General features: G+C 69.7%; 55 protein-coding genes and 1 riboswitch (2 of these 56 running past the window's edge). Of the genes, 30 read left to right on the top strand and 25 right to left on the bottom strand.

Going from position 1 to position 55544, the window contains the following annotated elements; genetic code table 11:
* Positions 1-467: the 5' portion of an ABC transporter permease gene (locus JAV51_RS00760; protein WP_197318625.1), read on the bottom strand. 376 nt of this gene lie to the left of the window's left edge; only the first 467 of its 843 coding nucleotides appear in the window; the start codon lies at positions 465-467; its stop codon lies beyond the left edge, outside the window.
* Complete coding sequence (locus tag JAV51_RS00755) at positions 464-1417, bottom strand: ATP-binding cassette domain-containing protein (protein ID WP_197318624.1); 954 nt, start codon at positions 1415-1417, stop codon at positions 464-466. Before JAV51_RS00755 ends, JAV51_RS00760 begins: the two co-directional genes overlap by 4 nt.
* A gap of 90 nt (positions 1418-1507) precedes the next feature.
* Between JAV51_RS00755 and JAV51_RS00750 the strand changes: the two genes are divergently transcribed.
* The 3 genes from JAV51_RS00750 (at position 1508) to JAV51_RS00740 (ending at position 6642) form a co-directional block, all read left to right on the top strand.
* Positions 1508-2290 (top strand): TetR/AcrR family transcriptional regulator, encoded by a 783-nt coding sequence (locus tag JAV51_RS00750; protein WP_307845711.1) that lies wholly within the window; start codon positions 1508-1510, stop codon positions 2288-2290.
* A gap of 29 nt (positions 2291-2319) precedes the next feature.
* Positions 2320-4323, top strand: a complete 2004-nt coding sequence (locus tag JAV51_RS00745; RefSeq protein WP_197318623.1) for a thioredoxin domain-containing protein — start codon at positions 2320-2322, stop codon at positions 4321-4323.
* Positions 4324-4719: 396 nt separating this feature from the next.
* Positions 4720-6642 carry an acyl-CoA dehydrogenase gene (locus JAV51_RS00740; protein WP_197318622.1) on the top strand — a complete coding sequence of 641 codons (1923 nt, stop codon included), beginning with the start codon at positions 4720-4722 and terminating at the stop codon, positions 6640-6642.
* Between the two features lie 98 nt (positions 6643-6740).
* On the opposite strand, the gene JAV51_RS00735 is transcribed toward JAV51_RS00740, so the two are convergent.
* Entirely contained in the window at positions 6741-7748 is a 1008-nt protein-coding gene (locus JAV51_RS00735; RefSeq protein WP_307845700.1) for a PHB depolymerase family esterase, read from the bottom strand.
* Between the two features lie 176 nt (positions 7749-7924).
* On the opposite strand from JAV51_RS00735, the gene JAV51_RS00730 reads away from it, so the two are divergent.
* From JAV51_RS00730 to JAV51_RS00715, 4 genes are all read left to right on the top strand, one after another.
* Complete coding sequence (locus tag JAV51_RS00730) at positions 7925-9310, top strand: 3-hydroxybutyrate oligomer hydrolase family protein (RefSeq protein ID WP_197318621.1); 1386 nt, start codon at positions 7925-7927, stop codon at positions 9308-9310.
* 162 nt (positions 9311-9472) lie between these two features.
* Positions 9473-10690 carry an MFS transporter gene (locus JAV51_RS00725; protein WP_197318620.1) on the top strand — a complete coding sequence of 406 codons (1218 nt, stop codon included), beginning with the start codon at positions 9473-9475 and terminating at the stop codon, positions 10688-10690.
* 48 nt (positions 10691-10738) lie between these two features.
* Entirely contained in the window at positions 10739-11266 is a 528-nt protein-coding gene (locus tag JAV51_RS00720; RefSeq protein WP_005440917.1) for a GNAT family N-acetyltransferase, read from the top strand.
* Between the two features lie 80 nt (positions 11267-11346).
* Complete coding sequence (locus tag JAV51_RS00715; protein ID WP_005440914.1) at positions 11347-11673, top strand: putative quinol monooxygenase; 327 nt, start codon at positions 11347-11349, stop codon at positions 11671-11673.
* 54 nt (positions 11674-11727) lie between these two features.
* Here the strand turns inward: JAV51_RS00715 and JAV51_RS00710 are convergent, their stop codons facing one another.
* Positions 11728-12315: a TetR/AcrR family transcriptional regulator gene (locus JAV51_RS00710; protein WP_197318619.1), complete on the bottom strand. Its 588-nt coding sequence runs from the start codon at positions 12313-12315 to the stop codon at positions 11728-11730.
* Between the two features lie 168 nt (positions 12316-12483).
* Between JAV51_RS00710 and JAV51_RS00705 the strand changes: the two genes are divergently transcribed.
* The 7 genes from JAV51_RS00705 (at position 12484) to JAV51_RS00675 (ending at position 20695) form a co-directional block, all read left to right on the top strand.
* On the top strand, positions 12484-13971 hold the full coding sequence (locus tag JAV51_RS00705) for an aldehyde dehydrogenase family protein (RefSeq protein WP_197318618.1): 1488 nt from the start codon (positions 12484-12486) through the stop codon (positions 13969-13971).
* A gap of 4 nt (positions 13972-13975) precedes the next feature.
* Positions 13976-15637, top strand: a complete 1662-nt coding sequence (betA, locus tag JAV51_RS00700) for a choline dehydrogenase (RefSeq protein WP_197318617.1) — start codon at positions 13976-13978, stop codon at positions 15635-15637.
* Positions 15634-17259 carry a choline BCCT transporter BetT gene (betT, locus tag JAV51_RS00695; protein WP_197318616.1) on the top strand — a complete coding sequence of 542 codons (1626 nt, stop codon included), beginning with the start codon at positions 15634-15636 and terminating at the stop codon, positions 17257-17259. Before betA ends, betT begins: the two co-directional genes overlap by 4 nt.
* Before the next feature lie 195 nt (positions 17260-17454).
* A complete protein-coding gene (locus JAV51_RS00690) occupies positions 17455-17946 on the top strand; it encodes a type VII secretion target (RefSeq protein ID WP_197318615.1) in 492 nt (163 codons plus the stop codon).
* Positions 17946-18593, top strand: coding sequence for a DUF3558 domain-containing protein (locus JAV51_RS00685; protein WP_197318614.1), 648 nt, complete (start codon positions 17946-17948; stop codon positions 18591-18593). The genes JAV51_RS00690 and JAV51_RS00685 overlap by 1 nt, the downstream gene beginning before the upstream one ends.
* A gap of 3 nt (positions 18594-18596) precedes the next feature.
* Entirely contained in the window at positions 18597-19949 is a 1353-nt protein-coding gene (locus JAV51_RS00680; protein ID WP_197318613.1) for a hypothetical protein, read from the top strand.
* 2 nt (positions 19950-19951) lie between these two features.
* Entirely contained in the window at positions 19952-20695 is a 744-nt protein-coding gene (locus tag JAV51_RS00675) for an ESX secretion-associated protein EspG (protein ID WP_197318612.1), read from the top strand.
* A 28-nt stretch (positions 20696-20723) separates the two neighbouring features.
* On the opposite strand, the gene JAV51_RS00670 is transcribed toward JAV51_RS00675, so the two are convergent.
* The gene (locus JAV51_RS00670) at positions 20724-21407 is read right to left on the bottom strand and encodes a hemolysin III family protein (RefSeq protein WP_307845699.1); all 684 of its coding nucleotides are present in this window, start codon (positions 21405-21407) and stop codon (positions 20724-20726) included.
* A 96-nt stretch (positions 21408-21503) separates the two neighbouring features.
* On the opposite strand from JAV51_RS00670, the gene JAV51_RS00665 reads away from it, so the two are divergent.
* Both JAV51_RS00665 and JAV51_RS00660 read left to right on the top strand, forming a co-directional pair.
* The gene (locus tag JAV51_RS00665) at positions 21504-22283 is read left to right on the top strand and encodes an isoprenyl transferase (RefSeq protein ID WP_197318611.1); all 780 of its coding nucleotides are present in this window, start codon (positions 21504-21506) and stop codon (positions 22281-22283) included.
* Positions 22284-22647: 364 nt separating this feature from the next.
* A complete protein-coding gene (locus JAV51_RS00660) occupies positions 22648-24045 on the top strand; it encodes a PhoH family protein (protein ID WP_197318610.1) in 1398 nt (465 codons plus the stop codon).
* A 263-nt stretch (positions 24046-24308) separates the two neighbouring features.
* On the opposite strand, the gene JAV51_RS00655 is transcribed toward JAV51_RS00660, so the two are convergent.
* Positions 24309-25748 (bottom strand): GuaB1 family IMP dehydrogenase-related protein, encoded by a 1440-nt coding sequence (locus tag JAV51_RS00655; protein ID WP_197318609.1) that lies wholly within the window; start codon positions 25746-25748, stop codon positions 24309-24311.
* An 11-nt stretch (positions 25749-25759) separates the two neighbouring features.
* Positions 25760-27313, bottom strand: a complete 1554-nt coding sequence (locus JAV51_RS00650) for an ATP-dependent DNA ligase (RefSeq protein ID WP_197318608.1) — start codon at positions 27311-27313, stop codon at positions 25760-25762.
* 103 nt (positions 27314-27416) lie between these two features.
* Here JAV51_RS00650 and JAV51_RS00645 point away from each other — a divergent pair, with 103 nt between their 5' ends.
* Entirely contained in the window at positions 27417-27992 is a 576-nt protein-coding gene (locus JAV51_RS00645) for a TetR/AcrR family transcriptional regulator (protein WP_197318607.1), read from the top strand.
* 24 nt (positions 27993-28016) lie between these two features.
* Here the strand turns inward: JAV51_RS00645 and JAV51_RS00640 are convergent, their stop codons facing one another.
* Together JAV51_RS00640 and JAV51_RS00635 are read right to left on the bottom strand one after the other, a co-directional pair.
* A complete protein-coding gene (locus tag JAV51_RS00640) occupies positions 28017-28523 on the bottom strand; it encodes a potassium channel family protein (RefSeq protein WP_307845698.1) in 507 nt (168 codons plus the stop codon).
* A gap of 37 nt (positions 28524-28560) precedes the next feature.
* Positions 28561-29958: a class II fumarate hydratase gene (locus JAV51_RS00635; RefSeq protein ID WP_197318605.1), complete on the bottom strand. Its 1398-nt coding sequence runs from the start codon at positions 29956-29958 to the stop codon at positions 28561-28563.
* 108 nt (positions 29959-30066) lie between these two features.
* On the opposite strand from JAV51_RS00635, the gene JAV51_RS00630 reads away from it, so the two are divergent.
* Positions 30067-31053, top strand: coding sequence for an NAD(P)/FAD-dependent oxidoreductase (locus tag JAV51_RS00630; RefSeq protein WP_197318604.1), 987 nt, complete (start codon positions 30067-30069; stop codon positions 31051-31053).
* Positions 31054-31063: 10 nt separating this feature from the next.
* Here JAV51_RS00630 and glpX read toward each other — a convergent pair whose 3' ends face one another.
* The 4 genes from glpX to JAV51_RS00610 form a co-directional block, all read right to left on the bottom strand.
* Positions 31064-32119: a class II fructose-bisphosphatase gene (glpX, locus tag JAV51_RS00625; protein ID WP_197318603.1), complete on the bottom strand. Its 1056-nt coding sequence runs from the start codon at positions 32117-32119 to the stop codon at positions 31064-31066.
* 215 nt (positions 32120-32334) lie between these two features.
* Positions 32335-32595, bottom strand: coding sequence for an exodeoxyribonuclease VII small subunit (locus JAV51_RS00620; protein WP_197318602.1), 261 nt, complete (start codon positions 32593-32595; stop codon positions 32335-32337).
* Positions 32596-32650: 55 nt separating this feature from the next.
* The gene (xseA, locus tag JAV51_RS00615; protein WP_197318601.1) at positions 32651-33913 is read right to left on the bottom strand and encodes an exodeoxyribonuclease VII large subunit; all 1263 of its coding nucleotides are present in this window, start codon (positions 33911-33913) and stop codon (positions 32651-32653) included.
* A complete protein-coding gene (locus JAV51_RS00610; RefSeq protein WP_197318600.1) occupies positions 33903-34580 on the bottom strand; it encodes a lipid droplet-associated protein in 678 nt (225 codons plus the stop codon). Before JAV51_RS00610 ends, xseA begins: the two co-directional genes overlap by 11 nt.
* 117 nt (positions 34581-34697) lie before the next feature.
* On the opposite strand from JAV51_RS00610, the gene JAV51_RS00605 reads away from it, so the two are divergent.
* Positions 34698-35678, top strand: coding sequence for a 4-hydroxy-3-methylbut-2-enyl diphosphate reductase (locus JAV51_RS00605; RefSeq protein WP_197318599.1), 981 nt, complete (start codon positions 34698-34700; stop codon positions 35676-35678).
* Positions 35679-35705: 27 nt separating this feature from the next.
* On the opposite strand, the gene JAV51_RS00600 is transcribed toward JAV51_RS00605, so the two are convergent.
* Positions 35706-36755 carry a DUF6542 domain-containing protein gene (locus tag JAV51_RS00600; protein WP_197318598.1) on the bottom strand — a complete coding sequence of 350 codons (1050 nt, stop codon included), beginning with the start codon at positions 36753-36755 and terminating at the stop codon, positions 35706-35708.
* 176 nt (positions 36756-36931) lie between these two features.
* Positions 36932-37849, bottom strand: coding sequence for a DNA recombination protein RmuC (rmuC, locus tag JAV51_RS00595; RefSeq protein ID WP_197318597.1), 918 nt, complete (start codon positions 37847-37849; stop codon positions 36932-36934).
* Between the two features lie 290 nt (positions 37850-38139).
* Here rmuC and JAV51_RS00590 point away from each other — a divergent pair, with 290 nt between their 5' ends.
* Together JAV51_RS00590 and JAV51_RS00585 are read left to right on the top strand one after the other, a co-directional pair.
* Entirely contained in the window at positions 38140-39303 is a 1164-nt protein-coding gene (locus JAV51_RS00590; RefSeq protein WP_197318596.1) for an exonuclease SbcCD subunit D, read from the top strand.
* On the top strand, positions 39300-42266 hold the full coding sequence (locus JAV51_RS00585; RefSeq protein ID WP_197318595.1) for an AAA family ATPase: 2967 nt from the start codon (positions 39300-39302) through the stop codon (positions 42264-42266). Before JAV51_RS00590 ends, JAV51_RS00585 begins: the two co-directional genes overlap by 4 nt.
* On the opposite strand, the gene JAV51_RS00580 is transcribed toward JAV51_RS00585, so the two are convergent.
* Together JAV51_RS00580 and JAV51_RS00575 are read right to left on the bottom strand one after the other, a co-directional pair.
* Positions 42243-42755: a methylated-DNA--[protein]-cysteine S-methyltransferase gene (locus JAV51_RS00580; RefSeq protein ID WP_197318594.1), complete on the bottom strand. Its 513-nt coding sequence runs from the start codon at positions 42753-42755 to the stop codon at positions 42243-42245. The two genes, JAV51_RS00585 and JAV51_RS00580, sit on opposite strands and share 24 nt — an antisense overlap.
* Entirely contained in the window at positions 42752-44284 is a 1533-nt protein-coding gene (locus tag JAV51_RS00575) for a DNA-3-methyladenine glycosylase 2 family protein (protein WP_304611061.1), read from the bottom strand. The genes JAV51_RS00580 and JAV51_RS00575 overlap by 4 nt, the downstream gene beginning before the upstream one ends.
* Positions 44285-44460: 176 nt before the next feature.
* On the opposite strand from JAV51_RS00575, the gene JAV51_RS00570 reads away from it, so the two are divergent.
* The 3 genes from JAV51_RS00570 to JAV51_RS00560 all read left to right on the top strand — a co-directional run bounded on the left by JAV51_RS00570 (position 44461) and on the right by JAV51_RS00560 (position 46317).
* Positions 44461-44718 (top strand): hypothetical protein, encoded by a 258-nt coding sequence (locus JAV51_RS00570; protein WP_197318593.1) that lies wholly within the window; start codon positions 44461-44463, stop codon positions 44716-44718.
* Between the two features lie 36 nt (positions 44719-44754).
* On the top strand, positions 44755-45837 hold the full coding sequence (gene ychF / locus JAV51_RS00565; RefSeq protein ID WP_197318592.1) for a redox-regulated ATPase YchF: 1083 nt from the start codon (positions 44755-44757) through the stop codon (positions 45835-45837).
* Between the two features lie 186 nt (positions 45838-46023).
* Positions 46024-46317 (top strand): hypothetical protein, encoded by a 294-nt coding sequence (locus tag JAV51_RS00560; protein WP_141630110.1) that lies wholly within the window; start codon positions 46024-46026, stop codon positions 46315-46317.
* Between the two features lie 14 nt (positions 46318-46331).
* Here JAV51_RS00560 and JAV51_RS00555 read toward each other — a convergent pair whose 3' ends face one another.
* The gene (locus tag JAV51_RS00555; protein ID WP_037294454.1) at positions 46332-47165 is read right to left on the bottom strand and encodes an SDR family oxidoreductase; all 834 of its coding nucleotides are present in this window, start codon (positions 47163-47165) and stop codon (positions 46332-46334) included.
* 202 nt (positions 47166-47367) lie between these two features.
* On the opposite strand from JAV51_RS00555, the gene JAV51_RS00550 reads away from it, so the two are divergent.
* Entirely contained in the window at positions 47368-47571 is a 204-nt protein-coding gene (locus JAV51_RS00550; RefSeq protein WP_005440862.1) for a ribbon-helix-helix protein, CopG family, read from the top strand.
* Entirely contained in the window at positions 47568-47984 is a 417-nt protein-coding gene (locus JAV51_RS00545) for a type II toxin-antitoxin system death-on-curing family toxin (protein ID WP_197318591.1), read from the top strand. Before JAV51_RS00550 ends, JAV51_RS00545 begins: the two co-directional genes overlap by 4 nt.
* Positions 47985-48138: 154 nt before the next feature.
* Here JAV51_RS00545 and JAV51_RS00540 read toward each other — a convergent pair whose 3' ends face one another.
* From JAV51_RS00540 to JAV51_RS00530, 3 genes are all read right to left on the bottom strand, one after another.
* Positions 48139-49026 (bottom strand): chromosome condensation regulator, encoded by an 888-nt coding sequence (locus JAV51_RS00540; RefSeq protein WP_197318590.1) that lies wholly within the window; start codon positions 49024-49026, stop codon positions 48139-48141.
* 110 nt (positions 49027-49136) lie between these two features.
* The gene (locus JAV51_RS00535) at positions 49137-49622 is read right to left on the bottom strand and encodes an SRPBCC domain-containing protein (RefSeq protein ID WP_197318589.1); all 486 of its coding nucleotides are present in this window, start codon (positions 49620-49622) and stop codon (positions 49137-49139) included.
* Positions 49577-49987 carry a helix-turn-helix transcriptional regulator gene (locus JAV51_RS00530; RefSeq protein ID WP_197318588.1) on the bottom strand — a complete coding sequence of 137 codons (411 nt, stop codon included), beginning with the start codon at positions 49985-49987 and terminating at the stop codon, positions 49577-49579. Before JAV51_RS00530 ends, JAV51_RS00535 begins: the two co-directional genes overlap by 46 nt.
* Before the next feature lie 158 nt (positions 49988-50145).
* On the opposite strand from JAV51_RS00530, the gene JAV51_RS00525 reads away from it, so the two are divergent.
* The 3 genes from JAV51_RS00525 to JAV51_RS00515 all read left to right on the top strand — a co-directional run bounded on the left by JAV51_RS00525 (position 50146) and on the right by JAV51_RS00515 (position 52601).
* On the top strand, positions 50146-50439 hold the full coding sequence (locus JAV51_RS00525; protein ID WP_197318587.1) for a hypothetical protein: 294 nt from the start codon (positions 50146-50148) through the stop codon (positions 50437-50439).
* Between the two features lie 95 nt (positions 50440-50534).
* Complete coding sequence (locus tag JAV51_RS00520; protein ID WP_231641035.1) at positions 50535-51926, top strand: cell wall metabolism sensor histidine kinase WalK; 1392 nt, start codon at positions 50535-50537, stop codon at positions 51924-51926.
* Positions 51927-51935: 9 nt separating this feature from the next.
* Positions 51936-52601, top strand: a complete 666-nt coding sequence (locus tag JAV51_RS00515) for a response regulator transcription factor (RefSeq protein ID WP_197318585.1) — start codon at positions 51936-51938, stop codon at positions 52599-52601.
* Positions 52602-52658: 57 nt separating this feature from the next.
* Here the strand turns inward: JAV51_RS00515 and JAV51_RS00510 are convergent, their stop codons facing one another.
* The 4 genes from JAV51_RS00510 to JAV51_RS00495 form a co-directional block, all read right to left on the bottom strand.
* Positions 52659-53024, bottom strand: coding sequence for a hypothetical protein (locus JAV51_RS00510; protein ID WP_197318584.1), 366 nt, complete (start codon positions 53022-53024; stop codon positions 52659-52661).
* Between the two features lie 90 nt (positions 53025-53114).
* On the bottom strand, positions 53115-54302 hold the full coding sequence (locus JAV51_RS00505) for an aminoglycoside phosphotransferase family protein (protein WP_307845696.1): 1188 nt from the start codon (positions 54300-54302) through the stop codon (positions 53115-53117).
* 301 nt (positions 54303-54603) lie between these two features.
* The gene (locus tag JAV51_RS00500) at positions 54604-54858 is read right to left on the bottom strand and encodes a hypothetical protein (protein WP_197318582.1); all 255 of its coding nucleotides are present in this window, start codon (positions 54856-54858) and stop codon (positions 54604-54606) included.
* Between the two features lie 88 nt (positions 54859-54946).
* The gene (locus JAV51_RS00495; protein WP_197318581.1) at positions 54947-55237 is read right to left on the bottom strand and encodes a 4a-hydroxytetrahydrobiopterin dehydratase; all 291 of its coding nucleotides are present in this window, start codon (positions 55235-55237) and stop codon (positions 54947-54949) included.
* A gap of 31 nt (positions 55238-55268) precedes the next feature.
* Positions 55269-55379, top strand: a riboswitch (TPP riboswitch).
* 26 nt (positions 55380-55405) lie between these two features.
* Between JAV51_RS00495 and JAV51_RS00490 the strand changes: the two genes are divergently transcribed.
* Positions 55406-55544, top strand: partial view of a thiamine ABC transporter substrate binding subunit gene (locus JAV51_RS00490; RefSeq protein ID WP_197318580.1) — the start only. It continues 935 nt past the right edge of the window; 139 of the gene's 1074 nt are visible here — the first part of the coding sequence; it begins with the start codon at positions 55406-55408; its stop codon lies beyond the right edge, outside the window.

Here is a 55544-nt window from a genome sequence, read left to right as displayed (position 1 = left end):
AGACCGCCGTGTGGTCGCCAGCCGACGGCGAGGCCCGTCGCCACCAGCGCGGCCAGGGTCACGGCGCTGTTCAGCAGGTCCGCGCTCGCACGGCCCGTGACCACCGCCGACGCCGACATGGGTAGTGATCGGAACCGGTCGGTGACACCGCGCGCGAGGTCCGTGCTCACGGCCGTGAACGTCGACTCGATGCCGAACACCATCGTCAGCGCGAACACTCCCGGAACGAGGAACTCCCAGTAGTCGCCCGGCACCGCCATCGCGCCTCCGAACAGGAAGCCGAACATCAGCAGCACCATCACGGAGAACAGCAGGTTGGCCACCAGCATCCCGGGCTGGTTGACCCAGTGGGCGAGGTCGCGGCGGGTGACGGTCCACGTGTCCGCGACCGCCCAGCGCAGTCGGGAACCCACCGTGGTGGGCGGCTCGGCGGGGCGAGGGGTCGATTCGTGGGTCGCAACGGTCATGCCGGGACCTCCGTTCGGTCGGTGAGGGTCAGGAAGACCTCGTCGAGCGTGGGGCGACGCACGGTGACGTCCTCGATCGCGAGGTCGGTGTCCTCGCTCGCGCGGAGGAACTCGGTGAGCGCGCCGACGCGGTCGTGGACGGCAGCGCTGAGCCGCATGCGGTCGGCGTCGGTCTCCACGTCGGCGCCGCTGAGGCGCCCGAGCAGCTCCGCCGCGGTGGGCAGATCGGCGGCGTGACGCACCGTCACGTCGAGCCGGTCGGCGCCGAGGTCGGCCTTCAGCTCGTCCGGTGTGCCCTGGGCGATCACTCTGCCGCCGTCCACCACCGAGACGGCGTCGGCGAGCTGGTCGGCCTCCTCCAGGTACTGCGTCGTGAGCACGACGGTGGTGCCGGAGGCCGCCAGGCCACGCACCGCGTCCCACACCTCCGCGCGGGCCCGCGGGTCGAGGCCGGTGGTGGGCTCGTCGAGGAAGAGCACGGACGGCGCGACGAGCAGTCCGACGGCGAGGTCGAGTCGGCGGCGCATCCCGCCCGAGTAGTGCCGCACCGCCTTGTCGCCCGCGTCGGCGAGTCGGAAGGCGTTCAGCAGGTCGTCGGCGCGACGGGCGGCTCGCGTCGGATCGAGATGGTAGAGCCTGCCGAACAGGAGCAGGTTCTGTCGACCCGTCAGCAGCTCGTCCACGGCGGCGTGCTGTCCGACCAGGCCGATCCGGCTGCGCACGTGCGCAGCCTGCGTGCGTACGTCGAAGCCCGCGACGCGTGCGGTGCCCGAGTCGGCGCGGATCAGCGTGCTGAGGACTCGGACGGTGGTGGTCTTGCCCGCGCCGTTCGGGCCGAGGATGCCGTGGACCGTGCCGGAGGGCACCACGAGATCGAGCCCGGCGAGCGCGTCGGTGGTGCCGTAGCGCTTGCGCAGTCCGACGGCCTCCACGGCTGGAGTGTGCGACATGGTTCAACTCCCTACGATGTATGGAGAACATTGACACTGTACACCGTAGGGAGTTACTGGGGGCGCGGTAGCGTGTGCCGGGTGAGCAGCGTGTACGGAGGAGGCGGTGACCCGAAACGCAGCATGGAGCTGCTGTGGGGGGTCTCCGACAAGCCACGACGCGGGCCGAAGCCACGATTCACCGTGGACGACGTCGTGGCCGCCGCCATCGAGATCGCCGACGCCGACGGCATCGACGCCCTGACCATGCGGGGTCTCGCCTCGACCCTCGGGCTCACAGCCATGTCCCTCTACGGGTACGTGCCGGGCAAGGCCGAACTCGTCGATCTCATGGTCGACCGCGTCCACGCCGAGGCGGTCACGCCCGCGCCGACCGACTCCGGATGGCGCGCCGACTTGGCGGCCGTGGCACGTCGCACGTGGGAGCTGTACCTGCGTCATCCCTGGCTGCTCCAGGTGGCCACCACGAGGCCGGTGCTCGGGCCGAACGTGATCGCCAAGTACGACGCCGACCTCGCCGCCGTCACCGATCTCGGGCTGACCGCCGTCGAGATGGACCTCGTGATCACCCTCGTGACCAACTACGTCCACGGTGCGGTGCGTGCCGCCGTCGAGGTGCGGCGCGCGAGCCGGGAGACCGGCAAGGACAACCCCCAGTGGTGGAACGAGTACGAGCCGCTGTTCACCGCCCTGTTCGACGGCAGCCGCTACCCCGTCGCCGCGAAGGTGGGTGAGGCGCTCGGGCCGGAGCACTACAGCCCGGACGCGCCGGAGCGGGCCTTCGAGTTCGGGCTCGCCCGCCTGCTCGACGGCGTCGCGGTGCTCGTCGAGAACGCCGCACGTCGTGAAGGGCGTGACGGCACTTCACTGTGAGCCGCTCGGGTCTGTGACACGCTGGTTCCATGAACCGCCTCGCCACCGCGACCTCGCCCTACCTGCTGCAGCACGCCGACAATCCCGTGGACTGGTGGCCGTGGGGGGAGGACGCGTTCGCCGAGGCTCGGCGGCGGGACGTGCCGGTCCTGTTGTCGATCGGGTACGCCGCGTGTCACTGGTGTCACGTGATGGCGCACGAGTCGTTCTCCGACGAGCGCGTCGCGGCGTTGATGAACGAGAACTTCGTCAACATCAAGGTGGATCGCGAGGAGCGGCCCGACATCGACGCCGTCTACATGACGGCCACCCAGGCGATGACCGGTCAGGGCGGCTGGCCCATGACGTGCTTCCTCACGCCCGACGGCAAACCGTTCCACTGCGGCACCTACTACCCGCCCGTGCCCGCACACGGGATGCCGTCGTTCCCGCAGTTGCTCGACGCGGTCGCCGAGGCGTGGCGCGATCGTCGCGAGGAACTCGTCGAAGGCGCCGGACGGATCGTCGACCACATCGTCGAGCAGACCAAACCGCTCGGCCCGCATCCGGTCACGGAGGAGTCGGTCGCCTCGGCGGTGACGAAACTGCGGACCGAGACCGACCCGGGACACGGCGGCTTCGGCAGCGCGCCGAAGTTCCCGCCGTCGATGGTGCTGGAGTTCCTCCTGCGGCACTACGAACGCACGGGCTCGATGGAAGCACTGTCCATTGTCGACATGACGGCCGAGGGTATGGCGCGGGGCGGCATCTACGACCAGCTCGCCGGAGGCTTCTCCCGGTACTCGGTGGACGCCGGATGGGTCGTGCCGCACTTCGAGAAGATGTTGTACGACAACGCGTTGCTGCTGCGGTTCTACGCCCACCTCGCCCGGCGCACCGGCTCGGCGTTGGCCCACCGCGTCGCCGGGGAGACGGCGGAGTTCCTGCTCCGCGACCTGCGCACCGCACAGGGAGCGTTCGCCTCGTCCCTCGATGCCGACACCGAGGGTGTGGAAGGGCTGACGTACGTGTGGACGCCGCAGCAGCTCGTGGACGTGCTCGGCCCGGACGACGGGGCGTGGGCCGCCTCGACCTTCGGCGTGACCCCCGACGGCACCTTCGAGCGGGGCACGTCCACGCTGCGGTTGCCCCGTGATCCCGACGACCCGTCCCGCTGGATGCGGGTCACCTCGGCACTGCTGGAAGCCCGCAACGCCCGGCCGCAGCCCGCCCGCGACGACAAGGTGATCGCCGCCTGGAACGGGCTCGCCATCACGGCGCTCGCGGAGGCGGGTGTCGCCCTGCGACGTCCGGAGTGGGTCGAGGCGGCGGTCGTCGCGGGACGGTTCGTACTCGACGTGCACCTCTCCGACGGGGTGTTGCGGCGCAGCTCGCGGGACGGCGTCGTCGGCGACGCCCTGGGCGTGCTGGAGGACTACGCGTGCTTCGCCGACGGCCTGCTCACGCTGCACCAGGCGACGGGCGAGCCCCGGTGGCTGGAGGAGGCGACGGCGCTGCTCGACACGGCGATGTGGCGCTTCGGCGTCGACGGCGCGCCGGGAGCGTTCCACGACACCGGGTCCGACGCGGAGGCCCTGGTGCACCGGCCGAGCGACCCCACCGACAACGCGAGTCCGTCGGGGGCGTCCGCGCTCGCCGGGGCGTTGCTCACCGCGTCGGCGCTCGCCGGACCCGAGCGCGCGGGCACGTACCGGGCGGCGTGCGAGGAGGCGCTGAGCCGGGCCGGGGCGCTCGTGTCGCAGGTGCCGAGGTTCGCGGGGCACTGGCTGTCGGTGGCCGAGGCGATGTTCGCCGGGCCCGTGCAGGTCGCCGTCGTCGGTGAGGACGAGCGGGCGCGCGAAGAGCTGGTCGCCGAGGCCGCGGCGCGCGTGCACGGAGGCGGCGTGGTGCTCGGAGGAAGGCCGGAGGCCGACGGTGTGCCGCTGTTGGCCGACCGCCCCCTCGTCGACGGAGCCCCGGCGGCGTACGTGTGCCGTGGGTACGTCTGCGACCGCCCCGTGACGACCCCGGAGGCTCTCGCCCAGTCCCTGTGACATCGTGTCCTCGGCCTGTGGCCGGATGTTCGCAGGCTGGGGACGGATGTTCGCAGCTCGGGGACGGTTGCTTGCAGCCCAGCGACGGGTGTTCGCAGGCTGTGGACGGGTTTTGCCGGCCTAGGGACGGGTGTTGTCCCCCTAGGGACGGGTGTGTGCAGGTCGGGGACGGGTTCTGGCGGCCTGGCGACGGGGTTCGCATCTCAGGGATGCTCGCCTGCACTCTGGAGACTCCTGTTTGCGATTGGGAGACGGAACCTCTTCCGGATCCGGGACTGTGTAGGCGACGCGCTGTAACTCGTGCACAGAGCGAGGACACGACGGCGCAACTCGCGGACACGAGTGCAGATGATCTTCAGGCCTGCGAGAGTGGGCGGCTTCGGGCAGGCTGGGCGCATGAAGCCGTTGACCGAAGAGTTGACTCGACTGCTGGACGGGCGGTGGGCCTCGGTCCGCCGGGACGTCCGGGAGCACCTGGCCGCCGAGGCCGCGAAGGGTGCGTTCGACACGGAGAAGCTGGACGTCGCCGCCCACCGGGAGCGGATCGCGGAGCAGCTCACAGCACTCGCCGCGACCGGCCGTCCCCGGCTGGGCTTCCCCACCGAGTACGGCGGGGAGGGCGACATCGGTGCTGCCGTGGTGTCGTTCGAGATGCTCGGTTTCGGCGACCTGTCCCTCATGGTCAAGTCGGGCGTGCAGTGGGGATTGTTCGGCGGTGCCGTGCACTTGTTGGGCACCCGCGCGCACCACGACCGGTACCTGCCGGACATCATGTCCGGCGACCTGCTCGGCTGCTTCGCGATGACGGAGATCGGTCACGGCTCGGACGTGCAGAACCTGCGCACGACGGCGACCTACGACCCCGACACCGCCGAGTTCGTGGTGCACACGCCCGACCGGTCGGCGTCGAAGACCTACATCGGCAACGCGGCTCGTGACGGTCGGCTCGCCGTGGTGTTCGCCCAGCTCGTCACCGGTGGCCGCAGTCGTGGGGTGCACGCGCTGCTCGTGCCGATCCGCGACGAGCAGGGCACCGTGTTGCCCGGGGTGACGATCGAGGACTGCGGGACGAAGGCGGGGCTCAACGGCGTCGACAACGGGCGCATCGCGTTCGACCACGTGCGAGTCCCGCGAACCGCGCTGCTCAACCGCTACGGCGACGTCGCCGAGGACGGTACGTACACGAGCCCGGTCGACAGCGACGGGAAACGGTTCTTCACGATGCTCGGCACGCTGGTGCGGGGCCGGATCAGCGTCGCGGGAAGTGCGGGGAGCGCCACGAAGCGGGCGCTCGCCATCGCCGTGCACTACGCCGACCGACGCACGCAGTTCCAGGGCCAGGACGGCACCGAGGTCACGGTCCTCGACTACCTCGCGCACCAGCGGCGGCTGCTGCCCGCGCTGGCGACGACCTATGCGCTGCACTTCGCGCAGGAGGACCTGGTCGCCGAGCTGCACGACCTCCAGACCGGGACGCCGGAGGACGTCGCCGAGGCCGACGAGATCCGGCAGCGGGAGTTGGAGTCGAGTGCCGCGGGGCTCAAAGCACTCGCCACCTGGCACGCGACGAGCACCATCCAGGCCGCCCGGGAGGCGTGCGGCGGCGCCGGGTACATGGCGGAGAACGTGCTGCCCGCGTTGAAGGCCGACACCGACGTGTTCACGACGTTCGAGGGCGACAACACGGTTCTGCTCCAACTGGTGGCGAAGGGGTTGCTGACGCACTACCGCTCGCAGTTCCAGGACCTGAGTCCACTTGCGACGGCGCGTTTCGTGGCCGAGCAGTTCGTGGGCGCGGTGATCGAGCGCACGGCCGCACGGCGGGTGGTGGAGCGCATCGTCGACGCTTCACCGGTGAGCGACGACGACGAGGTGGTGTTCGACCGCGGGTGGCAGTTGAAGCTCTTCACCGACCGCGAGTCGCACGTGCTCGACGGACTCGCCAGGCGGTTGCGGGCGGCCGGGAAGGACAACGCCTTCGACGTGTTCAACGCGGCACAGGATCACGTGTTGCGCGCCGCTCGCGTGCACGTGGAGCGGGTGGTGCTCGACTCCTTCGTCGCCGCCGTCGACCGTTGCGAGGACGACGAGGCGAAGGCGTTGCTGGACAAGGTGTGCGACCTGCACGTGCTGTCCACCATCGAGGCCGATCGCGCGTGGTTCCTCGAACACGGCAGGCTCACCAGCGCGCGTGCCAAGGCCGTGGTGGCCGGGGTGAACCGGTTGTGCGGGGAGCTGCGTCCGCACGCGACGACGCTGGTGGACGCGTTCGCGATCCCGGAGCCGCTGTGGCGGGTTCCGATGCTCGACTGGGTCTGATTCGTGACGATCACCTCGTCGCTCGGCCGGTGCCCCGAGCGACGAGGTGATCACGGCGTCCCCGCGGGCCGGTGGTCACGGCCGCGTGAGCGTCGACGTCACGGCAGGTCCCACGTTTGCCCGAGGTGCCAGGCCGCGCAGACGTCCACGTCGAGCAGGTAGGCGGCGGCGGTTCCGCATTGGCCGTCGCCGCTGCCGGGGTCGACCGGTTGTCCGTGATTCATCCCGGGGACGGTGACGGTCTCGACCACGGCCCGGCCTGCCGAGTCCTCGTACACGGCGTGCGGGTATCCGGCGATGGTGTCCTCGCGGTCCGGAGTGGTGTCGGTGCCGTGGACATCGGTCCACTGTTCGACCAGCTCGCGTTGGTTGACGACGTTCACGGTGGTGTCGGCGCTGCCGTGCCAGATGCTCACCGTCGGCCAGGGACCGTCGTGGGAGCTCGCCGCGCGCACCAGATCACCCCAGACCGACGGGCTGAGGTTCTTGCCGAGGTACATACACGTGTAGGCCTCGTACAACGCCGACGAGCACCGGAACGGCAGTCCGGCCACCACGCCGCCGCCCGTGAACCGCTCCGGGTAGGTGGCGAGCAGTGCCGAGGTCATGCCACCGCCCGCCGACAGCCCCGTGGCGTACACGCGGGAGGCGTCGCCGCCCGTGGTCTGGAGCGTGTGGTCGACCATGCTGACCACCGAGGCGACCTCACCGCGGCCGCGGGTCGTGTCACCGGTGTCGAACCAGTTGAAGCACCGGTTGGCGTTGTTGAGCGTCCGCTGTTCGGGCAGGACGACACTGAACTGCCATCGGTCGGCGAGTTCCACCCAGCCGGACTGGGTGCCGTAGTCGGTGCCGTTCTGCGTGCAGCCGTGCAGGGCGACGACCACCGGCCGGTTCTCGGGAAGACCGTCGGGCACGTACTGCAACATGCGGAGGTTGCCCGGGTTGTCGCCGAAGTTCGGGACCTCCGTGACCGTGGCGGTGGGGCCGTCGGACGGCGCCGGGGTCGCCGAGGTCGTCGGTGTCGCCTGAGCGGAGATCGGTGCGGCCAGAAGTGCGGCCGTCACCACGGGAAGTAGAAGTCGTCGTCGTGCCGAACTGCTCACGGGACTCTCCTCACGTCGTTGTGATCGGCAACACGGTAGGGCGGCGCGGTGGCCTCCTGCCATATCGACGGCAGCCATAGGCGAGAGCCCGAGTGTGGTTCGTGAACACATTCCCCGTGATGATCACTTTTCCTACGGTGTCCTCACATCGGACAGCGGAACCGGAGGTCCACGTGATGCGCAGACACAGGGTCGCCACCACGGTGTTGGCGTCGTTGCTCGTCGCGGTGCCGAGTGTGGCCGGTGCGACGGTCGACGGGGACACGTCGCCGACGTGCCCGGACCGGACCCTTCGGGTGCCCGGGGCGCAGTACCAGGAGGTGACGTGTCTGGACGACCTCACCACCACCGGAACCGCGCGCACGGGTCACACCGACCCGGCCGACTGGGCGGGGCTGACCCAGGAGGCGCTGCCCGTCCCCGACGCCGTACCGGGCTTGCAGATCGACGGGTACTTCCCTGACACGTCGACCACGAACACCAACCACGGCTGGAATCACGACGCGCAGTTCGTGATCCGGCTGCCGGAAAACTGGAACGGTGGCCTCGTGGTTTCGGGAACCCCGGGCAACCGCGAGCAGTACGCCAACGACCGCGCCATCTCCGACTTCGTGCTGGCGAAGGGCTACGCGTTCGCGGCCACGGACAAGGGCAACACGGGCACCGAGTTCTTCACCGACGGCAGACGTCCGGGTGACGCGATCGCCGAGTGGAACCATCGCCTGACCGAACTCACCCGGGCGGCCAAGGCGACCGTGACCCAGCACTACCGACAACGTCCTAAGCAGACTATCGTCACCGGACTGTCCAATGCGGGCTACTTGGTGCGCTGGCAGCTGGAGAACCATCCCGAACTCTACGACGGCGGCGTGGACTGGGAGGGCACGCTGTGGTCGAAGCAGGGGCCGAACCTCGTCGAGTACCTGCCCGACGTGCTGAGGGCGTATCCGCGGTACGCCGAAGGCGGCCAGGACGCCGACGACGCCCACGCCGCGATGGTGGCGGCGGGTTTCCCCGAGGGCTCGGAGTTCCTGTGGCAGGCGCACCACGAGATCTACTGGGACCTCACCCAACGCATCTACCGCGAGGAGATCGACCCGGAGTTCGACGGTGAGCTTCAGGCCGGAATCCCGTACTGCGCGCCCGGAACGCCGTACTGCGACGCCGACTACGACTACGCGCAGCGGCCGAGGTCGGTGCAGCACGCCGTCGAGCGCATCGGGCTCACGGGCCGGATCGGCAAGCCGCTGCTGACGCTGCACGGCACGCTCGACGTGCTGCTGCCGATCAGCCAGGACTCCGACGTCTACGCCGAGATGGTGCGGGAGCAGGGGCGCGGGCACCTGCACCGCTACTACCGGATCGAGGACGGCACGCACACCGACTCATTCGTCGACCTGCACCCCGAGCGGCTGCGGGCGCTGACGCCCTGCCACCGCACAGCGTTCGAGGCGCTGGAGGCCCATCTGGAGAACGGGGCGTCGCTGCCGGACTCCGCCACGATTCCCCGCCCTGCCGACGCCACCCCGCAGGAGCTGGTGACCACCTGCGACCTGGGCTGAGGTAACCCACCCCACCGTGTCCGCAGCCTGCGCACGCGTGTCCGCACTTCCGGGACGCGTGTCCGCAGGCTGCGGACGCGTGTGTGCCGTTCCGGTACACAAATCCCGTCCGCCACGGGTGAAACGACCGTGCGCGTCGGACGGGACCACTACTCTTCGCCTATGAGCTTGGGGAGTCACTTCCGGCGGTTCTGGACCGCGGCCGTGCTCGTCAACGTCGGCGACGGCATCCGGTTGGCTGCCTTCCCGTTGCTCGCGGCGAGTCTCACCGACAGTGCCGCGTGGGTGTCGGTGGTGACGGCCGCGAGCACGGTGCCGTGGTTGGTCGCCGGTCTCGCGGCGGGATCGCTGGCCGACCGCCGGGGTGCGCGGGGCCTGATGGTCACGGCCGACGCGGTGCGGCTCGCGGTGTTGGTCGGGCTCGCGGTGCTGGTCGCCGTCGGCGCGGCGGGTGTCGCCATCGTCGCGGTGGCCGCGCTGCTGCTGGGGGTGGCGGAGACACTGCGCGACACCGCCGCGCAGACGGCGATTCCCCGCCTGGTGCCCGCCGCGTTGCTCGAACGCGCGAACGGCCGGTTGGTGGCCGGTGAGGTCGCGGGCAACGAGTTCGTCGGCCCGCTGCTCGGGGGACTGCTGTTCGGGGTCGGTGCGGCCGTGCCGTTCGTGGCGAACAGCGCGGCGACGGTGCTGGCGGTCGCGGCGGTGCTGAGCATCCCGGCCACGGTGCTGAACCTGCGGGCGCCATCGTCACCGGAGGCGCGGCCGGAGGTCGGCGCCGGAGTCCGTGCGGCCCTGTCGTGGCTGGTCCGGCAACGCGCGTTGCGCATGCTGGTGGTCGCCGGACTCGGTGTCGCCGTGGCGGACAGCGCGTGGTTCGCGGTGTTCGTCCTCTACACCGAGCAGACCTTGGAGCTCGGACCCGTGGGGTTCGGTGCGTTGCTGGCCGTCGGCGCCGTGGGAGGACTCGCGGGAGCCGTCCTGGCCGACAAGGCGGTGGCCGGCCGTCGACATCGCCTGGTGCTGGCGGTGGCCATGCTGCTGGCGGCGGCGACGCCGGTGGTGCTGCTCGTGCTGCCGACGGTGCCGGGAGCGGTCGCGGTCGTGGTGACGACCAGCGCCGCGTTCGGGCTGTTCAACGTCGTGGCCGTGTCGCTGCGGCAGCGGCTCGTTCCCGGTGACCTGCTCGGGCGCGTCACGGCCACGTGGCGCACGGTCGTGTACGGCGGCGGCGCGCTCGGGGCGTTGGCGGGTGGTGCGCTCGCCACTCAGTGGGGTTTGGACGCTCCGTTCGTGCTCTGCGGTGTGGTGGGATTGGTCGCCGCCGCGGCTTGGTTGCTCGGGTCGCGGGGGTTACCGCAGGTGTCCGGGGGCGCGGCGTGACCGGAAAAGCAGTGGAGTCGCGCGGGCGGGTTCGCGGAGACTGTCGCCATGCTCCCGACCGGTGAACTCGTCCAGCTCCGACCTCTCGAACCCGACGACGCGGACCACTTCTGGCGCTGGCACAAGGATCCCGACGTGGTTCGGTGGATGACCGGCGACTATCACCTGTCGCTGGCGCAGACTCGCGCGCGGTTCGCCGAGCGGAAGCGGAACTCGTACTCGGAACTGTCGTTCGTGGTTGAGACGCTGGCCGACGGCACGCCCATCGGCGGTGTCCGCCTGGACGGTGCCACGCCGGAGACCGCGTGTGCGGAGGTGTCCCTCTACCTCGGGAGGAAGGACTACTGGGGTCGCGGCTACGGCACCGACGCCCTGCGGACGGTGTGCCGGTACGGCTTCGACGTCATGCGGCTGCACTCCATCGTGCTGTGGGTGGTGCCGGAGAACGACGCCGCGGTGCGCCTCTACAGGAAGGTCGGGTTCCGTGAGGACGGTCGCCAGCGGGACGCGTTCCGGGGCGCCGGGCGGTGGCACGACATGATCCTCATGACGCTGCTTGAGGGGGAGCTCACCTGAGCCCTGCCCTGGGCCGTGCCGGCCGGGCGGTGAGCTCCTAGCATCGCGGATGAGTGAGTCCCTCCGACGTCAGGAGCGTCATGATTTTCATTACCGCCAAGTTTCGGATCCTTCCCGAGCACGCCGACGCGTGGCCGGAGATTTCGCGCGAGTTCACCGAGGCGACCCGCGCCGAGCCGGGCTGCCTGTGGTTCGACTGGTCGCGCAGCCTGGACGACGAGAACGAGTACGTGCTGGTGGAGGCGTTCCGGGACGACGAGGCGGGCGCGGCCCACGTGCAGTCCGACCACTTCAAGGCCGCCCAGCAGAAGTTGCCGCAGTACCTCGCCGAGACCCCGCGCATCGTGAACACCACCGTCGACCAGGACGGGTGGTCCGAGCTCGGGGAGATGGCCGTCGACCGCTGACGGCTCGTCTCGTTGCGCACCCGGCCGACCACGCGCGGTCGGCAGGGTGCGATGTCAGCTCTCTGAGCCGGCCATGCTCAGTGCGCGCCGGTACAACGCCTCCACGTCGTCGAGCTGTGGGGGTGTGGCGCCGAGTACGGCCTGCATCATCAGTCCGCAGGTGAGCGTCGCCAGGAGCTTGCCGGTCAGCGGGTCGGTGCGGGCGATGAACAGCTCGGCGAGCGCGTCGTCCCACGCGACGGCGGCGCGTCGCAGGCTGGGGCGTTGGAGCGCGAGCGCGTAGAGGTTGTACTCCGCGATCGTGTTGGCGCGCTCCTCGGTCACGGAGTCCAGCACCATCTTCGCCAGTGCCGCCGCCAGGTCCACGTCGGCGGGCAGTGTCGCGTCCCATTCCCGGAGCGCGGCGACGTTGCGGCGCGCGGCTTCGTCGAGGGCGCTCGCGATGAGGTCGTCGAGCGTGGCGAAGTGGTACGTGGTGGAGCCGAGCGGCACGCCGGCCTTCGCCGCGACGGCGCGGTGGGTGAGCGCGTTGATGCCGCGTTCGGCGATGACCGCGATGGCCGCGCGTGCGATGCGGTTGCGGCGGTCCGGGTCGTTCGGGCCCCGGGTGCGTCTGCGCGTCACGGGTTGTTGCGCGGTCATGCGTCGACCCCCCTCCCAAGCTGGTCCCGGCTATGACAACACACCACGTCAGCCGGGGTGCGAGCGCCCGGGGCTTCACTGTGTACGCAAGTACATATAACATGTACCGCCGTACACAAACGTGAGTGGTCCAAACCACGTGTCGACGGAGAGTGGGAAAACCACCTGATGAGAGACCTCTACATCGACGGCGCCTGGGTCGAGGCGACGACGACGCGCGGCGGACGGGCCGTGCTCAACCCCTACGACGCCAGCACCGTGACCACGGTGTCGGAAGCCGGTCCGGACGACGTCGACGCCGCCGTGTCGGCCGCCCGCCGCGCGTTCGACGAGGGCTCGTGGGCCGCCACTCCGGCCCGAGAGCGCGGTGACCTCCTGCGGAAGGTGGCGGAGCTGCTGCAGCGTGATCGCGAGCACATTGCCCGCCAGGAGAGCATCGACACCGGCAAGACCCTCGCCGAGGGGCGAATCGACGTGGACGACGTCACGAACGTCTTCCGCTACTACGCGAACCTGGCCGACTCCGACGCGGGACGGGTCGTCGACACCGGCGACCCCGGCGTGGTCAGCCGCATCGTCCACGAGCCCGTCGGGGTGTGCGCACTCATCGCGCCCTGGAACTACCCGCTCCTGCAGATGAGCTGGAAGGTCGCTCCCGCGCTCGCGGCGGGCAACACGATGGTGCTCAAGCCGAGCGAGCTGACCCCGCTCACCACCATGACGCTCGTGTCGCTGCTGGAGGAGGCAGGCGTCCCGCGTGGGGTGGTGAACCTCGTGCTCGGCGACGGCGCCACCGTCGGGGCGGCCATGGTGCGCCACGACGACGTCGATCTCGTGTCGTTCACCGGCGGCCTCGCCACCGGCAAGAAGATCATGGCGATGGCGGCCGAGGGCGTGAAGCGGGTCGCGTTGGAACTGGGCGGGAAGAACCCCAACGTGGTCTTCGCCGACGCCGATTTCGACACGGCCGTCGACTACGCGCTGGCCGCCGCCTTCGTCCACTCAGGACAGGTCTGTTCGGCGGGTGCGCGGCTGATCGTGCAGGACACGATCCACGACGAGTTCGTCGCCGAGCTCGGCCGCAGGGCCGACGCCATCCGGCTCGGCAACGGTCTCGACGAGACCACCGAGTGCGGTCCGCTCGTCTCGGCGGAGCATCGGGCCAAGGTTGAGCGCTACATCGAACGGTCGATCGCCGAGGGCGCGCGGCTGGTCGCCGGTGGCGGACGTCCGTCCGAACCGGAACTCGCAAACGGCTTCTTCCTGCGCCCCACCGTGTTCGCCGACTGCACTCGTGACATGACCGCGGTGCGCGAGGAAGTCTTCGGGCCCGTCGTCACGGTCGAGCGGTTCCACGACGAGGCCGAGGCGATCCGGCTCGCCAACGACACCGATTACGGCCTCGCCGGTGCCGTGTGGACGAACGACGCGTCGGTCTCCCAGCGGGTGGCGGGCGCGCTGCGGCACGGCACGGTCTGGATCAACGACTACCACCCGTATCTGCCTCAGGCCGAGTGGGGCGGGTTCGGCAAGTCGGGCATCGGGCGCGAGCTCGGCCCGACCGGCCTCGACGAGTACCGCGAGGCCAAGCACATCTACCACAACATCAACCCGGCACCGATGCGCTGGTTCTCCGGCGCGCCCAAGGAGGGATGAAGCAGTGGCACGAAGGTACGACTACATCATCGTGGGTGGTGGGTCGGCCGGGTGCGTGCTGGCCAACCGGTTGAGCGCCGACCCGTCCACCAGCGTGCTCGTGTTGGAAGCGGGTCGATCCGACTGGATCTGGGACATCCTGATCCACATGCCCGCGGCGTTGACCATGGTCATCGGCAACCCGCTGTACGACTGGCGTTACGAGTCCGAGCCCGAGCCGTACATGAACGGCCGCCGCGTCTACCACGGCCGCGGCAAGGTGCTCGGCGGGTCGAGCTCGATCAACGGCATGATCTTCCAGCGCGGCAACCCGATGGACCTCGAACGGTGGGCGTCCGACCCGGGCATGGAGACCTGGGACTACGCCCACTGCCTGCCCTACTTCAAGCGCATGGAGAACGTCCGCGCCGGTGGTGACGACTGGCGCGGCGACGACGGCCCGCTGTGGTTGGAGCGAGGCCCCGCCAAGAACCCGCTGTTCGGCGCGTTCCTCGAAGCCGCGCAGCAAGCGGGCTACCCGTTGACCGACGACGTCAACGGCTACCGCCAGGAGGGCTTCGCGGCGTTCGACCGCAACATCAAGAACGGGCGGCGCTGGTCGGCGGCGCGGGCGTATCTGCACCCGGTCAAGAAGCGCCCGAACCTCACCGTGCAGACGTTGACGCACGTCAACCAAGTGTTGTTCAACGGCACGAAGGCGATCGGCGTGTCGGCGACCCGGCTCGGCCGCAGGCCGGAGAACATCTACGGTGGCGAGGTCATCCTCTGCGGCGGCGCGATCAACACGCCGCAGCTCTTGCAGCTCTCGGGCGTGGGCGACCCGCGGCACCTCCGGCCGCTCGGCATCCCGATGGTGGCCGACCTGCCCGGCGTCGGTGAGAACCTGCAGGACCACCTCGAGGTCTACGTCCAGCACGCCTCCAAGCAGCCGGTGACGTTCAACCCCGCGCTCAAGCTGCGCAACCGGCCGAAGATCGGCCTGCAGTGGCTGCTGGGGCGCACCGGCCCGGCGGCGACGAACCACTTCGAGGCAGGCGGTTTCGTCCGAGGCAACGACGTCGTCGACTACCCGAACCTGATGTTCCACTTCCTGCCGATCGCCGTGCGCTACGACGGCACGCAGATCGACACGCCGCACGGCTATCAGGTCCACATCGGACCGATGTACTCCGACGTCCGGGGCAGCGTGAAGATCAAGTCGGTGGACCCGAAGGCGAAGCCCGCCCTGCGGTTCAACTACCTCTCCACCGAGAACGACCGCAAGGAGTGGGTCGAGGCCGTCAACGTGGCGCGGGACATCCTGAAGCAGCCCGCGCTCGACGAGTTCAACGGCGGGGAGATCTCGCCCGGACCGACGGTGCAGACCGACCAGGAGATCCTCGACTGGGTGGCCAAGGACGCCGAGACCGCCTATCACCCGTCGTGCTCGGCACGCATGGGCGTCGACGAGATGTCGGTCGTCGACCCGACCAGCATGCGCGTGCACGGCACGGAGAACCTGCGCGTCGTCGACGCCTCCGCCATGCCGTACCTCACCAACGGCAACATCTACGCGCCCGTGATGATGCTGGCCGAGAAGGCCGCCGACCTCATCCGCGGCAACACCCCGCTCCCCCCGGCCGACGTGCCGTTCTACCGCCACAAGCGGTCCGGTGATGCCCGGTGACGGTCCTGTCCGACCGTGATGATCGACGGGACGATCATCGGGCCGAGCAAGCGGAACGAGCGACCGACGGCCGAGGCGGCACCGTCAACCACGTGGTGCTGATCGGCTCGGCGGCGATCATCCTGCTGATCGCCGTCTGGGGCATCGTGGCCCCGACCCATGCGGGCGACACGATCGGTGTGGTCGTCGGCTGGGTCTCCGAGGGACTCGGCTGGTACTACATCCTCCTCGCCACGGCCTTCCTGGTGTTCGTCGTGTTCGTGGCGGCGTCCAAGTACGGCCGCATCACCCTCGGGCCCCCGGAGTCCAAGCCGGATTACGGGTTGTTCACCTGGGGAGCCATGCTGTTCGCCGCCGGGATCGGCATCGATCTGATGTTCTTCTCGGTCTCCGAACCGGTCACCCAGTACCTCGACCCGCCCGAGGGCGCGCCGGAGACGTTGCAGGCCGCGCGGGAATCCGTGGTGTGGGCGTTGTTCCACTACGGCATCACCGGCTGGGCCATGTACGCGCTGATGGGCATGACCCTCGGCTACTTCGCGTTCCGGCGCGGCCTCCCGCTGGCCATCCGCTCGGCCCTGTACCCGCTGATCGGCAAGCGGGTGCACGGCCGAGCCGGCCACGCGGTCGACATCGCGGCGGCCCTCGGCACCGTGTTCGGTATCGCCACGTCGCTGGGCATCGGGGTGGTGCAGCTCAACTTCGGGTTGAACTTCCTGTTCGGCGTCCCTCAGGGCACGGCGGCCCAGATCGGGCTCATCGCACTGGCCGTGCTGATGGCCACCGTGTCCGCGGTCTCGGGTGTGGACAAGGGCATCAAGCGGCTCTCGCAGATCAACGTGGTGCTCGCGCTGGGCCTGATGACGTACATCCTCGTCGTCGGCGATCCGGTGTACCTGCTGAACGGGCTCGTGCTCAACATCGGCGACTACCTGAGCAACTTCTCGAACCTGACGCTCAACACCTTCGCCTACGACCGGCCCACCGAGTGGCTCAACTCGTGGACGCTGTTCTTCTGGGCGTGGTGGATCGCGTGGGCGCCGTTCGTGGGACTGTTCCTGGCGAAGATCTCGCGCGGCCGCACCATCCGCCAGTTCGTGGCAGCCACGCTGATCATCCCGTTCCTGTTCACGGCCATGTTCTTGTCGGTGTTCGGCAACAGCGCGTTGAAGCTGGTGCGCGACGGCAACGCCGAGTTCGGCCGGAACGCGGTGGACGCGCCGGAGGCGGGCTTCTACACGCTGCTGGCGCAGTACCCGGGCATCACGTTCAGCGCGGGTCTCGCGACCGTGGTGGGCCTGCTGTTCTACGTCACCTCGGCCGACTCGGGGGCGCTCGTGCTGAGCAACCTCACGTCGAGGCTGCCGACGCCCACCAGCGAGTCGAAGCCGTGGCTGCGGGTGTTCTGGTCGATCGTCATCGGCCTGCTCACCCTGGGCATGCTCATCGTCGGTGGAGTGACGACGTTGCAGAACGCCACGATCGTCATGGGACTGCCGTTCTCGGTGGTCATGCTGCTGATCATGTGGGGCCTGTACAAGGCGCTGAGCTCGGAGAAGCCGGGCGAGGCGCGATTCCTGTCGGACACACCGAAGGAGGAGGCCCTGAGCAGCCGCCGATGACCCAGGACCACCGTGTCCGCGAGTTGCGCACGCGTGTTCGCACTTCCCGTACGGCCGAAGTGTGAACACGCGTGCGTCGTTCGGGGCATGGTCACGGCAGAGGGTGACGGCGAGTTTGTCCGTTCTCTGCCGGTAAGGGGGAGATGCCGCTACGATGCTCGTCGGTTGTTGCAGTGTGCAAGGGGGCGAGCACGAGTGGAAGCCAGTGGGGGAACTGGCGACGTCGCTGCCAGGGCCGCGCAGACAGGGCTGTCGGTGGCGCCGGGCGGTGCCGGACTCGTCGCGAGCATGGCGAGCTTGTGGCGAGACACGAACTTCATCGTCGGCGGCAAGGCCTCCGCGCCGGGCGCGGGAGGCGGTTTCGAACTCGACATCGACACTGCCGAGGGGCTTTACCGGGAAGCGGCGAGCCTGGCGAGGGAGTTGGATCGGCAGGTCTATGAGGCGGATCGTCTCCGCGAAACGCGCCCGCCTGCTGAGGACCCCGCAAGCGTCGGATTCAACAACGTAGGGAGTCAGGCTTTCGACGCCGGAGCTCAGCAGGTCAGGGCCGAGGCCGACTTCTATCGGGGTCTTGCATCTGCCCTGCGCAAGGCGCTTGGCATGTACCAAAGTGCTGATGAGGAAGCGGGCCGGGATGTCACGACCTCCGGTGGCGAGGACGAGTCTGGTGGGGGTTTCATCTGATGAAGCGCGTAGCTGCAATGTTGAGTGCCGGTCTTGCCGCTCTGTCGATCGCCGGTTGTTCGGAGGAGGCACCCGGGGAGGGGGCGACGTCGGAATTCTCGGTGTCCGGGACCGTCGAGCCGACCTCGCAGAGTGTTCCGAGCGGATCTGTTTTGCCGCACAGCGGTGCGCCAGCAGTTGCAAATCCGTTGCCGGAGTCGGTCTTGTCGGATCACCCGTGCGACGTGCTCACACCCGAGCAGGTGCGGGAGGCTCTGGGGTCAGGAGTTTCGACGGGCTCCCCGAGCGATCTGGAGCAGGTGGGGCCAGGTTGCGACTGGGGAAACACGGAGACCCTCGGTGGTATGCAGATCGGGTTCAGCACGGTCTCACGGGCAGGGCTCAGCGCGCAGTACGCGAATACGAAACCTCAGGTGGCAATCTTTCGTGAGCTGCCTTCTGTCGGCGGTTTCCCCGCCGTGGCCTTTAAAGCCAGTGAGAATGATCGCATTTGCACCGTCGCCGTCGGAATAGCCGACGAGTACTCGATCACGTCGACCGTCGGCTTGAGCGCCGAGAAGGAAGCCGAGGGTGTCGACTCGTGCGTTCCGGCGGAGAAGGTCGCCGAGATGGTTGTGGGGAACCTGAAGGCCAAAGCGGGGGAGTAGACGGTGGGGTTGTTCGACGGGATCGGTGGCTTCGCAGACGAGGTCGTACCGAAGATCCTGGCCGACCTAGGGGTCCTTCCGATTCACGAACTGGTTCGTCGCGTGCACGCGGGGGATGCGTCGAAATGGCACGAGGCGGTCACCACGGCCAACGAGATTGTCAACGCCCACCACGAGGCGAGTGATCGCAGCAGGAAGTTGCTGCAGGTTCTGGAAAGCTCCTGGACGGGGGCGGGCGCCGAGGCCGCCGCGCAGAAGATCCTCATGGGAGCCAGGGCGACGCAGGCATCCGCAGAGGTGTACGCCATGAACGCACGGGTGTACACCGACAGCGCCCACACGTTCGACACCATCAAGCACGAGTTGCCTCCGGTCGCGGAGAAGCCGCCGGAGCGGGGCGTGATCGACGTCCTGACGCCGTGGGACACCGACACCGAGAAGCAGATCAACCAGCACAACGCCGACGTCGAGCGGGCCCGGCAGATCTACGAGACCTACGAGCGTCACATGCAGGCGGCGCAGCAGAGCGTGGTCACGGACTTCGGCTCGCTGGGTTCCTTCGACGGTGAGCTCGGCACCATCGAGCGGGACGAGTCCGGCAACGGCGACGACGCCGGGAGCGGTATCCGTCGCTTCGACGAGCCCACGCCGTCGTCCCGTGAGAGTTCTCCGTCGTCGGTCGCGTCGGTGCCGACCGGTCAGCCGTCGTCGCCGACGTACTCGACGCCGCACGTGCCCACCTCGCCGGTGCCCAACTCGAACACCTCGGCGTCGGGATACGTGACCCCGGACGTCGGTCGGCCGCCGGCCGCGACGCCGCCGAACTACCCCACCCCGAGCATCAACCCGAACCCCAACGTCGGGCCTGGCGGCAGCAATCCGTACCAACCGCCGACCTTCGGGCCGCCCGGGACGCCGACCAATCCCGGGCCGGGGTCGGGCCCTGGGCGCGGGCCGGGTCGGTTCGCCGTCCCCGGCGGGGGTCCTGGTCCCCGCGGTGGGATGCCCGGAGGCGGGATGCCCGGAGGCGGTGCGGCTCCCGGCGGACCCGGTGTGCCCGGAGCTGGCCGCACCGTGGGCGCGGCGCCGTTCGGCCCGACCGGTGGCGGCGGTCCTGCGGGATTCGGTCCGAGTGGCCCCGGTGGAGCGGGCGCTGCAGCCGGTGCTCGTGGCGGGATGCCCATGGGTGCCATGGGAGGCGCCGGTGCCGGGCGTGGTGGTCAAGGCGGCGACGAGGAGCACCAGCGCCAGTACGTGCAGGCCACCGACGAGGCGTTCGCGCTCACCGAGAACGGCGAGGTGCTGCGTGATCCGACCACGGGCAACGTCGTCGCGCCGCCGACCATCGGAGGGTAGTCGTGACGAACACGCTGTCCCGCCCGATCGCGCTTCCTCGGGCGGTGTTGTCGCACGTCTGGGAACTGGAAGGGCTCGGCGATCCGCACCCCGTGCTGGGCGCGTCCGAGCTGTACGTGCCGCAGGATGACCGGGCCGAGTTCACCCGCAGATGCTTCCGCGAGCTGGGTGCTCTCGGCCTGGCCGACGAGGACATGCTCACCCGGGACTTCCGCGTGGTACTGCGGATCCTGGCCTCGCCCGGGCGGGAACTGCGTTGCTGGAGCACCTACGTCGACGACCCCGGCCGCGACCGGAAGTTCCTCGTCGCTGCCGCCGGAGGCGACGCGGTGGCGATGCAGGTGCGGGGTGACGCGGTGGCGATCGTGCCGGTCGACGAGCGCCGGCTCGTGGAGGAGTTCGTCGGTGAACTGCCGGAGTTCCCGCCCGCACCGGGGGCCGACCTGCACACGACACGGCAGGCCTTCGAGGTGCGGGCCGAGAACCACGACATGTTCTCCGCGACCCTGACGCCGGAGATGGAGCTGGAGCGGCAACTGAAGGCACCACGCGTGGCCGTTCACCAGGTGTACGCGGGGTGCACGGTGGACGGCACGTACCGGCGCAGTCGGCCGTTCTCCGTCGTCGACATCCGTGACGAGGGCAGGATCTGCGTGTTCGCCGACGAGCAGCAGAACCTGCACCGCGTCTCGGGGACTCCGGCCGCCTTGGTGAGGACGTTCGCGGCCGCCTGGCAGGGGTTGTAGTCGAGCGTCGCAGCGGGCGGCAGTCGGTTCAGGAGTACATCGCCAGCCAGATGGCGATGTAGTGGGTGATCGCGGCGGCGACCGTGCAGGCGTGGAAGAACTCGTGATAGCCGAAGGTCTTCGGCCAGTAGTTCGGCCACTTGGTGGCGTAGAAGACCGAGCCCAGCGTGTACAGCACGCCGCCGACGATCAGCAGCACGAGCGCCGCCACACCCGCGTTGGCTGCGAGTTCGGGCAGCACGAAGACCGCGACCCAGCCGAGCGCGACGTAGATCGGCACGCCCAGCCAGCGCGGGGCGGTGGGCCAGAGCATCTTCATCGCGACACCGACGATCGCGCCGCCCCACACCACGGCGAGCACGATGTAGCCCGTCGGCTGCGACATCGCGAGCAGCGTGAACGGCGTGTAGGTGCCCGCGATGAACAAGAAGATCATGGAGTGGTCGGCGCGCTTCATCCACTTGTACGCGCGGGGACTCCAGAGTTTCCGGTGGTACAGCGCGCTGACCCCGAACACTCCGAGCACGGTCGCGCCGTAGACGGACGTGGCCAGCGCCGCCAGCCCCGACACCGTCGAGGCGGCCAGGGCGATGAGGGTCGCGCCTGCTGCGACCGCTCCGAAGAAGCTCCAGAAGTGGATGTGGCCGCGAAGGCGGGGACGGGTGTCCACGACTGATTCCGGTCCGGTCTGCTGGTTTGTCACTGCACTCACGGACTAGAGGCTACGGAACCGTAGGTTGGTGTGCACACCGCCGGGCGCGGGAGTACAGCGAAGGTCACTCCGTCGCCAGGCGTAGTCTCCCCTGCTGTGAGTCTTCGCTCGATCCTTTCCCGCGTTGTCTACACGGTGTACTCGTGGCGGCTCAAGCAGCAGGCTGCGGGGCGGCACCCGCGCCACATCGGCATCATCCTCGACGGCAACCGTCGTTGGGCTCGCGAGGCCGGGTTCACCGACGTCAACGGTGGTCACCGCGTCGGCGCACGGAAGATCGCCGACTTCCTGACCTGGTGCCGTGAGGCCAAGGTCCAGGTCGTCACGCTGTGGCTGCTGTCGACGGACAACGTGCGCAACCGCTCGAACGAAGAGGTCGCCGCTCTCCTGGAGATCATCCCGGACGTCGTCGACGAACTCGCCAGGCCCGGCAACCCGTGGCGGTTGTCGATCGTGGGCGCGTTGGACATGCTGCCCACCGACGTCGCGGCCCGACTCACCGCCGCCGCGCAGCGTACCGACGGGCGCAACGGCATGATCGTCAACGTGGCCGTCGGCTACGGCGGTCGGCAGGAGATCGCCTACGCCGTGCGCAAGCTGCTGCGGCAGCACGCCGAGGAGGGCAAGAGCCTCGACGAGATCGCCGAGACGCTGGACGTCGACCACATCTCCGAACACCTGTACACCTCGGGGCAGCCCGACCCGGACCTCATCATCCGCACGTCCGGGGAACAGCGGCTCTCCGGCTTCCTGCTGTGGCAGTCGGCCCACTCGGAGTTCTGGTTCACGGAGGCGTACTGGCCCGCGTTCCGGAAGGTGGATTTCCTCCGCGCGTTGCGCGACTTCGCGGTACGCCATCGCCGCTTCGGCGCGTGAAACGTCGTGTGAGGACAGTGTGAACTCGCGGCGACTTCACCCGAGTGTGGTCTGGCTCGCTCACGAAACGTGAGTCGCGGGCCTGCTGATTCACCTAGCTGGCTGCCTGCGTGAAACCGGTGTCGCAGGTAGCTTCCGAAGTGGCGGCGCACGGACCCAGGTGAGTCGCCACGGGAGGCCCTGGTCGTGGCAGTGACACGTAATGCGGCGCAGCCGCACTCGACACGCACGAGGGGGCCGGCACCGGGCCCTCGTGGCCGCACGCCCTGACACCGCGAGGTGTCGGAGCGACGACCAACCAGGGCAGTGCCCGGCCCCAGCGAGTGAGGGGCGTGGTGCCGACGCCCCTGAGGGAGATGCCGTCGTGACTGCGCAGCGTGTGCCCCGAACCTCCGGCCGCTCGCCCGTCAGCGCCCCGAGCGCCGACGAAGGCTCCGACCCTGGCGACACAGGCGACCGAACGCCCCGCACCTTCGTCCTCGACACCTCGGTGTTGCTGTCGGACCCGTGGGCACTCACCCGGTTCGCCGAGCACCACGTGGTGTTGCCGATCGTCGTGATCAACGAGTTGGAGGGCAAACGGCACCACCCCGAACTCGGGTGGTTCGCGAGAGAGAGCCTGCGGTTGCTCGACGACCTGCGCCGGTCGTACGGCAGACTCGACGCGCCGGTGCCGATCGGCGACCACGGCGGCACGGTGCACGTCGAGCTGAACCACTCCGACCCGACGGTGCTCCCACCCGGGTTCCGCACCGACTCCAACGACCACCGCATCCTCGCGTGCGCGTTGAACCTCGCCATCGAACGCCCCTCGGTCACGCTGGTGACCAAGGACATCCCGCTGCGAGTCAAGGCCGGGGCCGTGGGGCTGCCCGCCGACGAGTACCGCGCCGAGGAGGTCACGCCGTCGGGGTGGACCGGCATGGCCGACCTCGACGTGCCCGCCGAGGCCATCGACGCCCTGTTCTCGTCGGGCGAGGTCGACCTCACTGATTTCGGCAGGCCCGAGGCTGCCGACCTGCCGTGCAACACGGGGTTGCGGCTGCTCGCCGGAACCACGAGCGCACTCGGCCGGATGACGCCCGAGAAGCGGGTGCGGCTCGTGCGGGGCGATCGCGAGGTGTTCGGGCTGCACGGGCGGTCGGCGGAACAGCGCATCGCGCTCGACCTGCTCATGGACCCCGACGTCGGCATCGTGTCGCTCGGCGGCCGGGCCGGCACGGGCAAGTCGGCGCTCGCGCTGTGCGCCGGTCTGGAGGCGGTGCTCGAACGCGGCATGCATCGCAAGGTGGTGGTGTTCCGGCCGCTGTACGCGGTGGGTGGGCAGGACCTGGGTTACCTGCCGGGCACCGAGAGCGAGAAGATGCAGCCCTGGGCGCAGGCGGTCTTCGACACGCTGGGCGCGCTGGTCAGTCAGGAAGTCATCGACGAGGTGTTCGACCGGGGCATGCTCGAGGTGTTGCCGCTGACGCACATCCGGGGCCGGTCGTTGCACGACGCGTTCGTGATCGTGGACGAGGCCCAGTCGCTGGAGCGCAACGTGCTGCTCACCGTGTTGTCACGGCTGGGCACTGCGTCGCGGGTCGTGATGACGCACGACGTGGCGCAGCGCGACAACCTGCGGGTGGGCAGGCACGACGGCGTCTCGGCGGTGATCGAGAAGCTGAAGGGGCATCCGTTGTTCGCGCACGTGACGTTGACGCGGTCGGAACGGTCGCCGATTGCCGCCCTCGTCACCGAGATGCTGGAGAACCACGCCTGAGCTGAGCTGAGCCGGCGTGTCCTCGGTCTGCGTCGTCGTGTCCGCGGCTCCCGTACAGGTGTTCGCACTTCCGGTACGGGAGCCGCCCACGGCGGCGCACGACGCGGGCGACACGCGGGCGCGAGGTGCGGGCGTGGGTACGCGAACTGCGGACACCAGCGTGCAGGCTGCGGACACGAGTACGCGAGGCGCGGACACGAGCGCACGAGCTGCCGACACACGTGCGTAACTCGCGGACACGCCGGGCGGGGGACCTCCTCGGGTCACCAGCCCGTCGGGAGGGGGCGGCCTTCGGCGAAGCCGGCGGGCGATTGCACGCCGAGGACGGCGCGCTCGTGGAACTCTTCCAGGTTCGCCGCTCCGGCGTACGTGCACGCGGAGCGCACGCCCGCGGTGATCGAGTCGAGGAGGTCCTCCACGCTCGGGCGCTGCGGGTCGAGCGCCATCCGGGACGACGAGATGCCCTCCTCGAACAGCGACTTGCGCGCACGTTCGTAGGCGTTGTCCGACCGAGTCCGCGCTGTCACGGCGCGCTTGGACGCCATGCCGAACGACTCCTTGTAGGGCCTGCCCTGCTCGTCGTGACGCAGGTCGCCGGGCGACTCGTAGGTGCCCGCGAACCACGAACCCACCATGGCCGCCGAGGCCCCCGCCGCGAGCGCGAGCGCCACGTCGCGCGGGTGCCGCACACCGCCATCGGCCCAGACGTGTTTGCCCAGCTCGCGGGCGGCCGCGGCGCAGTCGAGGACGGCGGAGAACTGGGGCCGTCCGACACCGGTCATCATGCGGGTCGTGCACATGGCTCCCGGGCCGACGCCCACCTTGACGACGTCCGCCCCGGCCTCGATCAGGTCGCGCGTGCCCTCGGCGGTCACCACGTTGCCCGCCACCACCGGCACCGACGGCGACAGCGAGCGCACGGCCTTGAGCGCGGCCAGCATCTTCTCCTGGTGGCCGTGAGCGGTGTCGACGACGAGGACGTCGACCCCGGCCTGCAGCAGCGCTTCGGCCTTGGCGGCGACGTCACCGTTGACCCCGAGCCCCGCGCCGATCCGCAGGCGTCCCTCGGCATCGACGGCAGGGTCGTAGATGCCCGCCCGCAGTGCGCCCACCTGGGTGAGCACGCCCGCGAGCCGGCCGTCGGTGTCGACGCCGAGCGCGAGGTTCTCGCCGCGCTCGTGCAGCCGCTCGTACACCTCGCGTGGCGGGGTGTCGAGCGGGACGGTCAGTGTCGACCGTTCGAGCACTTCGGTGAGCCGCGCGAAGCGGTCGACGCCCGCGCAGGCGGCCTCGGTGACGATGCCCAGCGGTCGGCCTTCGCCGTCGACGACGGTCACGGCGCCGTGGGCGCGCTTGCCGACGAGGTTCAACGCGTCGGCCACCGCGTCACCGGCGTGCAGCACCAGCGGCGTGTCCCACACGGTGTGCCGCTGCTTCACCCACGCGGTGATGTCGGCGACCGCCTCGGGATCGACGTCCTGCGGCAACACCACGAGGCCGCCTCGCCGCGCCACGGTCTCGGCCATACGACGGCCCGCGACGGCCGTCATGTTGGCGACGACGATCGGGATCGTGGTGCCGGTGCCGTCGACGGTGGACAGATCGACGTCGAACCGCGACTCCACCGCCGAGCGGGAGGGCAGCAGGTAGACGTCGTCGTAGGTCAGGTCGTGAGCAGGCCGGTGGCCTTCGAGGAACCGCACGAGGCTTCAGCTTAGGGCCACCGGACCGTTCGTGGCGGATTTCGGACCGGCCGATTTCCGGGAAGGAGGGCGCGGACGGCGTCGATCGTGTCGGCGTCGGCGGCGTCCTTGTCCGGCCGGTAGCGCACGACCCTGGCGAATCGCAGCGCGACGCCGCCGGGATAGCGGGTGCTGGTCTGCACGCCGTCGAGTTCGATCTCGACGACGAGTGTCGGGCGCACGGACACCGTCTGGGCGTCGCGGTGGCGCTCGTGGCGGGGCAGCTCCGCGGTCTGCCAGGCCAGGAGTTCGTCGGTGAGCCCCTTGAAGGTCTTCCCCACCATGATCGGCGGTCCGCCATCGGGGTCCCGAGCCCCGAGATGGAGGTTCGACAGGTAGCCGCGACGGCGGCCGTGGCCCCACTCGGCACCGAGGACGACGAGGTCGAGCGTGTGCACCGGTTTCACCTTCAACCAGGCCCGGCCTCGTCTGCCCGCCGCGTAGGGGGAGTCGAGATCCTTCACGACGATGCCCTCGTGTCCGGCCGCCAGGGCCGCGGCGAGGATCGAGTCCGGGTCCTCGGGGTCGAATTCGCCGGGGACGAGGTGGTCACCGGCGACGTCGCGCAGTGCCGACCGACGGTCGCGCAGGGGCGCGTCGAGCAGGTCCTGGCCGTCGAGATGCAGGCAGTCGAAGAAGTACGGCCGCAGCAGCAGGGCATGGACTTGTTCGTCCCGTGTGCTGCCGAAGCGGGCCATTGTCTCCTGGAACGGGCGCGGTCGGCCGTCGTCGGTGAGCGCCAGGGTTTCGCCGTCGAGCACGACGGACGAGCACGGCAGGCCGCGGACGAGGTCGGTGAGTTCGCGGACGTGCGGGGTGACGTCGCGGAGGGTGCGCGTGAAGACCGACACCTCGTCGCCCTGGCGATGGACCTGGATGCGGGCACCGTCGAGCTTGTACTCGACGGACACGGAGGCGAGCGCGTCGAGAGCGTCGTCCAGTGACTCCGCGGGCGATGCCAGCATCGGGCGCAGCGGTCTGCCGAGCTCGATGCGGAACGCCTCCAACGCGGTGACGCCGCCGGACAGGGCGGCGCGGGCGGTGTCGGGCAGCCGTCCCGAGAGCATGAACGCCCGGCGCACCGCGGCGGCCGGGACGTGGGCGGCGGTGGCGACGGCCTCCACCATGACGCCCTCCAAGGCGCCCTGCCGCAGTTCTCCGGTGAGCAGGCGGACGAGGAAGTCCTGTTCGGCTGCCGTGGCCCGCGAGAGCAGGGAACGCAGTCGTCGCGCGCGGAGGTCGGCCGACCCGCTGCCAGTCGTGGCGGCGAGGTCGCCGAGCGCCCGATCGACGTCGCCGACGGTCAGCTCCGGTTCGGCCGCCGGAGGTGTGCGCACCTGGACGAGGGTGCGCCAGCCGACACCGATCCTGCCCTGCGTGGGCGTTCCCGTGAGGAAGGCGACGGCGGCGGCGAGTTCGTCGGCGGGAGCGCCGCTCAACAGTTCGGCGAGCAGGGCGGTCTTGGCCCGGCGGGAGCGGGTCGCCGAGAGGTCGGCGGAGGCGGTGACGACGTCGTGGAGCCGCATACCGCCATCGTCGCCCCGATCGGGGCCACCGCGCCGGACGAGCGCGTCGCCGGGCTCCGACCCCGTGCCGACGCCGGTAAACCGATCGGTATACCGTCGAGGCATGACGGAGGACCTCGCGCTGACCCCGGCCGCCGAGCGGGTGCTCGACGTGGCGAGCCGGCTCTTCTACGAGAACGGCATCCACGTCGTCGGTGTCGAGACGATCGCGAGCGAGGCCGGGGTCACCAAGAAGACCCTCTACGACCGGTTCGGGTCGAAGGACGCCCTGGTCGCGCAGTACCTGAAACGCAGCGACGAGCGGTATCGCGCCCACGTCCGTGCGGTCGTCGAGCGCCGGGGCCGGATCGCGCCCGCCAACAGGCTGCTGCTGATCTTCGACGCCCTGGAGGAGTGGATCGCGACGGAGAACCCGCGCGGTTGTCCCTTCGTCAACGCGCAGGCGGAGCTGCCCGACGCCGCGCATCCGGGTCGTGAGGTGATTCGCGAGCAGAAGCAGTGGTTGCTGGACTACCTGCGTGCGCTGGCGCGCGACACCGGGGTGCGGAATCCTCGCAAGCTCGCGACGTCGCTGCTGACGTTGCTCGAAGGCGCCACGGTCACCGCGTCGCTCGGCATCGTGCCGGGCGCGGTCGGCACCGCCAAGGACGTCGCCCGCCAGCTCGTCGGGGCGAACTGACCGGCCGCCCAGCGCGCCGTCGGCTCACCCGTCGCCGTGGCCGTGTCGGCGGGAGGAGACGGACGCGGCCCCGAGCAGGACGCGGGCGATGAGTCCCACCGCGACCAGCCCGAACACCATCTGCAGCGTCGTCACCACCCGCGCCGTGGTGCTGACCGGGGCGATGTCGCCGATCCCGACGGTCGCGAAGACCGTCACCGTGAAGTACAGCGCGTCCACGCGGTCGATCGGTTCGGTGAACGCGGCGGCGTCCACGCGGCCCAACGCGGCGTAGGTCAGCGCGAAGACGACGAGCAGCAGCGGCACCGTCAGCCCCAGCGCCTCGACGACTCGCAGCCGCGGTGTGGGCGAGGCGAGGACGGCCAGGACCTGGCGCACGCACACCACTGCCCACACCGCGAGCGAGATCGTCAGCCAGATCCAGGTCGCGGGGTCGGCGCGCTCCAACGGCACGAGGAAGTACCCGACCACCAGCAACGCGGCCGAGACCACGGATCTGGTCAGCGAGGCGGCCACCGCGCGGCGTCCCACGCGGAGACCCTCCTCGCCCGCACCGGACATGACCTGTTCAGCGCGTCCCGCGCGCCATCCTGAGCACGTCGAGCGCCTCGTCGAGCTGTTGTTCGGTGAGCGCGCCGTTGGCCACGTGACCTCGCTCGATCACGACGTCGCGGATCGGACGCAGCTCGGCCAGCGCCTGCTTGGCCACCGCCGCAGCCTCCTCGTAGCCGAGGTAGGCGTTCAACGGCGTGACGATCGAGGGCGAGCCCTCGGCGTATGCCCGCGCCGTCTCCACGTTGACGGTCATGCCCGCGATCACCTTGTCGGCGAGCAGCCGCGACACGGCGCTGAGCAGGCGCGCCGATTCGAGCACGTTGCGCGCGATCACGGGGAGGTTGACGTTGAGCTGGAAGTTGCCCTGCGCACCCGCGAAGGCCACGGCCGCGTCGTTGCCGATGACCTGGGCGACGACCTGCAACGTCGCCTCGCAGATCACCGGGTTGACCTTGCCCGGCATGATCGAGGACCCCGGTTGCAGGTCGGGAAGCGCGACCTCGGCCAAGCCCGTGCGGGGTCCGGAGCCCAACCACCGCAGGTCGTTGGCGATCTTGTTGAGGGACACGGCCACCGTGCGGAGGTGCCCGGAGGTCTCCACCACGCCGTCCTGGGCGGCTTGAGCCTCGAAGTGGTCCCGTGCCTCGGTGAGGGGAAGTCCCGTGACGTTGGCGAGTTCGTCGGCCACGGCGGAGCCGAACCCGGCAGGAGCGTTCAGGCCGGAACCGACCGCGGTGCCGCCGATCGGCAACTCGGCGAGTCGCGGAAGACCGCTGCGGAGCCGCTCGATGCCGAACCGCACTTGCGCCGCCCACGCGCCGGCCTCCTGCCCGAACGTGATCGGCACGGCGTCCATCAGGTGCGTGCGCCCCGACTTCACGACGTCCTGCCACTCGGAGGCGCGCCGCTCGATGGTCGTCGCCAGGTGGTCCAGAGCGGGGATCACGTCGTTCAGCACGGCTTCCGTCGCGGCGATGCGGATGCTCGTGGGGAAGGTGTCGTTGGACGACTGGGACGCGTTGACGTGGTCGTTCGGGTGCACGTCCCGACCCAGGGCCCGGGAGGCGAGCGTCGCGATGACCTCGTTGGCGTTCATGTTGGACGACGTCCCGGAACCGGTCTGGAACACGTCGATGGGGAAGTGGTCGTCGTGCTTGCCCTCGGCGACCTCGTCGGCGGCGGCGGCCACCGCGGCGGCGATGTCGCCGTCCAGCACCCCCAGGCGCGCGTTGACCCGCGCGGCGGCGGCTTTCAGCAGTCCCAGCGCCCGGATCTGCGAGCGTTCCAGACCACGCCCGGAGATCGGGAAGTTCTCGACGGCCCGTTGGGTCTGCGCGCGGTACAGCGCGTCGACGGGGACGGCGACCTCACCCATGGTGTCGCGCTCGATCCGGTACTCCTGTTCAGCCATATCGCCAGTCTGGCCCAGCTCGACGGTCGTCGCCGCGTGGCGTGACGCACTACCATCACGACTGCCCACTGCAGCCGCCGCAGTCGTCGGCGGCGGAAAGGCGGTGTCATGAGCGCGCCCGAGGACGTGTCGGTCGACCTGCTGGTGGTGGGTGCGGGCCCGACGGGGCTGTACGCCGCGTACTACGCGGGTTTCCGTGGCCTGAGCACGGTGGTCGTCGACTCCCTGCCCGAGGTCGGTGGTCAGGTGACCGCCATGTATCCCGAGAAGATGATCTACGACGTCGCCGGTTTCCCCGCAGTGCGTGGCCGTGATCTCGTCAAGGCGTTGCTGGAACAGGCGAACCAGTGGAACCCCACCTACCTGCTCGGCAGACGGGCCGAGGAGCTGCACGACGACGGCGATCGGCTCCGGGTCGTGCTGGACGACGGCGAGGTCGTTCGGGCGGGCGCGGTTCTCGTCACGGCGGGCATGGGCGAGTTCACCCCGCGACCACTTCCGGCGGGAGCGGGCTGGCTCGGCCGAGGTCTCGTCCACTTCGTACCCGCCCTCGACGCGCACGCCGGGCAGCACGTGGTGGTGGTCGGGGGCGGCGACTCCGCGTTCGACTGGGTGCTCGCGTTGCGGCCCGTCGCGGCGAGCGTGACCCTCGTCCATCGTCGGTCGCGGTTCCGGGCGGCCGACTCGATCGTGCGCCAGGCGCACGCCGAGAACATCCGGGTGATCACCGACGCCGAGGTCACCGCGCTACGCGGTGACGCCGACGACCGGCTCGCCGAGGTCGACGTGCAACTCCGGGACGGCACGCGCCTCACACTGCCCGCGCAGACGGTGGTGGCCGCCCTGGGTTTCACCGCCGACCTGGGGCCGCTGGAGAGCTGGGGACTGTCGATCGAGCGACGGGCGATCCAGGTCGACAGCACCATGCGGACCACCCGCGAGCGCGTCTACGCCGCGGGCGACGTCGCGGCCTACCCGGGCAAGGTGAAGCTCATCGCCACCGGCTTCGGGGAGGCCGCGACCGCCGTCAACAACATCGCCGTGGCGTTGGACCCGAGCGCGAAGCTCTTCCCCGGCCACTCCAGCGACGCTTGACGCCCGCTCGTCAGGGAAGCGGCGGGACCTCGTCGTCGCCGGCGCCGTCGAAGTCGATCGACGAGTAGTGGCGCAGCTTCGTGAGCCGGTGGTAGCCGTCGATCATGCGGACGGTGCCCGACTTCGACCGCATCACGATCGACTGCGTCGTCGCCCCGCCGGACCGGTAGTGCACGCCGCGCAACAGGTCGCCGTCGGTCACGCCCGTGGCGCAGAAGAAGACGTTGTCCCCGCGTACGAGGTCGTCCGTCGTCAGGATCCGGTCGAGGTCGTGTCCGGCGTCGAGCGCCTTCTGCCGTTCCGCGTCGTCCTTCGGCCACAGCCGTCCCTGCAACTCACCGCCGAGGCACTTCATGGCGCACGCCGCGATGATGCCCTCCGGGGTGCCGCCGATGCCCAACAGCAGGTCGACGCCCGTGGTGGGTCGGGCCGCCGCGATGGCACCCGCGACGTCACCGTCGCTGATGAACCGGATACGCGCGCCCGCCTCGCGGACCTCCTTGACGATCTGCTCGTGCCGGGGCCGGTCGAGGATGCACACCGTCACGTCGGACACGCTGCTGTGCTTGGCCTTCGCGACCCTGCGGATGTTCTCCGCGATCGGTGCCGACAGGTCGACGGTGCCCGCGGCCTCCGGACCCACGGCGAGCTTTTCCATGTAGAACACGGCCGACGGGTCGAACATCGCGCCCCGTTCGGCCACCGCCAGCACGGCGAGCGCGTTCGGCATGCCCTTCGACATCAGCGTGGTGCCGTCGATCGGGTCGACCGCGACGTCGCACTCCGGGCCGTCGCCGTTGCCGACCTCCTCGCCGTTGAACAGCATCGGCGCCTCGTCCTTCTCACCCTCGCCGATGACGACGACGCCCCGCATGGACACGGTCCCGATGAGCTGGCGCATGGCGTCGACGGCCGCTCCGTCGCCACCGTTCTTGTCGCCCTTGCCGACCCACCGACCCGCGGCCATCGCCGCCGCCTCGGTGACCCGGACGAGCTCCATCGCGAGGTTGCGGTCCGGGGCCTCACCTCGACGCGGGTTGCGTGCTGGCTGGCTGGCGACGGTCATGGTGCCTCCCGATGGTGTCGATCGACGCTTCCTGACCTTGAGTAAGGCATCGAACGCACGTCACGCCCATGCCTTGCCGCGCTTCTGTCACCGAGATCACGCGTTGCGGCGTCGACTCGACACGTGCGCCGGTGCGGGCGGAAACCGGGGCTCACCAGGCGCGTCGCCGCTGGTTCGCCTGCCCGTCTCGTGCGCTGCGACCGGCGTCGCGCGTCTCACCGATCCGCGTCGGCCGCGTCCTCGGCGGTGTCCTCGGCGTCGGTGTTCTCCACGGTAGCCAGCGCGGCCTCGATGCGCTCGCGAGCGCCGTCGAGGTGCCGCTCGCACAGCCGAGCGAGCTGCTCGCCCCGCTCCCACAGCGCGAGGGACTCCTCCAGGGACAGCCCGCCCGCCTCCAGACCCTTCACCACCTCGATGAGCTGGTCCCGGGCCTCCTCGTAGCCGAGGTCCTTCAGGTCGTCGTTCGGTTCGCTCACGTCGCTCGTCTCGTGTCGTCGGATCGGTTGTGGTCGGCTCTGGACGTCGGTCGGTTCAGCCCTCGGGTTCGCGCACGACCGCGTGCACGGCGCCGTCGGCCAGTCGCACCCGCAGCGGCGCGCCGTCGGCCACGTCGGTGACCGAGCGGAGGACCCGTAGCGTGCCCTCGTCGTCGGTGTACTGCACGACCGCGTACCCGCGTTCGAGCGTGGCGGACGGTCCGAGAGCGGCAAGGCGAGCCCTCGCGGACGCGAGCGCGGACTGCTCGTGGGTCAGGGTCGTCAGGATCGCCCTCCGACCGCGCTCGAGGTGGGTCTCGACCTCCGCCTCACGGCGTTCGATCGGCCCGAACGGGTCGGCGAGCGACGGCCTGCTGCGGATCTGGTCCAGCAGACGGCACTGCGTGTCCACCCAGCCGTGCAGGGCCCGCCTCGCCCGGTCGCGGAGCTGATGGACGCGTGCAGTCTCCTCGGCGACATCCGGCACGACGGTCTTGCCCGCGTCGGTCGGCGTCGAACAGCGTCGGTCGGCGACGAGGTCGAGCAGCGGCGAGTCCGGTTCGTGCCCGATCGCGCTCACCACGGGCGTGCCCGCGGCCGCCACCGCCCGGCACAACGTCTCGTCGGAGAACGGCAGCAGATCCTCCACGCTCCCACCGCCGCGCGCGATGACGATGACGTCGATGTCGGGGTCCGCGTCGAGCGTCGACAGCGCCCGCACGATCTGCGGCACGGCCCTGGCGCCCTGCACCGCGGTGTTCAGCACCCGGAACCGCGCCGCGGGCCATCGCGCCTGCGCGTTGACGAGCACGTCGTGCTCCGCCGCGGAGGCGCGACCCGTGATCAACCCGATGCCCTTCGGCAGGAACGGCAACGGACGCTTGCGTTCGGGCGCGAACAGGCCCTCGGCAGCCAGGAGCTTGCGGAGCCGTTCGATACGGGCGAGCAACTCACCGATGCCCACCGGTCGGATCTCGTCGGCACGCAGACTGAGCGTTCCCCGACCCAGGAAGAACGTCGGCCGAGCGTGTACGACCACGCTGGCGCCGTCGCGCAACGGCGGCTCGCACTCGCGGAGCAGCCGCGCCGGACAGGTGACCGTCATCGAGACGTCCGCAGCGGGGTCCCGCAGCGTCACGAACGACGTCTGGGTGCCGGGACGGGCCGAGATCTGCGTGACCTGCCCCTCCACCCAGACTGCTCCGAGCCGGTGGATCCAGTCGGCGATCTTGCGGGCCACCGTCCGGACCGGCCACGGGGACTCGGCGGTGGAGGCGGGGGTACTCGTGCGGGACCGTTCGGTGCTGTCACTCACCATCCGCGGTGTCCTCGGCCTGCCGCACGTTGGCGATCCGCCGGGTCAGCATCCCGACGAACGACGGACGGTTCTGGTGTTGCCGCTCGTAGGCGAGCAGCTCCTCCAACTGGGGCAGCGACAGCGAGCGGAGGCGCGCCCGCACCCGGGGCAGCGTCAGCTCGTCGTAGTTCTCCAGCCCTCCGGGAGCGGCGGTCGTGGCGGGACTGTCGAACTCGCCCTCCGTGTGGTTCTCGGCGAGCGCGAGTTCCTCCTCCGCCCATGGGTCGGCCACCCCGAGGTCCTGCGACGTGCGGTCGGTCGCGAACCCGGGGACCGAGCCGTTGCCGGTCCGCGCGGCGGGCGCGTCGGCGTCGTCCCGACCGGTCCGCGCGGCGGGGGCGTCCTGTTGCCGGGCGGTGTCGGTGACATCGGTGACGTCGTCGTCGAGGTCCTCGTCGAAGGTCGCCCACTCGGGCGTCTCCTCCGGGCGACGGAACGACGACAGCGCGTCGTCGCCCTTGATCGCCAGTTCGGTGATCTCCTGCTGCACGCGCATGGTCAGTTGCAGCGCCTGACTCGCCACTGTGACGGGCAGTTCGACGAGCTGTTTGGGCAACCCACGCACCCGCTCGACCGTGGTGACGGCCAGGCCGGCGGCTACCCGGAGCGGGAACGGGACATGTTTCATACGTCTAGCCTGCCGCACCGGCCTCGTTCGGCCCAAACGGATGCGTCCGGAGCGTGTCGGTCGTCCCACAAGATCGTCCACGGCGGGCGCCGAACGGCCTCCCGTACCCTGGTTGCCATGACTGCATCGAGCCCCGCCCCCAACGGCAAGCGCGTCCTGCTGGCCAAGCCCCGCGGCTACTGCGCCGGTGTGGACAGGGCGGTCGTCACGGTGGAGAAGGCCCTCGAGAAGTACGGCGCTCCCGTCTACGTCCGCAAGGAGATCGTGCACAACAAGCACGTAGTCGAGACGCTGCGCGAGCGCGGTGTCATCTTCGTCGACGAGACGTCCGAGGTGCCCGAGGGTGCTCTCGTGGTCTTCTCCGCGCACGGTGTGTCACCGGCGGTGCACGAGGAGGCCGCTCGGCGCAACCTGCGCACCATCGACGCCACCTGCCCGTTGGTGACGAAGGTGCACAAGGAGGTCAACCGCTTCGCCCGCGACGACTACGACATCCTGCTCATCGGTCACGAGGGGCACGAGGAGGTCGAGGGCACGTCCGGCGAGGCGCCCGACCGGGTGCAGCTCGTGGACACTCCCGAGGACGTCGAGAAGGTCACCGTGCGCGACCCCTCCAAGGTCGTGTGGCTGTCCCAGACCACGCTCAGCGTCGACGAGACCATGGAGCGGGTGGAGCAGCTCAAGGAGCGATTCCCCGAGCTGGCCGACCCGCCGAGTGACGACATTTGTTACGCGACGTCGAACCGTCAGTTCGCCGTGAAGGCCATGGCCGCCGAGTGCGACCTCGTGCTCGTGGTGGGGTCGCGGAACTCGTCGAACTCGAAGCGTCTCGTCGAGGTCGCACTTCAGGCAGGAGCCAAGGACGCGCACCTGATCGACTACGCGCGCGAGGTCGACGAGCAGTGGCTGCAGGGCGTGGAGACGGTCGGTGTCACCAGTGGCGCCTCCGTGCCGGACGTGCTCGTGCTGGAGCTGCTGGATTACCTCGCCGAGCGCGGGTGGAAGGACGTCCAGGAAGTCACCACCGCGAACGAGAAGATCACGTTCGCCCTGCCGCGTGAGCTGCGGGACGAGAAGGCTCGCAGCGGCGTCAGGTGACCTCGGGCTCGCCGACCTGAGGGGCGGTCAGGGACGCTCGTCGTCCCAGGGCCGCCCCCGACGAGGCGGAGGGTTGCCACGCGGGTTGCCTCCGCGAGGGTTCCCACCACGCGGATCGGACCGCGGCACGTCACGTCGAGGTCGGCCGGGTTGCCGTCCCCGCGGCGGCTGGTCGCCGCGCGCGTCCTCGCCCCGCGCTGGAGGCGGCACCCGCCGTTCCCGCCCGGCAGGCGGCTGGGGACGCCCCTCGCCGCGACGTCGCTTCTCTCCCCGCTCCGGCGGGGGACCGGGACGCCGCCGGGCCGGCGGAGCGTCCTCCTGACCAGCTTTCGGAGCGTCCGCGTCGGGACGTGGCCGCCTCCGTGCCGGAGGTGCGCCGGCCTCGTTCCGTGACGAGGCGCGCCGCTCCGGGGGTGTCGGTTCCCCCGAGGGACGGGTCGGCCGCCGACGGGGGCGACTGTCGTCCGCCTTCTCGGTCTTCTCCGCAAGCCCGATCACCGGTCGGGTCTTGTCGTCGGGGTCCATGTCGCCGTCGGACATGCTGGCCTGTGCCTTCGGCTTCTCGGCCTTGTCGACCTTCTCCGACTTCTCGGCCGTCGTGGTGGTGCGCGGGGCGCGCTGCTTCACGATCCGAAGGACGCCGATCAGTACCGTCGCCGCCGTGGTGCCCGCCATCAGCGGGAAGCCCTCGATCAAGGGCTTACCGATCGCCAACGCGTTCGACAGCAAGTCGTCTTTATCGGAGGGGCCCGACGCGGTGAGCACGACCACCGGGACCGCCACCGCCATCGCCAGCGGCGGTTGCACCATGGGGCCGAAAAGGCTCTTCCGCTGCACTGCGACGATCGCCCCGAGCGCGCTGACGACATAACACACGTAGAAGATCGTCGGGGGGCTGTCGGTGGCGAACTGATCGATGAACGCGCCGACGAGTGACAGCCCGAACGTCAGGAGTGCGGCACTCCACCACGGAATTCCTCGTCGGGAACTCAGGACGGAGCGTTCGTCCCAGGGAAACGCGTCCGTCTCCGTCTCGGCGCTCTCCGCGGCACTACGGCGGTCACGAATGGCGGTCACGAGTCAACACCGTATCCCGTGCGTTCGGAAAACACGTGACCCGCCGGTAAAGCGTGCTGGAGAAAGTCCGCGCAAGCCGTGCCATTGGGGCAAGTGCGACGATTCACCCGCTCTGTGGGCGGGTTCGTGGGGAGCGCGTGAATCATGATCGACAACAATAAACCCGGCCCCCATGCTCATGTCGCCGACATCTCGTCGGTCCGCCGGATCTCCGGCACGGGGGATGGACTGGCCGCCGCGTCGGTCAGAGGCGACACCTGGGCACGGAAGCTGTCGAGCGCTTCGATCTCGCGCCTTCGGGCCGAGAGGAACCGCTGCAGGTGCGTGCTCGACAAGTTCAACGCCTCCACCGCGTTGCCCGCGGCGCGGTGGGCTGCCGCCGCCTGGGATCGGACCTTCTCGACGTCCTCGACGAGGGTGCGCTCGGTCGCGGCGAACAATGCCGCCGAGGCCACGACAGCGAATCCCGTCGGTCCGCACAGGAAGATTCGACGGTCCAACAGCCACCGCAACAACTCGGGATCGGTGTCGAGGGCTGCCACCACTGCCGCATCGGACGGTACGAACATCACGGTGCCGTAGATGGCGTCGGCCCACCGTTGATAGTTCTTCCCGGCCAGTTCTGCGGCACGCGATCGCAGATTGCGCACGTGTACTCGCAGCGCGTCGAGACGTTCCTCGGGATCGTCGGTCTCCACGGCCTCGGCCCAGCACGCGAGGCTGGCCTTGGCGTCGACCGGCACCGTTCGTCCACCTCCGACGGTCAGCAGCAGGTCCGGTTTGGCCGCGCCGCCCCCGGCGACGTCGGTCTGCACGGTGAAGTGCAACCCCTCCCGTAGTCCGAGCGCTCGGGCGGTCTCGATCAACACCTGCTCACCGAGCTCGCCCCGTCCGCTGATCGAGGCGAACGCGACCTCGTAGCGGCGGAGCGCGGCCTGTTGGGCGTCGACCTTGTGTCGTTCGGCCTCGATCTGTCGCGCGGCCGCGTCGACCCTGCGCAGGCTGTCCTGGTAGAGCCTCCACAACATGGCCACGACCACGCCGAGCAGGAGCGCCGCCGCGACAGCGGCGGTTGCGAGAATGGTGGAGCCCACCGGTGTGTCCGTCCTTCCCCAGTCGACTGACGGCGCCGCGACGACGGCGCTGACGGTGTTGCGGCGCGGTGACACGATCTCGAACCGTCGATTTCCGGGTCGAGATCACCGCGACCGTGACGACTGCTCCGGGGTCACGGAGTTCGTCCGATTCCCTCGGCGCTGTGCCGTTTCCTCATCATGACGGAAAACGGGACGGAGATCAGCGTTCCAGCAATTCGAACACACGTTCGAGTGATGTCGTGGGGAGTCCGTACCGCTCCGTCGGTCGTGGGGCTTAGCGTGTCGGCGTGCGATTGCTCCACACCTCCGACTGGCACGTGGGCCGGACCTTTCACGGTGCCGACCTCCTTGCCGACCAGGACGCCGTCCTCGCCCACCTCGCCGAGCTGGTCGAGCGATACTCCGTCGACGTCGTCGTCGTGGCAGGCGACGTCTACGACCGCGCGGTGCCGTCCGCCGAAGCGGTTCGCGTGGCGACGTCGGCGCTGCGGAGGCTGCGGGAAGCCGGCGCGCAACTGGTGATCACACCGGGGAACCACGACTCCGCCGCACGGCTCGGAGCCTTCGCGGACTTCGCCGCGGCGGGTGGTCTGCACCTGCGGACGACCATCGACGCGATCGACCGGCCGGTGCTGTTGGAGGACGAACACGGAATTGTGGCGTTCTACGGCATCCCGTATCTCGAACCCGATGCGGCACGGCTCGCCCTCGGGGCGCCGGACGCGCGTGGGCACACCGGAGTCCTCGGGGAGGCGATGCGCCGGGTCCGGGCCGATCTGGAGGAGCGTGGGACGGGCGTTCGGTCCGTGGTGTTGGCGCACGCCTTCGTCACGGGTGGGGTGGGCAGCGAGTCGGAGCGCACCATCGCGGTGGGCGGGGTCGAGCAGGTTCCCGCGTCCGTCTTCGACGGTGTGGACTATGTCGCGCTCGGTCATCTGCACGGCCCGCAACGACTGGCCGAGCACCTACGCTATTCGGGAAGTCCGCTCGCGTACTCGTTCTCCGAGACGTCTCGGAAGTCGGTGTGGCTCGTCGATCTCGACGCGCGTGGCCTGGCAGGCGTTGATCGTGTGGAACTGCCTGTGCCGCGACCACTGGCAACCGCACGAGGGCGACTCGACGACCTGGTGGAGAAGCCCGAGCACGCCGATCTCGCCGAGTGTTACCTGTCGGTCACGCTCACCGATCCGGTGCGACCGGTGGACGCGATGCGAAGACTACGTGCGCGGTTCCCCCACGCCGTCCACCTCGACTGGGAGCCGGAAGGGGGTGCGGGTGCCGCGTTGCGGTACTCGGAGGCGGTACGGGGCCGTACCGACTTGGAGATCGCCGAGAACTTCCTGGCCGACTGTCGTGGTGCCGAGCCGACCGAACGGGAACGGGCGTTGCTCGTCGAGGCATTGGAAGCGGCCGGCAGGGCTGACGTCGACCCCGAGGAGGTCCTGCGATGAGGCTGCACAGGCTGGAGGTGTGCGCGTTCGGCCCGTACGCCACCCGACAGGTGGTCGACTTCGACGTCCTCGGGGCGGACGGGCTGTTCCTCCTGCACGGAGACACCGGAGCGGGCAAGACGACGTTGCTCGACGCGGTGGCGTTCGCGCTCTTCGGCACGGTACCCGGGGCGAGGGGCGATGTCCGCCGACTGCGGTGTGACCTCGCGCAGCCGGACCAGCCCACGGAGGTGGTTCTCGACTTCACCGTGCAGGGGCATCGGTTGCGTGTCGCACGCAGTCCCGAGTACGAGCGGCCGAAGCGACGGGGCACCGGCTACACGAAACAGCAAGCGAAGGCGTCTTTGACCTGGCTCACTCCTCCTCCGGACGGGGGTACGGCGGAGGCGGTCACCCGTAGCGACGAGGTGGCGCGCGTCGTCGAACGGCTACTGGGGATGAACGCGCACCAGTTCTTCCAGGTCGTCCTTCTACCTCAGGGCGAGTTCGCCCGGTTCCTCCGTTCGGACACGAAGGAGCGCGCCGAGCTGCTCGAACGACTCTTCGGCACCGAACGGTTCGCCGCCGTGGAGAACTGGTTCAGCTCGCGCCGGAGGGCTCGGCGGGCGGAACTCGATGCCCGTCGAGCAGGTGTGCGCGAGTGGGCGGCGCGGCTGGCGGAGGTCGCCGGGGTCGAGGTTCCGGACCAGCCCGACCGTGAGTGGGCGGGAGCCCACAGGTCGAGCGCCGAGGCGGACGTCGCCACGGCGAGGGAGCGCGAGAACGACGCGCGCATTGCGTGGGACGACGTTCGGAAGCGGCTCGACGAGTGTCGGACGGCGGCCGAGCGCGTTCGCCGGGTGAGGGCGGCGCGGGCGCGGCTCGCCGAGTGGGAGCGGGACGCACCTCAGCGGGACCAATGGCGTACCGAACTGGAGTCGGCCCGGCAGGTCGTCACGGTGGCGGAGTTGGCTGCGGGGGCACAGGCCGACGAAGCGGAGTACGAGCGGGTCAGGGCCGAGGAGATGCTCGCCGAGTCGGAATGTCGCGCACTCGGATTCGCCGAGGTCGAGCTGGACGTGGAGAGCGTGCGGCAGCGAGCCGGAGAGCTCCGTGAGAAGGCGGGGGGACTCGCCGAGCTGGTCGAGCAGGCGCAGCGGCAGGAGGTCGAGCGGCGCCGAGTGGAACACCTCGACGAGGCGATTTCGTACGACGCCGAACGCATCGCGGTCGTGCGGTCCAAGTTGGACGGATTGCCCGAGCGGGTCGCCGAGCTGATCGCCGAGCGAGAGTCCGCCATCGAGGCGGAGGCGAAGCTGAGTGGCGTCGAGGCGCGTGAGTCGGAGTTGGTCGTGCTGCTGCGTGCCGCGGAAGCGCTTCCCGAACTCGAACGCGCCGTCACCGAGGCCCGCGAAGCCGAACTCGCGGCGACCGAGGCGCACAACGAGGCTCGCAGCGCTCTGCTCGACCTCCGCGAACGGCGGCTCGCAGGCATGGCGGCCGAGCTGGCGCGGGGACTCGTGGACGGTGAGGGGTGCCCTGTCTGCGGCTCGCAGAGCCATCCGGCTCCGGCTGTCACGACGGACGACGCGGTGAGCGAGGAGGCCGAACGGGCGGCGGCTGAACACGAGGTCGAGGCCGATCAGCGTCGGGAAGCGGCCCGACGTGCCCGGTACGAGGCGGAGCGGCAGCGAGACGTCGCAGTCGAGCGGGTCGGCGATCGCGGTGTCGACGACGTGGCGGAGGAGTTGTCGCGGGTGCGGACCGAGCGGGCGCAGCTCGCCGAGCGCGCGCAGCGGTCGTCCTCCTTGGCCGCGGCCGTGCGCGCTGCCCAGGAGGAGGAACAACGACTGGTCGACGAGCTGAACGCCCTCGAACGGTCTCGGCACGAGAACACGGCGGAACGGGCCGTTCTGGCTCGCAGCGTCGAGGAACGAGAGCGTGTACTCGACGCGGCGCGAGGGGAGTTCCCCGACGTCGAAACGCGGCGCGATCACCTGCTGACTCTCGGGCGAGCGTTGGATCGGCTCGCCGACGCCCGCAGTGCCGTTGCGGTGGCGCGGCAGCAGCAGGAGGAGCGGCGGCGTGCGCTGGTCGAGGCCGCCGCCAGGGCCGGGTACGAGACGCCCGAGGGCGCGTTGGCGGCGGCGCGGTCGCCGGAGCGCATTGCCGAGCTGGACGAGCTGTTGAGGAAGGCGGCCGACGAGCACGCCGCCGCCGCGGGAGTGCTCGCCGAACCCGAACTCGCGGGATTGTCCGGCGACGAGGACGTCGACCTGGCCTCGGCGGAGGAGGCGGAGCGCCAGGCGAGGGAACGGGCCGAAGCCGCGGTCGCCGCTCTACGGGCCTCCGAGCGGACCGCCGACGACGTGCGCAGATTGGCGGGTGAGCTGGGTACCGCTCTCGCCGAACTCGAACCGGCGGAAGAGGAGTTCGCGGAGCTGAACGCCCTGACGGACGTCTTCAACGGTCAGGGACAAAACAGCCGACGCATGTCGTTGAGGTCGTATGTGCTCGCGGCACGACTGGAGGAGGTCGCCGTCGCCGCGAGCGCCCGCCTGCGCTCGATGAGCCAGGGGCGTTACTCGTTCGTCCACGCCGATCAGGAGGAACGCCTCCGTGTCCGCGGTGGACACGGTCTCGGTCTCGACGTCCTCGACGACTACTCGGGACAGATTCGCTCGTCGAAGACGCTGTCCGGTGGGGAGTCGTTCATTGCCTCGTTGTCGCTCGCGTTGGGGTTGGCCGACGTGGTCGCGGCCGAGACGGGTGGGTCGTTGCTCGACACGCTGTTCGTCGACGAAGGGTTCGGGACTCTCGACAACGAGACGCTGGACGTCGTCATGGGGGTGCTCGACGAGTTGCGCGCCGGTGGCCGAGTAGTCGGCCTGGTGTCCCATGTGGACGAACTGCGTCAGCGCATCCCCACGCGGCTACGGGTGCGGAAGGCGCGGACGGGGTCAGAACTCGTGACCGGGGGATGACTCGTGGTCGAGCAGCCGACGCTTCACGTCCAGGCCCCATCGGAAGCCCCCGAGGGAGCCGTCCGTGCGCAGAACCCGATGGCAGGGCACGAACAGTGCTGCGGCGTTACGGGCACACGCTGCCGCTGCCGCGCGGACAGCGGCAGGACGCCCGGCACGGGCCGCGAACTCGGCGTACGTCACGGGATGGCCGGCGGGCACCGTGCGCAACACATCCCAGGCGTGTTCCAGGAATGCGCCCGAGCGTTGCCGCACCGGGATCTCGTCGACGGCGGTGAGTTCGCCGTCGTGATAGCGGCGGACCGACTTGGTGGCGGCTCCCAGGTCGGTGTGGTGTCTCAGCTCCGTCGGTCTGAGCGGGGTGGCGATCAGCGCGGTCAGCGTCGCCACGTCGGAAGTCCAGCCGGAAGCCAACACGGCACCCTCGTGGTCGGTCACGGTGGTGAAGGCCCCGAACGGGGTGTCCTGTGTGGACCAGTGAGCGATCACGCGTCGTCCTTTCTCGTCGGTGCGGGACGGGGGGTGCTGCTCGCGAGCCAGAGATACATGCCGGCGTACGAACGCCACGGTCGCCACCGGTGGGCGTGGTCGACGAGGTGCTCAGGGTCGAGGCCCACGACGTGAGCGCCCCGTTGCAGTGCCCGGTCGGTGCTGAGCAACAGGTCGGGGCGGCCGAGCAGCCGCAGGAGCACGTAGTCGGCCGTCCAGGGGCCGATCCCGGGTAAGTTGAGTAGGTCGCGCCGCAGGTCGTGCGCGTCGCGGCCGACGTGAACGTCGAGGTCACCCGCGGCCAGAGCGGCGGCGACCGCGCGGACCGTGGCGATTCGCCGTCGAGGGCCGGTCAGCACCTCACCGCCGTGTTCCGCCACCGAGGTCGGCGAGGGGAACAAACGAGCCGGGTCGTCCGGCGAGGCGATCGTCACCGGCTCGCCCAGCTCGGCGACGAGGCGGGTCGTGGCCGTGCGCGCCGCCGCCACCGACACCTGCTGTCCGAGCACGGTGCGCAGCACCAGCTCCGCGCCGTCGACCGCGCCCGGCACGCGGATGCCCGGTGCCTTGGCCACCCACGGTGCCAGCACCGGATCACGCGACAGGCAGTCGACCACTGCCTCGGGATCGGCGTCGAGGTCCCACAGGCGACGCACTCGCGAGACGACGCCCGCCAAGTCCCGGACGTCGGTGAGCGTGACGACGCACTCCACGTGGTTCGGGTGTGGCAGCACGCGCACCAGTGCGGGACCGTGGGGGAGACGCAGCGTCCTGCGGTACCCGCCGGAGTCGATGCGTTCCACCCCGTTGACGGCACGGGCTGTCAGGTAGTCGAAAACACCGGAGGCGTCGAACGGTGTGCGGAACGGCAGCCGCAAGCACAATCGGGTTCCCGTGGTCGGCGCCGCCGTGTCGGTCCTCGGGCCACGCCCACGCCGTGCTGCCGTGGCGCGGAGCTCGGTCGGGGTGGCGGCGAAGGTGTCGCGGATCGTGTCGTTGAACTGTCGGACGCTGGCGAAACCGGAGGCGAAGGCGACGTCGGTGAGGGGCAGGGGCGATCTCTCGATGAGGATGCGGGCCGAATGCGCGCGGTGGGCGCGCGCGAGGGCGAGGGGGCCCGCGCCGAGCTCGGCCGTCAGCACCCGGGTCAGATGCCGTTCCGAGTAGCCGAGTCGGCGGGCGAGCCCGGGAACGCCCTCCCGTTCGACCGTGCCCTCGGCGATGAGGCGCATCGCCCGCGCGGCGAGGTCGGCTCGCACGTCCCACTCCGGCGAGCCCGGCACCGCGTCCGGCAGACACCGCTTGCACGCGCGATATCCCCGCGACTGCGCTGCGGCGGCCGTGGGGAAGAACTCCACGTTCTGGCGCTTCGGGGTCAAGGCCGGGCACGACGGCCTGCAGTAGATGCGTGTGGTGCGGACAGCCGTGACGAACTGGCCGTCGAACCGCGCGTCCCGAGACGCCACCGCGCGATAGCAGCGCTCGGTGTCCCTCCACAGTCCGGAGCCGGCCGTCTCGACGTGCGTCATGCTGCGATCGTCCCACCTGGCACGCGCCCCGACTGGCGGAAATCGGACACGGCGGCGTGTCCGCGAGTTGTGCACGCGTGTCCGCGCCGCACGACGCCGACATGCGTGCAGGTGACCGCAAGACGCGTGCAGGAGCCGCACTGCGGGGTGCCCCAGGCGCCCCTACCGTCGGACGTATGACCGAACGCACGCGTCGAGGTCCGCTGCGGAGGGCGCTGGCCGGTACGGCGGCTGCCGTGGCCCTGGTCGCCTCCGGCTTCGCCGCCACCGCGTGCGACGACACGCGCGACGGCGGTGGCGGTTACCAGAACGACCAGCAGCAGGAGCGACAACAGCAGGAGAACCAGCAGGAGGAGAACGGCCCCGGCAACGACGTCGGGGACGACGAGGACGGTCAGGGCGGCGAAGGTGACGACGGCGGTGGGGACGACTGACCCGCTCCGCGAACTCGACCCGTACACTGGCGAGTCGTGAGTCTGACCCTTGGCATCGTCGGCCTGCCCAACGTCGGCAAGTCCACCCTCTTCAACGCGCTGACCCGCAACGACGTGTTGTCGGCGAACTACCCGTTCGCGACGATCGAACCGAACGTCGGCGTGGTCCCGTTGCCGGACCCGCGGCTGGACAAGCTGGCCGAGATCTTCGGCTCGGCGAAGACGGTCCCGGCCACCGTGTCGTTCGTCGACATCGCGGGCATCGTCAAGGGTGCGTCCGAAGGTGCGGGCCTGGGCAACAAATTCCTCGCCAACATCCGTGAGGCCAACGCGATCTGCCAGGTCATCCGGGTCTTCGACGACCCGGACGTCACGCACGTCGACGGTCGGGTCGACCCGATGTCGGACATCGAGACGATCAACACCGAGCTGATCCTCGCCGACCTGCAGACGCTCGACAAGGCGCTGGTGCGGCTGGAGAAGGAAGCGCGCACCAAGAAGGACAAGCGGCCCGAGCTGGAGAACGCGCAGCGCGCGAAGGCGATCCTCGACTCCGGTCGGACGTTGTTCTCCGCGCAGAACGAGGTCGACCTCGACGGTCTTCGCGAACTCAGCCTGCTCACGGCCAAGCCGTTCCTGTACGTCTTCAACGCCGACGAGCCCGTGCTCACCGACGAGGCCCGTCGTGCGGAACTCGCCAAGCTCGTGGAGCCCGCCGACGCCGTGTTCCTCGACGCGAAGGTCGAGTCGGAGTTGCTGGAGCTGGACGACGAGGAGGCCGTGCGGGAGCTGCTGGAGTCGGTCGGCCAGCAGGAACCGGGTTTGCACGCGCTCGCCCGCGCCGGGTTCCACACCCTCGGGTTGCAGACCTACCTCACGGCCGGGCCGAAGGAGGCCCGCGCCTGGACCATTCCGCAGGGCGCGACGGCGCCCCAGGCCGCGGGCGTGATCCACACCGACTTCGAGCGCGGCTTCATCAAGGCCGAGGTCGTGTCCTTCGACGATCTGGTGGAAGCCGGGTCGATGGCGGCTGCCCGGAGCGCGGGCAAGGTCCGCATGGAGGGCAAGGACTACGTCATGGAGGACGGCGACGTGGTGGAGTTCAGGTTCAATGTATAGCCAGGTTCTGGTCTAACGTCTGGAGCGCATGTGATCCAGTTATGGAGCGCAATCTCGGTTGCTGTTCTGACCGTTGTCGTGGGCCCACTGTTACGGGGCGAGATTAGCGGCTGACTTGCGAAGAGGATTGCTTTGCACGCGGACATCCGACAGAAGCTGGAGGACGTTCCGGATGCACTCACGCACATGGACATGCTTATCGCGAGTGAGGCGCAATTGCTCAAGGAACGAGAGACGCACCGTCCGACTCGTAAGCTCAATGCGGGCAACGTTGCGGCGCTGATCTTCATTGCGCTCGTAGGCGGGGCCATCGTTTATGGACTAGTTTCTATCGCGATCGCGATCCAAGACACTGCAGTGCTGTTCTGGTTGATTATTCTTGTGACCGGAGTGGTTGGGGCTTTTGTCGTAGCTCTGGCAGCCGTTGGTCTGGGCGCGGTCTATGAGCCTCCCCGGGAGAAGTCAAAAAAGGCTAGATAGATTCTCTTCGGAGTTCAGCTTCCGCGGGGACGCCAGCGTCCGAACCCACCCTCGGTATTGATGATCTGGCCTGTGAGCCACGATGCCTCGTCGGTTACGAGCCACGCGATGAGGCGCGCCGGGTCATCCGGCTGTCCGTATCGCCCGAACGGGAACATGGGCTTGACGAACTGCCACATGTCGTCGGTGAGATAACCAGTGTCGACGGGGCCTGGATTGATCGTGTTGACCCGAATGTTGTCATCGGCGAGTTGATCGGCGATCGTCGTCGTGACTCCGGCGATCGCGGACTTGGCTGCCGCGTATGCGACTTCGCCGGGCATCGGGCCAAGGTCCTGGCCTGATGTGAGGAAGACGATTGACGCCGGACTCCCTGGGGAGTGATGTGTAGCGAAGGACTGGGTGAGCAGAATCGATGCGCGCGCGTCGACTGCCCAGTGTCGGTCGAGATCCGCGGCACTCAACTCACCGATGGGGCCGTCGGATCCTGTTAGCGCTTGATTGCAGACCAATGCATCGACGTGGCCGAACTCGCCCACGGCTGCGTCGATCACCTGCTCGGCGGCGTTTGGGTCAGCCAGATCGGCGTGGAGGTCAGCAACGCGTGCATCGCCCACGGCGTGTGATCGAACGCCGTCGAGGACAGCGGTGATGTCGTCGCTGCCCCACTCCTGCTCGGCATCATGTGGGGAGAAGTGGTGACAGAACACGTTGGCCCCGTACGCGGCGAGTCTGCATGCGATGGCGTACCCGATCCCCGCGCGGCGGCTGACCCCGGTCACGACAGCGGACTTGCCCTTCAAAGGGAACGGGACGCGCGTCAAAGGATGCGTCGGTTCGAGGTTCATGGCCTCTATTGAAACAGACCAGAGTGCCCGGTCGCGTACGACGGTTCTGCGCGGCTGTCAGCTGCTCAGAGGTTGCTTCGTGCCGGAAAGCGGTGGAGTTCCGCTTCAACGTGTAGCGGTCGGCGCCCTGAAGCCGGGCCTCCCTGCGGCGACCTGCACCGATGTCTTCGCCGCTTGATACCAGAGCGGTATCATTGCGGCTATGGCGATGACACTCCGGCTGACCGAAGAACAGGAGCGGGCCCTCGCCCTGCTCGCCGAGGCGGAAGGCGTCAGCAAGCAGGAGGCGGTCGCACGTGCGATCACCGAGGCCGCGGCCCGGCGTGTTCGCGACGACCGGGTACGCGCGCTGTCTCGGGAAGGCCGTGCTCGCTATGCCGCGCTGCTCGACCGGCTCGCCCAGTGAGAGTCGAGTACCTCACCCTGGAGGATCTACTGGTTCTCGCGGGCGACCTGGGTGTGCTGGAGGTTCGAGACGTCGGGCTGCTCGACTCGGCGGCTCATCGACCGAAGTCGTCGGTGATGGCGCAGGACGCCTATCCGACGTTGCACGAGAAGGCCGCCGTGCTCCTGGAGTCGATCGTCCGGAACCATCCGTTGGTCGACGGCAACAAACGACTGGGGTGGATGGCCGCGTTCACGTTCTACGGACTCAACGGAGTCGACCTGGACGCACCGGAGGACGCGGCCTACGACCTGGTCGTCGGTGTGTCGACAGGATCGCTGGGTTACGCCGAAGCCGCCTCTCGCCTCGCCGAGTGGACGCGCGCTGACGTTGCGGGGCCCCGGGAACCGGGGGAGTTCCGCTTCAACGTCTAGCGGTCGGCGCTGTCGGCACTACGCCGCGGACGTGGTCCGCGACTTCCACGCGCGAGAGATCGCCGCGAGTGCCGCGATCATCAGCGGTCTCGTGGACTCCCTGGCGAGTCGGGAGGACCGACTGTGGCCGCACGGTCAGTGGCCTGCGAGGAGGCTACTCCCGTCCCTGTGGTCGGTGTCGCGACCCACGGCCCGGTGATCGGATGCTGAGCCAGCCGTCGACGTCGCACTGGCCGTTCGTTCCGTCGCCTGTGGCGAGGACGGTGCCGTCGACGCGCAGGCCCAGCGTGTGGGCGGAACCCGCCGCGACCGCGACGATGTCGCGCCACTCGTGCACGTCGCACTGGCCGTGGTCGTTGGCTCCCGCCGCACGGACTCGGCCGTCGGAGAGCAGCCCGAGCGTGTGATGGCTTCCCGCGGCCACCGACACGACGTCCGCCCACGCGCCGATTTCGCACGCGCCCGAGTCGCTCCGCCCTGCCGCCACGACGGTGCCGTCGGTGGTCACCGCAACCGTGTGCAGGTAGCCCGCCGTGATGCCGACGAGGTTGCGCCACTCGTCGACGTCGCACTGTCCGTACCGGTTGTTGCCCACGGCGACCGCCGTGCCGTCCGCCCGGATGCCGGCGGAATGCCAGTCACCGGCGGCGAGGTGGACGATCTCGCGCCAGGCGGCGACGTCGCACTGCCGCTCGGCGTCGCTTCCGGCTGCCACCACGGTCCCGTCGGCGCGCACCCCGAGGGTGCGGCGCCAGGCCGCGGCGATGGCGACGATCTCTCGCCAGTCGTCCACCTCGCACTGTCCATGGCCGTTCCAGCCCGTCGCCACCACGGTCCCGTCGGCGCGCAACCCGACGGTGTGGGACTTGCCGGTGTTCCGCGCTGCGTGGACGTTCCCGGCGGCGACCGCGACGACGTTCTGCCACGAGAGGACGTCGCATTCGCCGGCGGAACCGTCTCCGGTGGCGACGACCGTGCCGTCCGAACGCAGACCGATCGAATGGCGCCTGCCTCCGGCGAGCGTGGACCCGTGTAGCGACATCGGTCGTCACCTCCCCGCCCACGATAGAGGTGCGACCCACGCGGCCGATCAATCGACGGGGCACGGCCCGCGTCGTACGGCCGGTCGTGTCCCGTTGATCCTGCGGTGTCTTACGAGGTGAGCAGCTCGTCGATCTGGTTGATCGCGCCGGTCGCGCCCTCGACCATGCCCATCTCCAACACCGTCTGAAGTGCTTCGGCGGTCTCGTAACGGGCCACGTAGGTGGCGCGTGTGCGGCCGTCGTGTTCGGTGAACGTGTAGCCGTTCGTCGAGACGGGCAGGTCCGGGTTGGGTTCGAAGTTCTCGTCGGCGAAGCCGTCCTCGAAGGAGAAGGAGCGGGGTTCGTCGACGGCCGTGACGTTCCAGTACCCGAAGTGCTTGTCGCCCTCGGGACCGGTCATGTAGTAGGTGACCCGGCCACCCGGGGTGAGGTCGTGGTCCACGACCGTCGCCGGGTACTCCGGAGGGCCCCACACCTTTTCGAGCTGACGCGGGTCGGCGTAGACCTGCCAGACTCGTGTCACGGGGGCGGCGAACTCGGCGGTGATCGTCAGGGTTCGGTTGTCGACGTCGTGCTGGGTGTCGATGACGGGCATGATCGGTCCTCCTCGTCGAGGGTCGTGTCGTCCACGGCGATCAGTTCGTCGATGCGCGCGATCCGGCCTCGCCAGAGGTCCTCCAGCTCCTTGAGCATGGACGCCACCGACCGCACCGCCGTGACGTCGCCGCTGGCCAGTTGCTCACGACCCTGTCGTCGTTTGACGAGCAGACCGGCCTTCTCCAGGACGGCGACGTGTTTCTGAACCGCGGCGAAGCTCATGTCGTACTTCGCCGCGAGTGCCGAGATCGAGTGTTCCCCGGCGAGCACCCTGCGCATGATGTCGCGTCGGGTGCGGTCGGCGAGTGCGTGGAAAAGGGCGTCGGCCCGATCCTCGTCGTCGATCTCGCTCACAACTCCCATCGTACAACCAACTGGTTGTACGTCAATCCGAGTCGCTGGAAAGTCGCTGGTCGCGTGACGTGCTGGACGTCGGATGCGGCGCGCGTGAGGTGGCGCATGAGAACGTTCTCATCGTCGTCTCACCGTCGAGCAATCGTGCACTCCCTAGACTCGGGCGGGTGAAACGTCCGCTGGTCATCGCGTCGGCCGTGCTCGCCGTCGGCGCGGTGCTCGCGATCGTGTTGTGGACGCGGCCCGCTCCCGCGCCACCGCTGCCCGAACCGATCACCGTCAGTACCCCCGTGGTCTCTCCCGGCGGGGTGCCGTCGTCCCCGAACTCCGGTGAGCCCGACGACGATGACGACGACGATGACGACGATGACGGGATGGTCGGGCCGCCGCCCGCGCTCGACGACGTCGACGACCGCGACGACTTCGATGACGACGATGACGACGATGCGGACGACGACTGATGGCGTCCGCCACCGCGCGCCACGCAGGCGCTGAACCCGTCGGCACACGCCGACGTCGTGCGCCGTCGACTGCCCGGACCCGCATCATCGGCTGGATGCTGTTGCTGGTGCTCTGCGCACTGGCCGTGCTGACGCTCGTGACCTGGCGGCTGTCGCTGGACGACGTCGACGCGCGCATGGACGAGGCGTTGCGCAGCGAGATCGAGGAATTCAGCACCCTCACGCGCAGCGGCATCGACCCGGCCACGGGGCACGCATTCGCCGGTGTCGACGAGGTGCTCGAAACCGCCATCACCTACAACCTGGCGCGGCCCAATGAGAAGTTCCTCGGCTATGTCGACGGCACGTTCGCGTACCAGAGCAGGCAGCAGGCTCCGGTGTTGCTGGCCGGCGACTCCCGCTTCACCGACCTCGTGGCGACGGTCGACCGGCCGGAGGAAGGGACGTACGAGAGCGCGGCCGGAGAGGTGCGCTACATCGCCGTGCCGGTGAGGTTGGAGAACGACCCGAGGAAGGGCGTGATCGTCGCCGCGTACTTCGCCGACCAGGAACGGGAGGACGTCAACGAGATCGCGCGCCTCATGGCGAGCGCGGGCGCGGTCACCGTGCTGCTCGTCGCCGCAGGGGCCTGGGTGGTCGCTGGGCGCATCCTGCGGCCGTTGCGCGACATCACCGCGACGGCGCGGTCGATCACGGACACCGACCTCTCCCGCCGCATTCCGCAGGCGTCGCGTCGGCCCGGTGACGAGATCGGCGAGTTGGTCGACACGGTGAACGCGATGCTGGACCGCGTGGAGAACGCCGTCGTCGAGCAACGTCGGTTCGTCGACGACGCGGGGCACGAGCTGCGAACACCGATCACCATCGTGCGAGGACACCTGGAGCTGTTGGACACGAGCGATCCCGAGGACGTGGCGACCACGCTCGCGCTCGTGGAGGACGAGCTGATGCGGATGAACCGCATGGTGTCCGACCTGCTGTTGCTCGCGAAGTCGGACCAGCCGGAGTTCCTGCGCACGGAGAATGTGGACGTCGCCGCACTCACCTCGGCCATCTTCGACAAGATCACCGGGCTCGGTGAGCGGGAGTGGCGGCTCGATCACCTCGCCGAGGTCGATGCCGTACTCGACCCGCAACGGATCACCCAGGCCGTGGTCGCGCTCGCCGACAACGCCGTGCGCCACACCGACGAGGGCGGGTGGATCGCCCTGTCCTCCGAGAACACGGGTGCGACGGTGCGGTTCAGTGTCGCCGACTCCGGGTCGGGAGTGTCGGCGGAGGACCGGGACCGCATCTTCGAGCGGTTCGCCCGGGGAGCCTCCGCTCGCCGGTCCGACGGCGCCGGGCTCGGGCTGTCGATCGTGCGAGCCATCGCCGCGGCCCACGGTGGTCGGGTCACGTTGGACAGCGAGCCGGGTCGGGGAGCCACGTTCACGGTCGAGGTGCCCGTGGTGGCCTTGCCACCACAGCCGGGGAGACAGGCGTGAGGGAGGACGATGAGCCGCATCCTGGTGGCGGAGGACGAACCGCGCATCGCCGCGTTCGTCGAGAAGGGGCTGACGGCCAACGGTTTCGCCGTGACCGTCGTCGAGGACGGCCACGGGGCGTACGAGTACGCGCTGACCGGTTCTTTCGACCTGATGGTGCTCGACATCGGCCTGCCGGGGCTCGACGGTTTCACGGTGCTGCGCAAACTCCGCGCGGAACGCTGCGGTATCCCGGTGATCATCCTGACGGCCCGGGACTCCGTGCAGGACACCGTGGCGGGCCTGGAGGGCGGCGCGGACGACTACATGCCCAAGCCGTTCCGGTTCGAGGAACTGCTCGCTCGGGTCCGACTGCGGTTGGTGTCCGATCGTGGGAGCGAGCCGACCGTGCTGTCGTACGGCGGACTCCAGCTCGATCTCCGAACTCGACGCGCGCACGTGGGTGGCGAGACGGTCGATCTGTCGGCGCGTGAGTTCGCCTTGGCTGAGACGTTCCTGCGGCATCCGGGGCAGGTGCTCTCCCGTGAACAACTGCTCAGCCGGGTGTGGGGGTACGACTTCGACCCGGGGTCGAACGTCGTCGACGTGTACGTGCGGTATCTCCGGCGCAAGCTCGGTGCCGACCGGATCACCACGGTGCGCGGGATGGGATATCGCCTGGAGGAGCGCGACTGAACCGGCCGTTCGCCGGGCTCGCGAGAGCCGAGTCCGGCGAACGGCGTCAGATGACGATCAGTTGTCGTCCGGGGTGTCGTCGGCGGTGTCGTCGTCGGGCGTGTTGTCGTCCGGGGTGTCGTCGGCGGTGTCGTCGTCCGGCGTGTCGTTGTCCGGGGTGTTGTCGTCCGGCGTGACGTCGTCGGGAGTGTTGTCGGGGCTGTCCTGGTCGGTCGCACCGGCCTTGCCCTCGATGCCCTGGTCCGCCTCCGTGGTCGCGGCCCGGTCGGCGTCCGCGGTCTGAGTGGCGGTCACCTCGATCGGCTGGACCCTCGCGGTGTCGTCACCGCCGCTGTCGGCCAGGGCGATCCCGGTGCCGGTGATGCCCAGGCCCGCGAGCGCGGCGCCGACGGTGAGGATCTTCCAGTTCGGACGAGCAGCCATGTCGTGTCCCTTCCTCGGGTGTTCGTCTCTGACGTGATCCAGAGTCGCGAACGGGGGTGAGAAGACCCGGAGAGCCGGATGAGGGGCTTCTCATGAATCGGTGAGCCACTGCTCCGCCAGGGCCACGCGCCGGTGGGTGCGTTCGCGCCAGTCGCGGCGCTGCGTCCGAAACGGTCCGGTGGCGAGTCCGAGCACGGCGGCGGCGACCCGAGGTCGCAGGTGAGCCGGGTCGAAACGGTGGCGCACGTGATCGAGAACGTGCGCGGCCCAGCGGCGGGCGGGTGCGGTGTCGGTGATCGCGAGATGGGCGAGCAGGGTCGCCCAGTCGTCGAGCCGTCGTCCCGGCCCGGCCGTGTCCACGTCGAGCAGGCCCGTCACCGCACCGTCGTCGAGAAGGAGCTGGTGTTCGTAGAAGTCGCCGTGGACGGCCACCACGGGGTGATCGCCGACCTCGGCCTCGGCGATCCGCTCGGCCAGCTCGACGGCGCGTAGGCCGTCGTCGCCCGCGGTCAGCGCGAGGACAGCCGCGTAGTGCTGGGCCCGTCGGCGGTGGTCGGGGGCGCGGCCGAGTGCCCGAAGCTCGGCGGGGAGGCGGTCGAGCAGGTTCTCCAGTGTCGCCGCGTCGGGCACGGGGAGGCCTTCGCGCAGTGCCGTGCGGCCGGACGTGCCGGGCAGGGCGGGCATGAGTGCGAGACCGTCGTCGGTGGTGGCCGTCAACGGCGGCACCGGGAGGCATGGCGCGAGCAGGTCGTGGCGTCGTCGCAGGTCGGCGAGTTCGCGGGGCGGGACGACCTTGGCGAACCACCGGGTCGCTCCGGTCGTGATCGCCAGCACCGCGCGTCGGCCTGGCCGGTACGCCCGCACCGTGACGGTGGGTGGTGACGGCACGTCGACTCCCGCGTGTGCCAGCACCTCACGAAGCCGATCTCCGTCGACGGCGCGGGCCAGCGCGGGCAGCGCGGGATCGTGTGGCCAGCGCCAGAGTCCCACCTCGACCGACTCGCCGCCCAGCTCGCCGGCCACCACGGCCGCGCCCTCGGGCACCAGGCTCCCGGTCGCGGCGACGAGCGTCTCGGGAACGGTCGTGGAATCCCGACGCCGCACCGCGACGGCGTAACGGACGACCGTGTCGCCGGACGGGCGCACCGTCACCGACGTCGCGCGCACGGAGTCGGCGACGCCGTCGGTGGTGGCTGCGACGACGGTGCTCACGAGATCGCTTGCGGAGTCGCCGAGCAGCAGGGTCAGATCGCGGGTGTTCGAGACGCTGGGGGTCACCCCGTCCACCGTGGTCCACGCGCGTGGGGACTCGATGAGCCCGTCATGAGAGTTCTCTCATCGCCCGAGCAGCACGGGCGATCAGCCGAGCGCCCCCAGCATGAGAATGAGCAGGAAGGTGATCGCGGTGGCGAGTGCGGTGACCCACGCCCGCTGATTCGGGGTGAGCGCGGGAGCGTTGCGATGCATGGCGGTCCTCCGTTGTGCCTCGACACCCCGGAAACCGCGTCGATCACCGATTTCGTTACCAGGCCCCGTTCGCGCGTCGGTGCCGGCCGAGTCGACCGGCACCGACGTGGTGTCACATCGCGTCGTCGGCCCGGCGGCGAGCGGTGTAGAACAGCACGGCCGCGGCGGCGGCGATCATCAGGGCGAACGCGGTGCCGCCGACGACGAGCGCCTGGACGACCTCGTCCGACGACGTGGTGGCGGCACTCTCGGGAGGTTGGTGCGTCTCCGTCGGCTCCGCGCCTGCGGGGTGCGCCACACTCACCGTCAGAACCATCAGCAGAGCCAGCGCCGACGCGATCGGCACACGCCGGACAAAGCGGATCATCGCGCACTCCCCTCGGTGATGCAGGTGACGGGTTCTCATCCCGCCCAACGTTCGACGTACCCGCGAGAGTTGCCCGGATCGGCCGGAATCACACGCTCGGGACCACCTCGTCGATCTCCTTCGCGAACGCGATGTCCTTGTCCGTGATCCCGCCGTGGGAGTGGGTGCTGAGGCGGAAAGTCACGGTGCGCCAACGGATGTCGATGTCCGGGTGGTGATCGGCGGCCTCGGCGCGGTCGGCGACGCGGTTCACCGCCTCGATGGCGGCGGGGAAACTCGAAAGCTCCGCGGTGCGTTCGATCGCGTCTCCGACGCGGCGCCACAGCGGCAGCGCGCGGAGGGCCTCGTCGATGCGCTCGTCACTCAGTAACTCCGTCATGGGCCAATCGTGGTACGCGGCCGGGTACGCTGCACGCTGCCACGGGAGTTCGGCGCGCCGGGCTGAGAGGTGGGCACGCGGCCCACGACCGTCCGCACCTGATTCGGATCATGCCGACGCAGGAAGGTACTCGCATCACCTCCTGCACGGTCACGGCGAGGAGGCTGAATGGGCCAGAGGTCGGGCCAGTGGTCAACGTCGTTGCGCGCGGCGCTCGCGCTGCTCTCGGCTGGTGCACTGACGGCCGGGTGCACGGTCATCGGCGGCGAGGAGGAGTCGACGACCGGGCCGGTCACGGTGACCCTCG

The sequence above is a fragment of the Saccharomonospora sp. NB11 genome (assembly GCF_015910535.1).
In the GTDB taxonomy this organism is placed as follows: Bacteria; Actinomycetota; Actinomycetes; order Mycobacteriales; family Pseudonocardiaceae; genus Saccharomonospora.
Note: the sequence above shows the minus strand (reverse complement) of the source record. Positions and strands in the feature narration are given on the sequence as shown.

Excerpts from the sequence above, each read along its gene's own strand:
- JAV51_RS00500 (WP_197318582.1), bottom strand. The coding sequence starts at position 54,858 with ATGATCCGCTTTGTCCGGCGTGTGCCGATCGCGTCGGCGCTGGCTCTG.
- JAV51_RS00585 (WP_197318595.1), top strand. The coding sequence starts at position 39,300 with ATGAGGCTGCACAGGCTGGAGGTGTGCGCGTTCGGCCCGTACGCCACC.
- JAV51_RS00715 (WP_005440914.1), top strand. The coding sequence starts at position 11,347 with ATGATTTTCATTACCGCCAAGTTTCGGATCCTTCCCGAGCACGCCGAC.
- JAV51_RS00610 (WP_197318600.1), bottom strand. The coding sequence starts at position 34,580 with ATGAAACATGTCCCGTTCCCGCTCCGGGTAGCCGCCGGCCTGGCCGTC.
- JAV51_RS00740 (WP_197318622.1), top strand. The coding sequence starts at position 4,720 with ATGAAGCCGTTGACCGAAGAGTTGACTCGACTGCTGGACGGGCGGTGG.
- JAV51_RS00710 (WP_197318619.1), bottom strand. The coding sequence starts at position 12,315 with ATGACCGCGCAACAACCCGTGACGCGCAGACGCACCCGGGGCCCGAAC.
- JAV51_RS00705 (WP_197318618.1), top strand. The coding sequence starts at position 12,484 with ATGAGAGACCTCTACATCGACGGCGCCTGGGTCGAGGCGACGACGACG.
- JAV51_RS00630 (WP_197318604.1), top strand. The coding sequence starts at position 30,067 with ATGAGCGCGCCCGAGGACGTGTCGGTCGACCTGCTGGTGGTGGGTGCG.
- JAV51_RS00685 (WP_197318614.1), top strand. The coding sequence starts at position 17,946 with ATGAAGCGCGTAGCTGCAATGTTGAGTGCCGGTCTTGCCGCTCTGTCG.
- JAV51_RS00520 (WP_231641035.1), top strand. The coding sequence starts at position 50,535 with ATGCTGTTGCTGGTGCTCTGCGCACTGGCCGTGCTGACGCTCGTGACC.
- JAV51_RS00535 (WP_197318589.1), bottom strand. The coding sequence starts at position 49,622 with ATGCCCGTCATCGACACCCAGCACGACGTCGACAACCGAACCCTGACG.
- JAV51_RS00495 (WP_197318581.1), bottom strand. The coding sequence starts at position 55,237 with ATGACGGAGTTACTGAGTGACGAGCGCATCGACGAGGCCCTCCGCGCG.
- JAV51_RS00650 (WP_197318608.1), bottom strand. The coding sequence starts at position 27,313 with ATGCGGCTCCACGACGTCGTCACCGCCTCCGCCGACCTCTCGGCGACC.
- JAV51_RS00645 (WP_197318607.1), top strand. The coding sequence starts at position 27,417 with ATGACGGAGGACCTCGCGCTGACCCCGGCCGCCGAGCGGGTGCTCGAC.
- JAV51_RS00560 (WP_141630110.1), top strand. The coding sequence starts at position 46,024 with ATGGACATGCTTATCGCGAGTGAGGCGCAATTGCTCAAGGAACGAGAG.
- glpX (WP_197318603.1), bottom strand. The coding sequence starts at position 32,119 with ATGACCGTCGCCAGCCAGCCAGCACGCAACCCGCGTCGAGGTGAGGCC.
- JAV51_RS00550 (WP_005440862.1), top strand. The coding sequence starts at position 47,368 with ATGGCGATGACACTCCGGCTGACCGAAGAACAGGAGCGGGCCCTCGCC.
- JAV51_RS00570 (WP_197318593.1), top strand. The coding sequence starts at position 44,461 with ATGACCGAACGCACGCGTCGAGGTCCGCTGCGGAGGGCGCTGGCCGGT.
- xseA (WP_197318601.1), bottom strand. The coding sequence starts at position 33,913 with ATGGTGAGTGACAGCACCGAACGGTCCCGCACGAGTACCCCCGCCTCC.
- JAV51_RS00725 (WP_197318620.1), top strand. The coding sequence starts at position 9,473 with ATGAGCTTGGGGAGTCACTTCCGGCGGTTCTGGACCGCGGCCGTGCTC.
- JAV51_RS00745 (WP_197318623.1), top strand. The coding sequence starts at position 2,320 with ATGAACCGCCTCGCCACCGCGACCTCGCCCTACCTGCTGCAGCACGCC.
- JAV51_RS00720 (WP_005440917.1), top strand. The coding sequence starts at position 10,739 with ATGCTCCCGACCGGTGAACTCGTCCAGCTCCGACCTCTCGAACCCGAC.
- JAV51_RS00575 (WP_304611061.1), bottom strand. The coding sequence starts at position 44,284 with ATGACGCACGTCGAGACGGCCGGCTCCGGACTGTGGAGGGACACCGAG.
- JAV51_RS00540 (WP_197318590.1), bottom strand. The coding sequence starts at position 49,026 with ATGTCGCTACACGGGTCCACGCTCGCCGGAGGCAGGCGCCATTCGATC.
- JAV51_RS00605 (WP_197318599.1), top strand. The coding sequence starts at position 34,698 with ATGACTGCATCGAGCCCCGCCCCCAACGGCAAGCGCGTCCTGCTGGCC.
- JAV51_RS00635 (WP_197318605.1), bottom strand. The coding sequence starts at position 29,958 with ATGGCTGAACAGGAGTACCGGATCGAGCGCGACACCATGGGTGAGGTC.
- JAV51_RS00555 (WP_037294454.1), bottom strand. The coding sequence starts at position 47,165 with ATGAACCTCGAACCGACGCATCCTTTGACGCGCGTCCCGTTCCCTTTG.
- JAV51_RS00515 (WP_197318585.1), top strand. The coding sequence starts at position 51,936 with ATGAGCCGCATCCTGGTGGCGGAGGACGAACCGCGCATCGCCGCGTTC.
- JAV51_RS00730 (WP_197318621.1), top strand. The coding sequence starts at position 7,925 with ATGCGCAGACACAGGGTCGCCACCACGGTGTTGGCGTCGTTGCTCGTC.
- JAV51_RS00530 (WP_197318588.1), bottom strand. The coding sequence starts at position 49,987 with ATGGGAGTTGTGAGCGAGATCGACGACGAGGATCGGGCCGACGCCCTT.
- JAV51_RS00510 (WP_197318584.1), bottom strand. The coding sequence starts at position 53,024 with ATGGCTGCTCGTCCGAACTGGAAGATCCTCACCGTCGGCGCCGCGCTC.
- JAV51_RS00755 (WP_197318624.1), bottom strand. The coding sequence starts at position 1,417 with ATGTCGCACACTCCAGCCGTGGAGGCCGTCGGACTGCGCAAGCGCTAC.